Annotated in this window: 53 protein-coding genes and 1 tRNA gene (1 of these 54 cut by a window edge); 29 read left to right on the forward strand and 25 right to left on the reverse strand. The window is 72.7% G+C overall.

The window, feature by feature from the left end:
• Positions 1-95: 95 nt before the first annotated feature.
• Positions 96-683, reverse strand: a complete 588-nt coding sequence (locus ACFVQ3_RS16610; protein ID WP_387641332.1) for a TIGR03086 family metal-binding protein — start codon at positions 681-683, stop codon at positions 96-98.
• Complete coding sequence (locus ACFVQ3_RS16615; protein ID WP_387641335.1) at positions 680-1,054, reverse strand: VOC family protein; 375 nt, start codon at positions 1,052-1,054, stop codon at positions 680-682. Before ACFVQ3_RS16615 ends, ACFVQ3_RS16610 begins: the two co-directional genes overlap by 4 nt.
• A 137-nt stretch (positions 1,055-1,191) precedes the next feature.
• Between ACFVQ3_RS16615 and ACFVQ3_RS16620 the strand changes: the two genes are divergently transcribed.
• From ACFVQ3_RS16620 to ACFVQ3_RS16630, 3 genes are all read left to right on the forward strand, one after another.
• Entirely contained in the window at positions 1,192-2,787 is a 1,596-nt protein-coding gene (locus ACFVQ3_RS16620; protein WP_387641337.1) for a methyltransferase domain-containing protein, read from the forward strand.
• 39 nt (positions 2,788-2,826) lie between these two features.
• Entirely contained in the window at positions 2,827-3,240 is a 414-nt protein-coding gene (locus tag ACFVQ3_RS16625) for a hypothetical protein (RefSeq protein WP_387641340.1), read from the forward strand.
• A gap of 75 nt (positions 3,241-3,315) precedes the next feature.
• Entirely contained in the window at positions 3,316-5,133 is a 1,818-nt protein-coding gene (locus ACFVQ3_RS16630) for a glycoside hydrolase family 2 protein (RefSeq protein ID WP_387641343.1), read from the forward strand.
• A 7-nt stretch (positions 5,134-5,140) separates the two neighbouring features.
• Here ACFVQ3_RS16630 and ACFVQ3_RS16635 read toward each other — a convergent pair whose 3' ends face one another.
• The gene (locus ACFVQ3_RS16635; protein WP_387641346.1) at positions 5,141-5,866 is read right to left on the reverse strand and encodes a M15 family metallopeptidase; all 726 of its coding nucleotides are present in this window, start codon (positions 5,864-5,866) and stop codon (positions 5,141-5,143) included.
• A 135-nt stretch (positions 5,867-6,001) separates the two neighbouring features.
• Between ACFVQ3_RS16635 and ACFVQ3_RS16640 the strand changes: the two genes are divergently transcribed.
• From ACFVQ3_RS16640 to ACFVQ3_RS16650, 3 genes are all read left to right on the forward strand, one after another.
• Positions 6,002-6,676, forward strand: a complete 675-nt coding sequence (locus ACFVQ3_RS16640) for a response regulator transcription factor (RefSeq protein WP_387641349.1) — start codon at positions 6,002-6,004, stop codon at positions 6,674-6,676.
• On the forward strand, positions 6,673-7,821 hold the full coding sequence (locus ACFVQ3_RS16645) for a sensor histidine kinase (protein WP_387641351.1): 1,149 nt from the start codon (positions 6,673-6,675) through the stop codon (positions 7,819-7,821). The genes ACFVQ3_RS16640 and ACFVQ3_RS16645 overlap by 4 nt, the downstream gene beginning before the upstream one ends.
• 67 nt (positions 7,822-7,888) lie before the next feature.
• Positions 7,889-8,473, forward strand: a complete 585-nt coding sequence (locus ACFVQ3_RS16650) for an ASCH domain-containing protein (protein ID WP_387641353.1) — start codon at positions 7,889-7,891, stop codon at positions 8,471-8,473.
• Positions 8,474-8,486: 13 nt separating this feature from the next.
• Here ACFVQ3_RS16650 and ACFVQ3_RS16655 read toward each other — a convergent pair whose 3' ends face one another.
• Both ACFVQ3_RS16655 and ACFVQ3_RS16660 read right to left on the reverse strand, forming a co-directional pair.
• Complete coding sequence (locus tag ACFVQ3_RS16655; protein WP_387641356.1) at positions 8,487-9,053, reverse strand: pyridoxamine 5'-phosphate oxidase family protein; 567 nt, start codon at positions 9,051-9,053, stop codon at positions 8,487-8,489.
• A 95-nt stretch (positions 9,054-9,148) separates the two neighbouring features.
• On the reverse strand, positions 9,149-10,132 hold the full coding sequence (locus ACFVQ3_RS16660; RefSeq protein ID WP_387641359.1) for a DUF2804 domain-containing protein: 984 nt from the start codon (positions 10,130-10,132) through the stop codon (positions 9,149-9,151).
• Between the two features lie 154 nt (positions 10,133-10,286).
• Here ACFVQ3_RS16660 and ACFVQ3_RS16665 point away from each other — a divergent pair, with 154 nt between their 5' ends.
• The gene (locus tag ACFVQ3_RS16665; protein WP_387641361.1) at positions 10,287-10,526 is read left to right on the forward strand and encodes a hypothetical protein; all 240 of its coding nucleotides are present in this window, start codon (positions 10,287-10,289) and stop codon (positions 10,524-10,526) included.
• 105 nt (positions 10,527-10,631) lie between these two features.
• Here the strand turns inward: ACFVQ3_RS16665 and ACFVQ3_RS16670 are convergent, their stop codons facing one another.
• Both ACFVQ3_RS16670 and ACFVQ3_RS16675 read right to left on the reverse strand, forming a co-directional pair.
• The gene (locus ACFVQ3_RS16670) at positions 10,632-11,393 is read right to left on the reverse strand and encodes a class I SAM-dependent methyltransferase (protein WP_387641364.1); all 762 of its coding nucleotides are present in this window, start codon (positions 11,391-11,393) and stop codon (positions 10,632-10,634) included.
• Between the two features lie 52 nt (positions 11,394-11,445).
• Complete coding sequence (locus tag ACFVQ3_RS16675) at positions 11,446-11,643, reverse strand: hypothetical protein (protein WP_387641366.1); 198 nt, start codon at positions 11,641-11,643, stop codon at positions 11,446-11,448.
• Between the two features lie 617 nt (positions 11,644-12,260).
• Between ACFVQ3_RS16675 and ACFVQ3_RS16680 the strand changes: the two genes are divergently transcribed.
• Positions 12,261-12,938 carry a PAS and ANTAR domain-containing protein gene (locus tag ACFVQ3_RS16680; RefSeq protein WP_387641368.1) on the forward strand — a complete coding sequence of 226 codons (678 nt, stop codon included), beginning with the start codon at positions 12,261-12,263 and terminating at the stop codon, positions 12,936-12,938.
• Positions 12,939-13,488: 550 nt separating this feature from the next.
• On the opposite strand, the gene ACFVQ3_RS16685 is transcribed toward ACFVQ3_RS16680, so the two are convergent.
• Complete coding sequence (locus tag ACFVQ3_RS16685; protein WP_387641371.1) at positions 13,489-14,124, reverse strand: hypothetical protein; 636 nt, start codon at positions 14,122-14,124, stop codon at positions 13,489-13,491.
• A gap of 169 nt (positions 14,125-14,293) precedes the next feature.
• Between ACFVQ3_RS16685 and ACFVQ3_RS16690 the strand changes: the two genes are divergently transcribed.
• The 3 genes from ACFVQ3_RS16690 (at position 14,294) to ACFVQ3_RS16700 (ending at position 17,014) form a co-directional block, all read left to right on the forward strand.
• Entirely contained in the window at positions 14,294-14,677 is a 384-nt protein-coding gene (locus ACFVQ3_RS16690; RefSeq protein ID WP_387641373.1) for a helix-turn-helix domain-containing protein, read from the forward strand.
• The gene (locus tag ACFVQ3_RS16695; protein WP_387641376.1) at positions 14,674-15,312 is read left to right on the forward strand and encodes a P27 family phage terminase small subunit; all 639 of its coding nucleotides are present in this window, start codon (positions 14,674-14,676) and stop codon (positions 15,310-15,312) included. The genes ACFVQ3_RS16690 and ACFVQ3_RS16695 overlap by 4 nt, the downstream gene beginning before the upstream one ends.
• A 136-nt stretch (positions 15,313-15,448) precedes the next feature.
• Positions 15,449-17,014, forward strand: coding sequence for a terminase large subunit domain-containing protein (locus ACFVQ3_RS16700; protein ID WP_387641378.1), 1,566 nt, complete (start codon positions 15,449-15,451; stop codon positions 17,012-17,014).
• A gap of 618 nt (positions 17,015-17,632) precedes the next feature.
• On the opposite strand, the gene ACFVQ3_RS16705 is transcribed toward ACFVQ3_RS16700, so the two are convergent.
• Positions 17,633-17,704, reverse strand: a tRNA-Lys gene (locus tag ACFVQ3_RS16705).
• 472 nt (positions 17,705-18,176) lie between these two features.
• Here ACFVQ3_RS16705 and ACFVQ3_RS16710 point away from each other — a divergent pair.
• Positions 18,177-18,461, forward strand: coding sequence for an iron-sulfur cluster biosynthesis family protein (locus ACFVQ3_RS16710; RefSeq protein ID WP_191792120.1), 285 nt, complete (start codon positions 18,177-18,179; stop codon positions 18,459-18,461).
• Between the two features lie 207 nt (positions 18,462-18,668).
• On the opposite strand, the gene ACFVQ3_RS16715 is transcribed toward ACFVQ3_RS16710, so the two are convergent.
• Together ACFVQ3_RS16715 and ACFVQ3_RS16720 are read right to left on the reverse strand one after the other, a co-directional pair.
• Positions 18,669-19,046 (reverse strand): DoxX family protein, encoded by a 378-nt coding sequence (locus ACFVQ3_RS16715; RefSeq protein ID WP_387641382.1) that lies wholly within the window; start codon positions 19,044-19,046, stop codon positions 18,669-18,671.
• An 80-nt stretch (positions 19,047-19,126) separates the two neighbouring features.
• Entirely contained in the window at positions 19,127-19,855 is a 729-nt protein-coding gene (locus ACFVQ3_RS16720; protein ID WP_387641385.1) for a M50 family metallopeptidase, read from the reverse strand.
• A gap of 583 nt (positions 19,856-20,438) precedes the next feature.
• Between ACFVQ3_RS16720 and ACFVQ3_RS16725 the strand changes: the two genes are divergently transcribed.
• Both ACFVQ3_RS16725 and msrB read left to right on the forward strand, forming a co-directional pair.
• A complete protein-coding gene (locus ACFVQ3_RS16725) occupies positions 20,439-21,863 on the forward strand; it encodes a DEAD/DEAH box helicase (protein WP_387641467.1) in 1,425 nt (474 codons plus the stop codon).
• A 423-nt stretch (positions 21,864-22,286) separates the two neighbouring features.
• Positions 22,287-22,736 carry a peptide-methionine (R)-S-oxide reductase MsrB gene (gene msrB, locus ACFVQ3_RS16730; protein ID WP_387641387.1) on the forward strand — a complete coding sequence of 150 codons (450 nt, stop codon included), beginning with the start codon at positions 22,287-22,289 and terminating at the stop codon, positions 22,734-22,736.
• 35 nt (positions 22,737-22,771) lie between these two features.
• Here the strand turns inward: msrB and ACFVQ3_RS16735 are convergent, their stop codons facing one another.
• The 4 genes from ACFVQ3_RS16735 to ACFVQ3_RS16750 all read right to left on the reverse strand — a co-directional run bounded on the left by ACFVQ3_RS16735 (position 22,772) and on the right by ACFVQ3_RS16750 (position 26,135).
• Positions 22,772-23,230, reverse strand: coding sequence for a DUF2809 domain-containing protein (locus ACFVQ3_RS16735; RefSeq protein WP_387641389.1), 459 nt, complete (start codon positions 23,228-23,230; stop codon positions 22,772-22,774).
• Position 23,231: 1 nt separating this feature from the next.
• On the reverse strand, positions 23,232-23,708 hold the full coding sequence (locus tag ACFVQ3_RS16740) for a MarR family winged helix-turn-helix transcriptional regulator (protein ID WP_387641392.1): 477 nt from the start codon (positions 23,706-23,708) through the stop codon (positions 23,232-23,234).
• Positions 23,709-23,828: 120 nt separating this feature from the next.
• Complete coding sequence (locus ACFVQ3_RS16745; protein WP_387641395.1) at positions 23,829-25,484, reverse strand: MDR family MFS transporter; 1,656 nt, start codon at positions 25,482-25,484, stop codon at positions 23,829-23,831.
• A gap of 132 nt (positions 25,485-25,616) precedes the next feature.
• On the reverse strand, positions 25,617-26,135 hold the full coding sequence (locus ACFVQ3_RS16750) for a MarR family winged helix-turn-helix transcriptional regulator (RefSeq protein ID WP_387641397.1): 519 nt from the start codon (positions 26,133-26,135) through the stop codon (positions 25,617-25,619).
• A gap of 204 nt (positions 26,136-26,339) precedes the next feature.
• Here ACFVQ3_RS16750 and ACFVQ3_RS16755 point away from each other — a divergent pair, with 204 nt between their 5' ends.
• The 6 genes from ACFVQ3_RS16755 (at position 26,340) to ACFVQ3_RS16780 (ending at position 31,279) form a co-directional block, all read left to right on the forward strand.
• Positions 26,340-26,939 (forward strand): hypothetical protein, encoded by a 600-nt coding sequence (locus tag ACFVQ3_RS16755; protein ID WP_387641469.1) that lies wholly within the window; start codon positions 26,340-26,342, stop codon positions 26,937-26,939.
• A 467-nt stretch (positions 26,940-27,406) separates the two neighbouring features.
• Positions 27,407-28,027: a DUF47 domain-containing protein gene (locus ACFVQ3_RS16760; protein ID WP_030151734.1), complete on the forward strand. Its 621-nt coding sequence runs from the start codon at positions 27,407-27,409 to the stop codon at positions 28,025-28,027.
• A gap of 5 nt (positions 28,028-28,032) precedes the next feature.
• The gene (locus tag ACFVQ3_RS16765) at positions 28,033-29,037 is read left to right on the forward strand and encodes an anion permease (RefSeq protein ID WP_387641399.1); all 1,005 of its coding nucleotides are present in this window, start codon (positions 28,033-28,035) and stop codon (positions 29,035-29,037) included.
• Positions 29,038-29,222: 185 nt separating this feature from the next.
• Positions 29,223-29,657, forward strand: coding sequence for a hypothetical protein (locus ACFVQ3_RS16770; RefSeq protein WP_387641401.1), 435 nt, complete (start codon positions 29,223-29,225; stop codon positions 29,655-29,657).
• Between the two features lies 1 nt (position 29,658).
• Positions 29,659-30,297 (forward strand): hypothetical protein, encoded by a 639-nt coding sequence (locus tag ACFVQ3_RS16775; protein ID WP_387641403.1) that lies wholly within the window; start codon positions 29,659-29,661, stop codon positions 30,295-30,297.
• A 10-nt stretch (positions 30,298-30,307) separates the two neighbouring features.
• Positions 30,308-31,279, forward strand: coding sequence for a hypothetical protein (locus tag ACFVQ3_RS16780; RefSeq protein WP_387641405.1), 972 nt, complete (start codon positions 30,308-30,310; stop codon positions 31,277-31,279).
• A gap of 40 nt (positions 31,280-31,319) precedes the next feature.
• On the opposite strand, the gene ACFVQ3_RS16785 is transcribed toward ACFVQ3_RS16780, so the two are convergent.
• The 4 genes from ACFVQ3_RS16785 to ACFVQ3_RS16800 all read right to left on the reverse strand — a co-directional run bounded on the left by ACFVQ3_RS16785 (position 31,320) and on the right by ACFVQ3_RS16800 (position 37,029).
• On the reverse strand, positions 31,320-32,342 hold the full coding sequence (locus ACFVQ3_RS16785; protein WP_387641408.1) for an NUDIX domain-containing protein: 1,023 nt from the start codon (positions 32,340-32,342) through the stop codon (positions 31,320-31,322).
• Positions 32,339-34,672, reverse strand: coding sequence for an RNA degradosome polyphosphate kinase (locus ACFVQ3_RS16790; RefSeq protein ID WP_387641411.1), 2,334 nt, complete (start codon positions 34,670-34,672; stop codon positions 32,339-32,341). Before ACFVQ3_RS16790 ends, ACFVQ3_RS16785 begins: the two co-directional genes overlap by 4 nt.
• Positions 34,669-35,655 carry a mycothiol synthase gene (gene mshD / locus ACFVQ3_RS16795; RefSeq protein ID WP_387641414.1) on the reverse strand — a complete coding sequence of 329 codons (987 nt, stop codon included), beginning with the start codon at positions 35,653-35,655 and terminating at the stop codon, positions 34,669-34,671. The genes ACFVQ3_RS16790 and mshD overlap by 4 nt, the downstream gene beginning before the upstream one ends.
• Before the next feature lie 108 nt (positions 35,656-35,763).
• Positions 35,764-37,029, reverse strand: coding sequence for an alpha/beta hydrolase (locus ACFVQ3_RS16800; protein WP_387641417.1), 1,266 nt, complete (start codon positions 37,027-37,029; stop codon positions 35,764-35,766).
• Positions 37,030-37,193: 164 nt separating this feature from the next.
• On the opposite strand from ACFVQ3_RS16800, the gene ACFVQ3_RS16805 reads away from it, so the two are divergent.
• The 3 genes from ACFVQ3_RS16805 to recQ are packed head-to-tail and all read left to right on the forward strand — an operon-like array spanning position 37,194 to position 41,738.
• Positions 37,194-38,444, forward strand: a complete 1,251-nt coding sequence (locus ACFVQ3_RS16805; RefSeq protein ID WP_387641419.1) for an NAD(P)-binding domain-containing protein — start codon at positions 37,194-37,196, stop codon at positions 38,442-38,444.
• On the forward strand, positions 38,441-39,889 hold the full coding sequence (locus tag ACFVQ3_RS16810) for an MFS transporter (protein WP_387641422.1): 1,449 nt from the start codon (positions 38,441-38,443) through the stop codon (positions 39,887-39,889). The genes ACFVQ3_RS16805 and ACFVQ3_RS16810 overlap by 4 nt, the downstream gene beginning before the upstream one ends.
• Complete coding sequence (gene recQ / locus ACFVQ3_RS16815) at positions 39,849-41,738, forward strand: DNA helicase RecQ (protein ID WP_387641425.1); 1,890 nt, start codon at positions 39,849-39,851, stop codon at positions 41,736-41,738. Before ACFVQ3_RS16810 ends, recQ begins: the two co-directional genes overlap by 41 nt.
• Before the next feature lie 39 nt (positions 41,739-41,777).
• Here recQ and ACFVQ3_RS16820 read toward each other — a convergent pair whose 3' ends face one another.
• A complete protein-coding gene (locus tag ACFVQ3_RS16820) occupies positions 41,778-42,461 on the reverse strand; it encodes a GNAT family N-acetyltransferase (protein WP_387641427.1) in 684 nt (227 codons plus the stop codon).
• 220 nt (positions 42,462-42,681) lie between these two features.
• On the opposite strand from ACFVQ3_RS16820, the gene ACFVQ3_RS16825 reads away from it, so the two are divergent.
• Positions 42,682-43,536 (forward strand): hypothetical protein, encoded by an 855-nt coding sequence (locus ACFVQ3_RS16825; protein WP_387641430.1) that lies wholly within the window; start codon positions 42,682-42,684, stop codon positions 43,534-43,536.
• A gap of 133 nt (positions 43,537-43,669) precedes the next feature.
• On the opposite strand, the gene acs is transcribed toward ACFVQ3_RS16825, so the two are convergent.
• From acs to ACFVQ3_RS16840, 3 genes are all read right to left on the reverse strand, one after another.
• Positions 43,670-45,700: an acetate--CoA ligase gene (gene acs / locus ACFVQ3_RS16830; RefSeq protein WP_387641433.1), complete on the reverse strand. Its 2,031-nt coding sequence runs from the start codon at positions 45,698-45,700 to the stop codon at positions 43,670-43,672.
• A gap of 421 nt (positions 45,701-46,121) precedes the next feature.
• Positions 46,122-47,525, reverse strand: a complete 1,404-nt coding sequence (locus ACFVQ3_RS16835) for an NAD-dependent malic enzyme (RefSeq protein ID WP_387641435.1) — start codon at positions 47,523-47,525, stop codon at positions 46,122-46,124.
• A gap of 524 nt (positions 47,526-48,049) precedes the next feature.
• A complete protein-coding gene (locus ACFVQ3_RS16840) occupies positions 48,050-48,925 on the reverse strand; it encodes an HAD family hydrolase (RefSeq protein ID WP_387641437.1) in 876 nt (291 codons plus the stop codon).
• A 174-nt stretch (positions 48,926-49,099) separates the two neighbouring features.
• Here ACFVQ3_RS16840 and ACFVQ3_RS16845 point away from each other — a divergent pair, with 174 nt between their 5' ends.
• The 5 genes from ACFVQ3_RS16845 (at position 49,100) to ACFVQ3_RS16865 (ending at position 54,034) form a co-directional block, all read left to right on the forward strand.
• The gene (locus ACFVQ3_RS16845) at positions 49,100-50,725 is read left to right on the forward strand and encodes an FAD-dependent oxidoreductase (protein ID WP_387641440.1); all 1,626 of its coding nucleotides are present in this window, start codon (positions 49,100-49,102) and stop codon (positions 50,723-50,725) included.
• A 144-nt stretch (positions 50,726-50,869) separates the two neighbouring features.
• Complete coding sequence (gene ssd, locus ACFVQ3_RS16850) at positions 50,870-51,640, forward strand: septum site-determining protein Ssd (RefSeq protein ID WP_387641443.1); 771 nt, start codon at positions 50,870-50,872, stop codon at positions 51,638-51,640.
• Positions 51,637-52,794: a TadA family conjugal transfer-associated ATPase gene (locus ACFVQ3_RS16855; RefSeq protein WP_387641446.1), complete on the forward strand. Its 1,158-nt coding sequence runs from the start codon at positions 51,637-51,639 to the stop codon at positions 52,792-52,794. Before ssd ends, ACFVQ3_RS16855 begins: the two co-directional genes overlap by 4 nt.
• On the forward strand, positions 52,791-53,441 hold the full coding sequence (locus tag ACFVQ3_RS16860) for a hypothetical protein (RefSeq protein WP_387641449.1): 651 nt from the start codon (positions 52,791-52,793) through the stop codon (positions 53,439-53,441). The genes ACFVQ3_RS16855 and ACFVQ3_RS16860 overlap by 4 nt, the downstream gene beginning before the upstream one ends.
• Positions 53,438-54,034: a type II secretion system F family protein gene (locus ACFVQ3_RS16865; protein ID WP_387641452.1), complete on the forward strand. Its 597-nt coding sequence runs from the start codon at positions 53,438-53,440 to the stop codon at positions 54,032-54,034. The genes ACFVQ3_RS16860 and ACFVQ3_RS16865 overlap by 4 nt, the downstream gene beginning before the upstream one ends.
• Before the next feature lie 45 nt (positions 54,035-54,079).
• On the opposite strand, the gene ACFVQ3_RS16870 is transcribed toward ACFVQ3_RS16865, so the two are convergent.
• Positions 54,080-55,357: an RNA polymerase sigma factor gene (locus tag ACFVQ3_RS16870; protein WP_387641454.1), complete on the reverse strand. Its 1,278-nt coding sequence runs from the start codon at positions 55,355-55,357 to the stop codon at positions 54,080-54,082.
• A gap of 22 nt (positions 55,358-55,379) precedes the next feature.
• A protein-coding gene (locus ACFVQ3_RS16875) for a YciI family protein (protein WP_387641471.1) crosses the window boundary here: on the reverse strand, positions 55,380-55,414 show its 3' portion. 304 nt of this gene lie beyond the right edge of the window; the window shows 35 of its 339 coding nt (coding positions 305-339); its start codon lies off the right edge, out of view; the stop codon is at positions 55,380-55,382.

Genomic DNA, 55,414 nt, shown 5'->3' on the forward strand with positions numbered 1-55,414 from the left:
CGGGCAGCACCCCAGCCCGGCCCACGCACCACACGACGGCGCCCCGCCCACCCAGGCCGGGGCGCCGTCGTCGTCCCCCCGGACGGCCGCGGGGCTCAGGCCTGTCGCCCTGCCAGGGCGAGCAGCCTCGTGAGGTCGGGCGCGTCGTCGGGCACGGGGAGCGGGCCCGCGAACAGGCGGCTCGCCGCGAACATGCCCTTGCGGCGCTGGGCGTAGCCCAGGACGAACGACACGAGCCCGGGGCCGAGGTCGGCGTCGAGACCGACGCCCTGGGCCAGGTCCCACGCGTGGACCGTGAGGTCGAACGTCATCTGGTGCGCGTACTCGGTCGCCGGGGCGTCGCCGTAGGACAGGTGCACCACGCGGTCGAGGGCGCCGGGCGCCAGGAAAGCCTCGCGCGACTGGGTCGACGCGTCGATCCACGCGTCGATCGGGTCGTCGCCCAGCACGTCGCCGTCGAAGACCGTGCCGACGTCGGCCACCGTCCTGCCCGCGAGCAGCTCGGGCGCCCACAGCTGCTCCGAGACGAGATGGTTCACGAGGTCGTGGACGCTCCACTCGTCGTCCGGCGTGGGCAGGTCCCACTGGTCGTCCTGGACCCGCCGGACCAGGTGGTCGAACGCCCCGATCGCGTCGCCGTGCGCCGCCAGGAGGTGCTCGTGCGACGAGACCGCCGTGCTCACGGGTTGCTCAGGATCGCGAGGACGTTGCGCGCCGGGTCCTTGAACCAGGCGATCGCCGGGCCCTCGGGACCGCGGGCGATGCCCTTGTCGTCCTGGTCGAACCCGACGTAGCGCTCGAACTCGACGCCCTTCGCGACGAGCTCGTCGACGGCCGCCTCGACGTCGTCGACCCCGAAGTTGAGGACCGTGAACGACGCTGCGACGTGGTTCTTCCTGGGGTAGACGAACACGTGCCCGCCCGACCCGAGGCGCAGGTCCAGGCCCATGGGGGTCTGGTCGACCTCGACGCCCACGACGTCGGCGTAGAACGCCCGCGCGGCGTCCAGGTCGTTCACCGAGAAGCTGCTGAATGCGTTCGTCGTCGAGACCATCGGGTGCTCCTTGTCCACGGCAGATCCACAGGGGGCGGCGTCGTCGGCGCCTCTTCCACGATGGCACGGAACGCCGACGGTGACGAGGGGAGGCTCCCCGCTTGCGACGGACCCCACCGGCACGCGAAGGTACCCGGGTGCCTTCGACCCCGCTCGTCCGTCATGTCCTCTTCCCGGGGCGCCACCACCTCGTGACCCGTTTCCAGGTCGACTACCTGCGGGCGTTGCGTGCGGGGCTGGTGAGCGACCTCGACGGCGTCCCCGTCCGCTGCTCCCCGGACGCGGTGGTCGTGTGGGCCGTGACCTCGGCGAACCATGCGGGCACGCGCCGCAACCCGGTCCCGGGGCACCGGCGCGAGGCGCTCATCGAGCACGTGACGGCGGTCGAGCACCTGCCGAGCCTCGTGGTCCCGGTCCCGGACGTCGCCCCGCACCCGCGGTTCGCGCACCTCGTCGCGACCACGGTCGAGACGGCGACCGGCCACGCCGTGACGCTCGACCCGCGCGACACGGTCGTGGCCTGCTCGACCCCGGAGGTCATCGCGGCCTACCAGGGGCTCGGGTACCGGGTCGTGGGCGTCGAGCTCGACGCGACCGACGCCCAGGGCGAGGGCCCCGCCCGCCCGTGGGACGCCGTCGGGCGCCTTGCTGCGGGGGACCCGACGTGGACCGACGTCGCGCACCCCGTCGTGCCGGGCTTCTTCCGGCGCTACGGGCTCGAGGCGCAGATCGTCCAGGTCTTCGCCGACCCCGTCGTCTCGGGCGACGGCGACCTGACCGCGACGCGCGACTACCGGACGTACGCCGCGGCGTTCGAGGACGCGTCGCGCCGCAAGTGGGAGCAGGTGCGTCCGTACGTGCTCCCCGGGCGGATCGTCGACATCGGGTGCGCGACGGGCGGGCTCCTCGAACTGGTCGCGTCCGAGCCGCGCCTGCACGAGTCGGACCTGTTCGGCGTCGACGTCGCACGCCACCTCGTCGCCGAGGCCGAGCACAAGAAGACTCAGGGCGTGTTCGCGAACCCCAACGTGTGGTTCGTGCAGGCCAACATCCTGCGCGGCGAGGTCATGCCCGAGCGCAGCGTCGACACGACCGTCACGATCGCCCTCACGCACGAGATCTCCTCGTACGGCGACGGGGTCACCGACGTCGAGCGGTTCGCGCGCCGAACGTTCGTCCACACCCGCCCGGGCGGGGTGTGGATCAACAGCGACGTGTGCGGGCCCGCGGACGGCGACCGCCTGGTGCACCTGAACCTCCGGGACGACGACGGCGCGCGCCCCGGGGTCGTGACGGACCTCGACGAGTGGTCGCGTCCCGACGTCACCGCGCACGTCCGCGGGCTCTCGACGGCCGCGCGCATGCGCCAGTTCGCGGTCGACTTCCCGCGCCTGTCCGGTGCGGCGTTCGCGGTCGAGGAGGTCGGGTCGGGGACGTTCCGGCTCACGCTGCGCGACGCCATGGAGTTCCTCACGACCAAGGACTACGCCGACAACTGGCTGTCCGAGTGCCACGAGCGGTTCTGCGACCTGGACGGCGACGCGTGGGAGGGCCTGCTCACCGGCGCGGGCTTCGAGCTCGGCCCCGAGAGCGGGTCGTGGCGCAACGAGTGGCTCGTCGAGCACTCGTTCGACCCCGTGGCGTCGCTCACGGACGCGGTTACGGGCGACTCCGTCGAGTGGCCCGACACGCACGTGCTGACGGTTGCGCGCCGACCGGTGCTCGGGGCGTAGGGCGGTGGGACGGCGTACGTCGGGTGGAGGAGTCCCACGTTGACGGCGCTCCTCGCGATTGGATTGCTCGTCGTGAGCGCCGGCCTGGCCCTGCCGGCCCTGGTCCGTGGATATCGCGCGATCCACGGGCTCGAGGCGAGGCCCTGGGAGCATCGAGCAGGACCGTTCGGGGCGGTCGCGACGGCCTTCCTGGGCGCCTTGGTCGTCCTGCCCGCGGCGTTCGGGTCGATCGAGCTGGTCACCTCCGGATCGCTCGGCGCCCTTCGTCTTTCGCTGCTGTCCTGTGCGGGGCTCGCAGCCTTGTCGGCCGTCGTCCTGATCTTCCTTCCCGGGGTGCGGCCGGAGATTTCTCGTGCCGGGCCCGCGAGGCTCACGGCCCGGAGAGCCCGACGCTCCCTGGTGTCGCTGATCGGCGGCGCGCTGCTGTGCGGGGCGGTGATCCTGCTGGCCTAGAGGCGTCGTAGTCGGAGCCGTGATACTCCTGATCCCTTGCCCTGTCCCGCTTCGCCGTCGCTAGGAATCCTCTGCATGAGCGCTGCTCTGCCCACCCGCTGGACCGCCACGCTCGACCGCGACGCACCGCTGCCCGAGTACCCGCGCCCGCAGCTCGCCCGCGACAGCTACCTCAACCTCAACGGGGTGTGGGACCACGCGTTCACCGTGCAGGGCCTCGGTCCGGTGGGCTCGCTGGGTGGTACCCCGCCCGAGGTGTTCGACGGCGAGATCGTCGTGCCCTTCTCGCCCGAGTCGCCGCTGTCCGGGGTGGGGCGCCAGCTCCAGCCCGACGAGGCGCTCTGGTACCGCCGTGGCCTCACGCTCCCGGACGGGTTCGTGCCGGAGGGTGGGCGCGTCCTGCTGCACTTCGGCGCGGTCGACCAGTCGTGCCGCGTCCTGGTCGACGGGGTCGAGGTGGGGCGGCACACCGGCGGCTACCTGCCGTTCGCGTGCGACGTCACGGACGCGCTCGCCGGTGCGCCTGGCGAGCCGCACGAGCTCCTCGTCGAGGTCACCGACGTCAGCGACACCAGCTTCCACGCGCGCGGCAAGCAGAACCTCGCGCGGGGCGGCATCTGGTACACGGCGCAGTCGGGCATCTGGCAGACCGTGTGGGTCGAGGCCGTGCCCGCCCTGCACGTCGCCCGGCTCACGCTCGTGCCCGACCTCCCGGGCGGCCGCCTCGACGTGACCGTCCACGCGGGCGAGACGCCCGCGGGGGTGGGCGGCGGCGTCGGGCAGGACGTACCTGTGGCGCGCATCGAGGTGCACGACGGCGCCACGCTCGTCGCGCAGGTCGACGCGCCTGTGGGCGTGGTCGCCCGCGTCCCCGTGCCGGACCCGCACCCGTGGACGCCCGAGGACCCGCACCTGTACGACGTGACCGTGACCCTCGGCGACGACGAGGTGCGCAGCTACGCGGGGCTGCGGTCGTTCGGCGTCGGCCCCGACGCGCAGGGGGTCCCGCGTCTGCTGCTCAACGGCGAGCCGTACTTCCACGCCGGGGTCCTGGACCAGGGGTACTGGTCCGACGGGTTGCTCACCGCGCCGTCGGACGAGGCCATGGTCCACGACATCGCGACCATGAAGGACCTCGGCTTCACGATGCTGCGCAAGCACATCAAGATCGAGCCCCTGCGCTGGTACCACCACTGCGACCGGCTCGGGATGCTCGTGTGGCAGGACATGGTCAACGGGGGAGGGCCGTACCGGCCCGCGGTCGTCAAGGCTCCCGTGCTCGTGCCGCTGCGCCTGAGCGACCGCTTCCACGCCCTGTTCGGCCGGGGGGACGCCGAGGGACGCGAGGAGTTCCTCCGCGAGGTCGACGCGACGGTCGAGCACCTGCGCAACGCCGTGGGGCTCGCCGTATGGGTGCCGTTCAACGAGGCCTGGGGGCAGTTCGACGCGGTCAAGGTCGCGGCCCGCGTCAAGGCCCTCGATCCCACCCGGTCGGTGGACCACGCGAGCGGTTGGCACGACCAGGGCGCGGGGAACCTGCGGAGCCTGCACGTGTACTTCAAGCCCTTTCGGGTGCCGCCCCGACGCGACCGGCGGGCACTCGTGCTGTCGGAGTACGGCGGCTACAACCTGCGGGTCGAGGGGCACGTCGCCGGGGAGAAGGACTTCGGGTACGCGACGTACGCCGACAGCGAGGCGCTCGGTGCCGCGTTCGAGGCGCTGCACCGCGAGCAGGTCGTGCCCGCGATCGCCCACGGCCTGGCCGCGACGGTCTACACCCAGCTCTCGGACGTCGAGGACGAGACCAACGGGCTGCTGACGTACGACCGGGAGGTCGCGAAGCTCCCGGCCGACCTGGTGCGGGCGGTCAACGCCGAGCTGCGGCTCGGCTGACGGCGGGTCAGCCCGCCGCGTCCGGGAGGGGCTGCGGGCAGGTGCCGCCCGGCGTCGTGGCGAGCTCGAAGTGCCACATCTCGTTGGCGTACGTCTGGCACAGGCCGTACCGCGCGCCCTTGCGGATCGTCCAGTCCGCGCCGTCGGTCGGCCCGATGTCGACGGCCCGCCCCTGCACGTGCTCGGACGTCTCGGGCGTGGAGACGAACTTGCGGGCCTCGGCGAGCGAACCGTACCGGTCGACCGCGCGGTCGAGGAGGCTCTGCTGGTAGTTGGTGCTGCGCCACCCCGACGTGACCCAGAAGTCGACGCCCGCCGCCTGGGCGTCCTGCGCTGCGGCCTGGAGCGCTGCGCGCAGGTCCTCGTCGAGCCCGGCGATCGCGGGGTGCTGGTCGTCGAACGGGTCGATCGTGTCGTCCTCCTGGCGAGGGTCGTCCTCGGCGGGGAGGGCCGGCGCGGCCGCGGGCCCGGGCGCGGCATCCGGTGCCTTGGCGCCGTCCCCCGCCTCCTCGGTGCCCAGCGTGTCGGCGACGAGCGTGCGCAGGCCGCGGTCGGCGTCGGGCAGGAAGGCCCACGCGAGCGCCGCCACCACGGCGAGGACCGTGACGGCCGTCGCGAGGACGGCGGCGCGGCGCCTCCTGGCGCTCACGCGGGGAGGTCGGGGCGGGCCGTCGAGCGGCGGCGCGCTGGTGGGTACCGGGGCGAACGAGGGGGGCGGGGTACGTGTGTCCATGTCGACCACTGCACACGGTGGGATGTTGTCCAGGCGTCTTACTTTTTGCAGACGTTTTCGACATGCCCGTGTTCCTAGACTGGCGGGACAGGCCCGCCGTCGGAGGGGCCGGACCGACGAGCGGGTGGAGGATCGATGCGGGTGCTGGTCGTCGAGGACGAGCCGTTCCTGGCCGAGGCCGTGCAGACCGGGCTGCGGCGCGAGGCCGTCGCCGCCGACGTCGCGCTCGACGGCGAGCTGGCGCTCGAGAAGCTCAGCCACACCGCGTACGACGTCGTGGTGCTCGACCGAGACCTGCCCGGGGTGCACGGCGACGACGTCTGCCGGTCGATCGTGGCCCGCGGCCTGCCGACCCGTGTCCTCATGCTCACCGCGGCAGGCTCGCTCGACGACAAGACCCGAGGCTTCGGGATCGGTGCCGACGACTACCTCACCAAGCCCTTCCTGCTGCCCGAGCTGATCCTGCGCGTGCGGGCGCTGGGGCGCCGCCCGGCCCCGCTCCCACCCGTGCTGGAGGCCGCCGGGCTGCGGCTCGACCCGTTCCGCCGGGAGGTCTACCGGGACGGCGAGCACGTGCGCCTGAGCCGGAAGCAGTTCGCCGTCCTGGAGGTCCTGCTGGCGGCCGACGGAGGCGTGGTGAGCGCCGAGGACCTGCTCGAACGTGCGTGGGACGCGAACGCCGACCCGTTCACGAACGCCGTCCGGGTGACCGTCTCGACGCTCCGCAAGCGCCTGGGCGACCCCTGGGTCGTGCACACGGTGCCGGGCGTGGGCTACCGCGTCGGAGCGCCGAGCGACGAGGCACGGTGAGGCTCTTCCGCCAGACGGCCCGGCTGCGCCTGACCCTGAGCTACGTCGCGTTCCTGCTCGCCGCGGGACTCGCGATGTCCGTCATCGTGTACGCCGTCATGCGCTTCGTCCCGAACTACCCGCTCACCGCCGCGAACCCGTCGGACGCCCATCTCGCCATCGCGTCGCGGGGCCAGATCCTCGACGCGCTGGTCCAGGCCTGCGCCGGGGCGATGGGCGTGCTCGCCGTCGTCGGGACGGTCGGCGGATGGTTCGTCGCCGGGCGCGTGCTGCGCCCGCTGGTCGACCTCAACGCCGCGGCGCAGGCTGCGGCGTCGGGTGACCTGTCGCACCGCGTCGCGGCCCACGAGACGCGCCGCGGGCGGGACGAGTTCACGGACCTGGCCGACACGTTCGACACCATGCTCGAACGCCTCGAGCGCGCGTTCGCCGCGCAGAAGCGGTTCGCGGCCAACGCGTCGCACGAGCTGCGGACCCCGCTCGCGGTGACCCAGAGCATGCTCGACGTCGCTCGCGAGGAGCCCGACGCCGTCGACCTCCCGCGCCTGCTCGACCGCCTCGACGTGACCAACCGGCGCGCCACGGACCTCGTCGCGGCGCTCCTGCAGCTCGCGGCCCTCGACAGGTCGCCGATCGTCCGAGCGCCGTTCGACCTCGACGTCGTCGTCGAGGACGCCGTCGACGACGTCGCGCGCGAGGCCACCGAGCGGGGGGTGCGCGTCGAGGTGGACGTCGCGCCCGCCGTCGTGCCGGGCGACGAGATCCTCCTCGCGCGCGTGGTCGACAACCTGCTGCGCAACGCGGTCCGGCACAACCTGCCCCAGGGCGGGTGGGCTCGCATCACCCTGGTCGACGCGGGGCTCGTCGTCCTGACCGTCGAGAACAGCGGCCGTGTCCTGACCGACGACGAGCTCAGGGTCGCCCTGGAGCCGTTCGCCCGCCAGGTCGGTGCGGTCGCGAGGACCCGCGACGACGCGGTGACCGACCGCAGCAGCAACGGTCTGGGGCTCGCGATCGTCTCCCGCGTCGTGGAGCTGCACGACGGGAGCCTGAGCCTGACCCCCCGTCCTGGCGGGGGAGTGGTCGCGCGGGTCGTGATCCCGCGCGGGGCGCGGCCGGTCGCTGCGGTCCGCGCGGTCTCCTGAGGGCGCACGCGGGCGGGCACCCAGGTGCCGCCCTGCACGCCGCGGCCCGTCTTCGTACCCTGGAGGCATGCTGCTGACCCGGCAGACGCTCAGCGGGCTCGAGGACGGCACGGTGTCCCTCGCGTACCGCCGCTGGCTCGCGCCGCGCGTGCGCGCGGGCGGGCGGATGAGGACGCGGATCGGGGTCGTGGAGGTCACGTCGATCGAGCGGGTCCCGGAGGTGGCCGGCGTCCCCGTCCTGCCCGACGACGACGCGCGCGCCGCCGGTTTCCGCTCGGCCGCCGCGGCGCTCGCCTGGGTCGCCGCCAAGGGCGAGGGGGACCTGTACCGGATCGGGCTGCGGCTCGTGGGGGAGGACCCGCGCATCGCGCTGCGCGAGGAGGCCGACCTGTCCGCCGAGGAGGTCGAGGCGCTCCGGGCGAGGCTCGCCCGCATGGACCGGGCGGCGCCCGCGGCATGGACGAGGGACTACCTCGAGCTGATCGTCGCCCGCCCCGAGGTCGTGGCGCGCGAGCTCGCGACGTCGATCGGCGTCGAACGCGACTACTTCAAGATCCGGGTCCGGCGGCTCAAGGAGCTCGGTCTGACCGAGAGCCTGCCCGTGGGGTACCGCATCTCGCCGCGCGGCCGGTCGTACCTCGACGCGATGTAGCGCTCGACGCCCCTCAGCCCAGCGGTGCGATGTCCACGCCGGGCAGCCCGTCGATGCTCGTCGCGTTCTTCTTCTGCCAGTAGGCGTCGAAGTACTCCGGCTCGCGCCGCTCGTGCGCACGGTCCAGGACGTCACGGTCTGCCACGAAGTCCATGAGCGGCACCGAGAACCCGCACGAGTCCGAGACCCGGTCCACCTCGACCACGACGATGCCGCGCTGCCCCGACTCGCGCTCCTTGGTGAACAGCGGCCGCAGCGCGTCGAACTCGGGCGTGCGGGCCAGGACGTACCGGCCGTGCCCGTGGAAGCGCACGATGTTGGGCGGTCCCTCGAACGCGCAGAACATGACCACGATGCGACCGTTCTCCTGCAGGTGCGCCGCGACCTCTGCCCCCGAGCCCGTGTAGTCGAGGTACGCGACGCGGTGCGGGTCGAGCACCACGAACGTGCCGCCCATGCCCTTGGGCGAGACGTTGACGTGCCCGTCACCCGCCAGAGGGGCCGTGCCCACGAAGAACACGGGCTGGGACAGCACGAAGCGGGAGAGCCGGGGAGTGATCTCGTCGTGGACGGTCGCCATGGGCCGCAGTCTGGCACCGGGCCGCGTGCCTCGCCGAGGCGCGGTCCGTATGTGAGACGAGCGGCGCCGTCGGGCACCGGGCGCCACCGGTGCGGCTACCAGCGCTGGCGCGCCTCCTCGGCCCAGCCGACCAGCCCGTCGAGGTCCACCCACACGCCCTCGTCCGTCCGCGCGTAGCCGGACCACGTGCCGAAGCACTGGTGCGTCTCGCTGCCCACGACGAGCAGCTCGGTGCGTGCGACCCGCTCGTGGAAGGGCGTGAAGACCGCCTCGACGCCGTCCCCCGAGACGCGCCACGGGGCGAGCAGGTCGGTGCGGTCGTACGTCCAGTCGAGCTCGGCCCCGATCTTGTGGATCCGCCCGTCGACCAGGAGGGCGTTCTCCGTGGAGCCCGTGCCGTCCGTCCACCTGCCGCCGAGCTGGATGCCGCGACCGTGCCCGCTGCCCGCAGCCCAGTTCCACGTCATGGCGTACGGCCAGCGGCCGCGACCGTGGTCGAGGACCGCGAACGAGTCGTCGGCGCTGACGTCGTGCAGTGCGCCGCGCACCGTGAGCGAGCCGTGCACCGGACGGGCCACGTCCTTGACCGTGTACTGGAACAGCCGGTCGCTCCACGGGACGACGACACCCAGCGACTCGTGCCCCGCCGGGAGCGGGACGGTCAGGTCGAGGCGCACGTCGTGGGACGCCGCCCTGATGCGGGTGGTCTCGGGGCTCTGCTCGATCACGATCGCGAGCTCCCTCGCGCGCGCCTCGACGCGGCCGACGCCGCTGCGCTCGGGCAGGATCGCACCCCGTGCCAGGGGCACGACGACGTCGGTCACCGTCTCCTCGCCCGTCGCCCGGTCCAGGACGTACAGGCCGTGCACGCCCGCGTAGTCGATCGAGGACGCGACGATCCCGACCACGTGGGTCGGCGTCATCACGCCCCAGTACTCCCAGCGCTTGGTCCGACCCCACCCGCGCAGGTTCGCGCGGTGCAACGGGGTCCGCGTCCACCCGACCGCGTCCGGGTTCAGCCTGCCGTCCGGCAGGCACAGGTCGACCGGGGACGTGATCTCGCGTTCGTGCGTCGTCATGCGAGGAGGCTACTGGCCGGTGGTCGGCCGGTGACCGCGCCGTCGCGCGGACGACACCTCGATGTCCTGCGCTCGCAACACGGACGAAACGACAGTGCTCCAGGATCGACACCACGGCCCCGGCAGCGGGGCGGTGACGACCCGAGGAGAGCCCATGAGCACCCAACGCCCCTACTTCCTCGCCCCGAGCACCCCGCACCGGCGCTCCCGGTCGACCCGGGCGGCGGGAGCCCCCGGCATGCCGCGCACCGTCGAGTCCGCCGACCGCGCAGGCAAGCCCGTGCGCCGTGCCAACCCCGGCGACGAACGGACGATCGACCCCGCGGACCGCAAGCGCCGGGCGCTCGCGGCGCTCGGGGACCTGACGCGGGGGAGCGCGGGGCTCGGCGGCTGAGCCCACCCTGACCCCACCGGCGCTGACGCCGGTGGTCCCGGGGTGTCAACGGCGACACCTCTCCGCCACCTCCCAGGCCCGACGGCGGCGCTCCCGCCCCGGCGGTCAGCCCGGCTTGCGCGCGTCGACCAGGAAGCGCGTCGTCGTCGCGACGAAGGGGCCTTCGGCCTCGATCTGCTCGTGCAGCGCGGCGAGCTGCGGGCGGTACTCCTCGACGGTGAACCCGGGGACCATCCACACGACCTTCCGCAGGAAGTAGACCACCGCACCGACGTCGAAGAACTCGGTGCGCAGCTCCTCGAAGCGCAGGTCGACGACCTCGAGGCCGGCCGCCTCGGCCGCGGCACGGTCGTCGTCGGGGTGACGGCCGTTGCGGACCTCCTCGGGCTGCGGGCCGAGGAAGTGCTCGACGAGCTCGAAGACGCTGTACGGGCCGACGTGCTGAGCGAAGTACGTGCCGCCCGGGGCGAGGACGCGAGCGATCTCGGACCACCACGGCTTCACGGGGTGCCGGCTGACCACGAGGTCGAAGGCCTCGTCCGCGAACGGCAGGGGCGGTTCGTCCGTGTCGGCGACGACCGCGACGCCGAGCGGGTGCAGGAGTCTCGTGGCCTGGAGGACGTTCGGGGGCCAGCCCTCGGTCGCGACGGTCAGTCGTGGCAGACGGGGGACCGAGGCGAGGACCTCGCCGCCGCCCGTCTGGAGATCGAGGGCCGCGCTCGCGGTGGACATGCGCTCGCCCATCGAGCGGGCGTAGCCCCAGGACGGTCGTTGCTCGGTCGCGCGACCGTCGAGCCAGGAGAAGTCCCATCCGTCGACGGAGACGGACGCTGCTTCGGTGACGAGGTCGTCGAAGGATCGCTTCATGTCTTCGATCCTGACAGGTCGGGGAAGGACGCGGTCAGCCGAGTCCTGACGGTCAGTTGTCGACGAGGAGGGCGATGGTGGTGATCACCGCGCCCCAGAAGGCGATGCCTGCGCCGAGGGCGATGCCCATGCCGTGGCCGCCGGTGCTGGAGTGCCCGCGCTGCTCACCGGCACGCACGGCCCACGCGGCGCGCACGGCGAGCGATACGCCGAGCACCACGAGAACCAGCCCTACCGTAACCCATACCATGGTCCCACTCTGCACATAGGAGGTCGCTGCCCGCAATTCGAAGAACCTCCTGGTACGTGGTGTTTTATGCCACACAGGGGCGGGCCGTAGGTGGAACCCTAGGTGTCGATCCTGGGAATCCGGGCGGTGCTCACTGAGTGGGACGTCACCCCCTCTATGCATGGGACGTGCGAGTCAGTCGTCATTCGCGCACGGTCGCTGGGCGGAGGGGGCCCGTGCCCGGCCGGGTGGCGCCACGAGCCCCACGCGGCGGCGATCGGCGACGACGCGAGGGCGCCCTGCTCGGAGAGCCCGGGAGCTAGATCGGAAGGAGTGCATCCGATCGCCCGCCATCCGAACGCGGTTCGTCAACCCCCCTCGGTAGGGGGTAATGTCTTCCTCGGTGGCGCGAAGTACCCCCTGCATCGCGCCACCACCTAACGTTCACGAAGCCCCCGATCGGCCCCGGCCGACGGGGGCTTCGTCGTTCCCCGACCGGCGCGCTGCGCGACGTCCGCGCCCTCCCGACAGGCGCTGCGCCGTCAGGCCGTCCCCGCAGGTGAGGCAACGGATCCGGGCTAGTATCACCGAGGAGTCTGGAAGTAGGCCCGCTCCTTTCCCATGCCCTGGGGGCCTACTTGACCACTTCGTACAACCCGTCTCGCCGATTCGACCCCGAGCTCGCCGAGGCCCTGCTGCGCGGTGCACCACAGGCCGTCGGCCAGTTCATCCTCGACCTGTCCGACCAGAGCTGGTGGTGGTCCGACGAGCTGTACGCCATGCACGGCTTCCGGCCCGGCGAGATCATGCCCACGACCGCGCTCATGCTCGCGCACAAGCACCCCGAGGACCGCGAACGCGTCGAGGACGTCCTGCTCGCCGCCGTCACCACGGGCGAACCCTTCAGCTCCGTCCACCGCATCGTCGACGCGCACGGACGGACGCGGACGCTCGGCGTCGTCGGGCGCGGACGGATCGACCGCAGCACGGGCGAGACCACGCACGTCTCGGGCTACTTCATCGACCTCACCACGACACAGCGCGAGCTCGCCCAGCGCGAGGCCACGGCCGCGATCCGGGCGTCCTCCGTGAGCCGCTCCACGATCGAGCAGGCCAAGGGCGCCGTCATGGCGATCTACGGGCTGCCCGCCGGCGAGGCGTTCGACCTCATGTGCCACCACTCGAGCGTCAACAACGAACCCCTGCGCGACCTGTCGCGACGTCTCGTCGCAGAGCTCACCGCCGGCGGGGTCGCAGGCGCGCTGCGGCGGGCCGACCTCGACCGGTTCTTCGAGGGGAAGCGGCCGGTGCGGTGAGGTCAGGACGGTGGGCCCCGTGGGACTCGAACCCACAACCTACGGATTAAAAGTGCCTTCTGGCTGGTTCAGTGCCGTCTAGTGCCGCTCAGCCCACTCCATGTTCTTGCAGGTCAGAGGCTGTTTCTTCACGCGCCAGCGGCTCCGCCATCCAGCAAGGTCAAGTGCGGTTTACTCTCTGGCTGCTGCAATTCTGCTGCACGTGCAGCAGTCCGGGGGTCGCGGCCGAGCGCCTGGAGCCGACCGCGACGAGCTCCATGCCCGCGTGCGGGCCCGCGGGCGTTCGGTTGCCGAGGCGATCGCGGGTATCGACCGGTGGCTCTCATCGTTCGATGATGACGACGACGTCCGGGCCTTCGCGGGCTGGTCCGCGGCGTTCGGCCCGGACCTGGGTCCAGCCACGCAGCCGTGGTGACCGGGTCTCGGGCCGGCTCACCAGAAAATACGGGTATATCCGTTTTGGGCTGTGCCCGCCGGTACCGTCCTCTCCCTCCGGGATCTGCGACCCCCTGCCCCTCGAAATCACTGCAATGGCAGCGAAAACGGACCCTCATTCCATCGCGGCCTTGATGTTCTCCAGGTTGGCCTGTCGGCGAAGCGGGGAGCGATGCCAAGCCGTGCCCTGCGAGACAAGCGCCATCAGAACTCGCGGCCCTCGACCGGCCGCAAATGCAGCCCGATAGGCGGCAGGTGACGGGTCTTTTCTGGCGGCCTTACCGGCCTCCATTGCCTCTTGCGTGGCAACCTGCGCCGCCTGGGCGACGACGACCAGGAAGTCGAGTTCATCTATCTCACTCGCTGCGTACATCGACCAGCGATTCGTCTCGAGAGTGAGTCGGGCGGAGGCCGCGTGTGCTCCCTTCTCGTCAGACGCGTTCAATAGTTCGCCGGCCGTGCTCGCGACGTCCGCAAAGGCGGCCAACTGAAGTTGCCATCGAGCGAGCTCTCTGCCCTCGTCAAGTTGGACCTGCAGTTGCTGCTGGGCGAGCTTCTGTTGGCTTGCGAACTGCTCTCGGGCGACATCTTGCTGATCCTGGAACTGTTTGCGAGCTAGCTCCTGCTGTTGAGTGAACTGCTCTCGAGCAAGCCCCTGCTGACCGGCGAACTGTCTCTGACTTTCCGCCTGAGCCGCAAGGTTCTGCTTGCGTTCGTGGCGAAGCGTGACGGCAAGTACAAACCAGGCCACCAAGAAGGCGCCGATTGCACCCAGGAGCGAGCCTGCGATCTCTGGTCCCCAAGTTTGGAGTGCTGGGGTCGCAGGCGCCGTGAGCGACCAACACTCACGAACGGGTTCAGCGAATGGTGAGGCAGCTTCGACGGAGCGGCAGATTTCCACACAGGGAGGCTACCGGCAGATGCGAAATCGGGCCGAGATCCGTGCCCGCCGTGCGGAGGGCGAGCCGATCAAGGCGATCGCGCGACGCATCGGGGCTTCCCGGAACACCGTTCGGCGTGCGCTCGCGCCCGGAGCTCGCGATCACTACCACCGCTCCTCGGCCACCGAGGACGCGGAGGAGGCCGTCCGCGACGTCCTGGCGGACTGGCCCCACATGGCTGTCGTCGACATCGGCGCCCTGATCGACTGGCGCCTGTCGCGACGGACCCTGTCGAACCTGGTCGCCGCGCTGCGTCCCGAGTACGCCGAACGCACCGACACGCGGGCTCGCCCGATCTCGACGATCCGCGCCGGGCGCATCGCGGCCCGCGCGCTCACGGTAGGGACGGTGGTGCTGCAGTGACGACAACCCCTCAGGGCCTCGAGCCGCCCGACGGCATGCCGCCACGCGCCGTCGTCGTCTGGCGCGAGATCGTGTCCTCGAACGACCTCGCCGGCCGCGTCGACCGGGCCGCGCTCGAGGCGTTCTGCTCGATCGTGGCCCGGATGCGCGAGGCGCAGGAACGTGTCGAGGAGGAGGGCTTGGTCGTCTCCGACGCTCGCGGCGGCGTCGTCGCGCATCCGGCGCTCGCGATCGAGCGCGCGGCCGCCGAGCAGATTCGTGCGTGGGGCGATCGGTTCGCGCCGTTCGTGAAGCCGACTCGCCAGCGCGGGTACATGGCCGACGCGACGGCGCGCTCGATCGGGGACGCGCCGCACCTGGCCGAGGCCAAGTACGCCGGGCCGGTGGCTGCGGTCAAGACGCTCGCGTGGCTGATCGACGAGTGCCAGCGCGCCGGCATGGACGCCTTGCAGAAGGCGACCTACAACCTGATCCCGACCTACCTCAAGGCGTGTGCCGAGCGGCAGATCACCCCGGCTTCGTCCGCTGCAGAGGCCCCTGCCCCGGCAGCGAAGGGGGCGGCGACGGGTGGCAAGGTCACGAAGTTCGCAGACGCGGCCGCGGCCCGTCGGCAGAGGCAAGGCGGCACGGGATAGGCGCCTGGGCTGCACCGTTCCCCGCGTCTACACCCCGCCGCTGCACCCACTCGAGCCCCGTTCGTCGGAGACCGAGAAGTGGACGCTGGGGTACGACGTCATCGACTTCGCGAAGGACGTCCTGGGCATCTCGCTCGTGCCCTGGCAAGCCTGGCTCTTGGTCCACATGCTCGAGCTCAACGAGGACGGTGCGCTGCGCTTCCGCACGGTGGTCGTCCTGGTCGCCAGGCAGAACGGTAAGAGCACCCTCGCGCAGATCCTGACGATCTGGCTCATGTGCGTGTGGGGCTGGCCTCTGGTGCTCGGCACCGCCCAGGACCTCGACGTCGCCGAGACCCTGTGGCAAGAGGTCGTCGACATCGTCCAGGAGAACGAGGACCTGGCTGAGCTCGTCGACCGGGTAGTCAAGGTCAACGGCAAGAAGGCCCTCGAGCTCACGACCGGGCAGAAGTACAAGGTGAAGGCTGCCAACAGCAAGGCCGGCCGCGGGCTCTCCGGGAACCTCGTCCTGCTCGACGAGCTGCGCACGCACAAGAACTGGAACGCGTGGGCCGCGATCACCAAGTCCACCCTGGCCCGCGCCGAGGCGCTCATCCTCGCCCTGTCGAACGCCGGCGACCTCGAGAGCGTCGTGCTCAAGCACCTGCGGATCGTCGCGCACCGTGCGATCGGCGACCCCGACGGCATCTGGGCCGAGTCCCAGGGCAGCGACGAGGGGCCCACGCAGTTCGACATCGAGGACCTCGACCTGGACGCCCTCGCCCAGGACGAGGAAGGGCTCGAGGAGATCGAGCTTGAGGACCTGCGGGTGGACGAGTCCACGATCGCGCTCTTCGAGTGGTCGGCCGCTCCCGGGTGCAGCAAGCACGACCGCGACGCGTGGGCCCAGGCGAGCCCGTCGATGAACCGCACGGACCTGACCGAGCGCAACATCGCCGCGGCGCTGTCCGAACCGGACTACGTCTTCCGGACCGAGATCCTCTGCCAGTGGCCGGACGGAACGTCGTCGGGTCCGTTCGTCCCCGGCACCTGGGGCGCGACCCGCGTCGACCCCGTCAAGAAGGAGAACGGGACGCTGGCGTTCAAGGACGAAGACCGGATCGTCGGTCCCGTGCTCGCCGCCATCGACCAGTCGCACGACCGGTCGATGACGTACATCTCGTTCGCTGGCTACCGCAAGGACGGTCGACCGCAGGCCGAGGTCATCACGGGGCGCTACGGCACCGACTGGGTGGCCGAGTGGCTGCAGTCCCCGAAGCGCAACGCGCGCATCAAGGCGGTCACCGGGCAGTCGCGTGGTGCGCCGGTCTCGACGCTCATGAAGCAGCTCGCCGACGACCGGACGTTCCGGCTCCCGATCGTCGAGCTCGCGGGCGCCGATCTGACCACGGCCTACGCCGAGGCGTTCGACGCGGTCCGAGACTGCGCCGTGGTCCACCCGAAGCAGCCGACCTTGGACAACGCCGCCGAGACGGCCGTCGTGAAGTACCTGTCGGGCGGGACCTGGGTCATCGACCGCAAGGACTCCCCGACGGACGCGGCCCCGCTGATCTCGTGGATCGAAGCGCTGTGGCTGCTGAACAAGCACGTGCCCGACCCTCCACCGCCACCACCCGCCCCCGAGGCTGTCCGTCCCACGGACATCCCCCCGGGCGCCTACGGCGCGGACCTGACGAGCGACCTGGCCACGGCCGGGTTCTGACCCGAGAGGAGCGCGATGTCGAAGCTGGCGAGACTGTGGCGGCAAGCCAAGGCGCTCGTGACCCTGCCCCATGCCGCCCCGACGTCCGAGAAGGGGTACTCCAACACCGGCCGCAAGACCGGCGCGTGGGGAACCACCGAGGACGACGAGGAGACACCCGAGCTGCGCTGGCCGCAGAACATCGAGGTCTACGACAAGATGCGCCGCCAGGACGCCCAGGTCATGTCGGTCCTGCGAGCGGTGACGCTCCCGATCCGGCGCACCACCTGGCGTCTGGACCCGAACGGGTGCCGCGAGGAGGTCGCCGCGTTCGTCGCGGAGAACCTCGGTCTGCCCCTCATCGGGCAGGACGAGGTCCCTGCGCTGCGCACCCGTGACCGCTTCTCGTGGTCCGAGCACCTGTACCTCGCGCTGCTCATGCTCCCGTTCGGGCACTCGAGCTCGTCGGGGCCGTTTTATGTCGTTGTGGACGTCACTGTAGCGCAGAATCTGGGCGTCAACGCCAGAGCCCCGCCCCTCCTCGGAGGGGCGAGGCTCTTCGCATTCGGTTGCTGCAAATTTGCTGCACGAACCGGCGGTGCTCAGTCAAGGACCGACAAAGTTCGCAGGTCAGGACGGTGGGCCCCGTGGGACTCGAACCCACAACCTACGGATTAAAAGTCCGCAGCTCTGCCATTGAGCTAGAGGCCCAGGCACCGTGCGCGCGCCTCGGACGAGGCGCCACCAAGGCCCGCGCAGAGTCTACGCGCCGAGCCCTTGCCCACGGCGACGTGCCCACGGGGGTGTGCGGCGCCGTCGGGCCGGTCGAATCGGCGCCTCGGCCGCGAGGCGCGTCGGGAAGGTCCAGTCGGTGCCCTCGAGTGCGGCGTACTTGTCGTGAGACGACGCGATCCGCGACAACTGCTCCGCACTCAGCAGCGGCGGGCGCATCGAGCGGCAGCGGCCACGTGCGGGCGCCGCGTGCCCCCGCGGGCGCGGACCCTAACGCGATCCGCAGGCGCTTGTCGCGCCCGATCCCACTGGGTGAGAGACACGCCGTGAATCGGCTTCCGACCTTGCGATCGGGCCCGATCCTTGTTTGGTTGGAGGCAACCGAAAGGCGCACGCCGAGGGTTCGTCGCAAGACTGCCCGTGCGTCCCCAGGCAACCGAGAGGAGCTTCTATGCTCACCCTGACCGACAACGCCCGCGATGCAGTCCAGGACCTCACCACGCGGGCCGGAGTGCCCGACGGTGGCGGCCTCCGGATCGCCGAGTCGGCGCCGCAGTCCGGCGACTTCGAGCTGGCCCTCGTCCCGAGCCCGCAGCCCGACGACACGGTCGTCGAGAGCGGAGACGCACGAGTCTTCGTCGAACCGACTACGTCGATCGCGCTCGCGAACCTCACGCTGGACACCGACCCTCGTGCGACCGAGGGACCCGGGTTCGTCCTCACGCCGCAGGCCTGAGCGGCCCGGCACCACCTGCGGGGCCTGACAGCCCGCACCAGATCTCGACCGGCTGCGCGGCCCGCCCGTCCCGGGAGCCGACCCCCTCCTCCTCGGAAGGTTCCCGGCCCGGCCAGGGCTACGCACCCGATCACCCCGACGGGCCGTCCGCACGCAGCGGGCGGCCCGTCGGCGTGCGCTCCGACGACCTCGGTGGTGGCGGGGCGTTCAGCCCCGCCGCGCCACGCCCAGCGCCCACGCCACGAGCGGCACCTGGACCGGTAGGCGCCCCCAGGCGACGATCGGCTTGCGCGCCCACGACCGGGCGCCGGGGTACGAGTCGAGTGCCATCTTCACGTTCCCGGGGAAGACACCGACGAGCAGGGCGGCGCTCGCGAGGCCGCCGGCGCGCCGCGTCGCGGGGACGAGCAGCGCCGTCGCGCACGCGAGCTCGGCCACGCCGCTCCACGTGACCCAGGGACGCGGGTCCCCGAGGGCGTCGGGGATCAGGGGTTCGAAGACCTGCGGGCGTACCAGGTGCACGACGCCGGACGAGCCGAGCAGGGCCGCGAGCGAGACCGCGGAGAACGTCGGGGAGAGGGCCATGCCCCGATGCTAGGCAGGGTAGCGGTGGCTCGCCCTGGGGGCCGTCACCTGGTGGGCCACCACTCGGTGGGCCGGCCGGTTCACGCGGTCGCCGGCGACACGATCCAGTACCCGCCCAGCACCGCCGCGCCGACGGTTACGAGCAGGAACAGCCCGACCCACACGATCCCCGGGATGCCGGTGAGCCGCGCCAGCATGTCGGCGTCGGACTGGCGGGCCCTGCCGCGGCTGCGCGAGACCTGCAGCTCCAGGACGGGCCGGATCGCGCCCAGCAGCAGGAACCACGTCACGGCGTACGCGACCGCGCCCTGCACGGGCGGCGTCGCGGCCCACGACACGACGACGAGCGCCACGCCGCTCACCAGCACCGACCACAGGCCGAACCAGTTGCGGATCTGCAGGAGCATCAGGGTCAGCAGCAGCACCAGGAGCCACAGCAGCCCGACGGCGTAGCCCGCCCGCAGCAGCGCGGCCGCCCCGAGCCCCACCAGACCTGGGCCGACGTAGCCCATGAAGGCCGTCAGGACCATGCCGAAGCCGCGCGGCTTGCCGTAGGAGACCGTCAGCCCCGAGGTGTCGGAGTGGAGGCGGATGCCCGTCAGCCGCCTCCCGGTGAGCAGGGCCGCGATGGCGTGCGCGCCCTCGTGCGCGATCGTCACGACGTGCCGGGCGACCCGCCACACGGGCGTGAACACCACGACGATCAGTGCGACGAGCGACATCGACAGCACGACCGCCGAGGCCGGTGCGGGCACAGGAGTGGTGGCCGCCGACCAGATCTGACCGATGACGTCGCCCACTGAGCTCATGAAGTCCACGGGCGACATTCCACCACGGCCGCATGTGCGGGAGGTGAGAGGTCCGGGGGAGTCCTCGGGGAGGTGAGGGATCGGTGAGGGATGTGGAGACGTCGATCACCATCGATGCACGCAGGGCCCGGGCATGAGAGAGTGGGGACCGTGGCTGCGCATCTCTGCGCGCCCAGCGTCGTGGAGTTCCCTGGATTTCTTGCGGCGAACCCCGACCCTACGCCCGAGAGGCAAACCCTTGAACAACCCCATTCGTGCTGCCGTGCGCCCGAACGCCGCAGCCCCCCGTACCAACCAGTCGCAGGGACAGCAGTCCCGCGACACCAACCGCCCCGCACGCGACGACCGGGCCCGCCCGGCCCGTGAGTCCCGCGACGAGCGCGACAACCGCGACTCGCGTCCCACCAAGGTGACCCGCGACGGTCGCCCCGTCCGGGAGCGCGACTCGCGCGACCGTGACGGTCGTGGTGCAGGCCAGGGCCGCCCCGCCGGCGGCAGCCGTGAGCAGCGCGCTCCCCGTGAGCAGCGCGAGCAGCGCCCCGCCGTGGAGCGTTCGTCGGTCCCGACCGTCGTCCCCGAGGGCCTGACCTTCAACGACTTCGCGATCCCCACCACGGTGATCCGCGAGCTCTCCAGCCAGGGCATTGAGTCGCCGTTCCCCATCCAGGTCGCCTCGCTGCCGGACACGCTCAAGGGCCGCGACGTCCTGGGCCGTGGTCGCACGGGCTCGGGCAAGACCCTCGCGTTCTCGCTGCCGGTCGTCACGCGCCTGTCCCAGTCGGACACCCGCCGTGCCGCCCGTCGCCCCCGCGCGCTGGTCCTGTGCCCGACGCGTGAGCTCGCCAACCAGATCAACGCCACGATGGAGCCGCTCGCGAAGGCCCTGGGCCTGAACACGACGACCATCTTCGGTGGCGTCGCGCAGAGCCGTCAGGTCAGCGCCCTGAACGCGGGCGTCGACATCGTCATCGCGTGCCCGGGCCGCCTCGAGGACCTCCTCAACCAGCGCGTCCTGTCGCTCGACGGTATCGAGATCACGGTCCTCGACGAGGCCGACCACATGGCCGACCTGGGCTTCCTGCCCGGCGTCAAGCGCATCATGGACAAGACCCCGACGCGCGGCCAGCGCCTGCTGTTCTCCGCGACGCTCGACAACGGCGTGGACCAGCTCGTCAAGCGCTACCTGAGCAACCCGGTGAGCCACTCGGTCGACTCGGCCGAGTCGCCCGTCTCCAACATGACGCACCACATCTTCGCGGTCCGTGACGCGGACGCGAAGAAGGACGTCGTGCAGCAGCTCGCGTCGGGCACGGGCCGTCGTGTCCTGTTCACGCGCACCAAGCACCAGGCGAAGAAGCTCGCGAAGCAGCTCACCGCGCAGGGCATCCCCTCGGTCGACCTGCACGGCAACCTCGGCCAGGGTGCGCGCGAGCGCAACCTCGAGGCGTTCTCGAACGGTTCGGTCCGCGTGCTCGTCGCGACCGACATCGCGGCGCGCGGCATCCACGTCGACGAGATCGAGCTGGTCGTCCACGTCGACCCCCCGGCCGAGCACAAGGCGTACCTGCACCGTTCGGGCCGTACGGCTCGTGCCGGTTCCGAGGGCGTCGTCGTCACCGTCATGCTCCCCGAGCAGCGCAACGACGTGAAGGACCTGACCCGCAAGGCGAAGATCACGGCGCAGCCGCAGCCCGTCGCCCCCGGTGACGCGGCGATCACGGCGCTCGTCGGCGAGGTCGCCGAGTACGTGCGCCCCGCCGACATCACGCCGCCGCAGACGCAGGCCAAGCGCGGCACGCCGTCGCGCAACGGTGGGACGCGTGCGGCGCGCACGTCGGCCCCGGCCAAGTCCGCAGGCCCGACGGCGCAGCGCACCCAGGGCGGTCGCGGCCAGTCGGCCCAGGGTGGCGAGGGCGGCGCCGGTGCGCAGGCTCGTCGTCGCGGCGGCCGTGGTCGCGCGCAGCGCGGTGGCGGTTCGGCGACGGTGTACTCGTCGTCGTCGTACTGACGGCTGTGCGCTCGCCGCTCGCCGAGGGTGACGGACTCTGTCGCCGACGGTGACGTGCGCTGTCGCCGACGGTGACGGACTCGCCCGCCGAGGGTGACGGCGCCGCTCGCCGAGGGTGACGTGCGCGCCTGCCGACGGTGACGACCTGTCTCAGGACCCCGGTGGTGATCTTCGGATCACCACCGGGGTCCTTCGCGTTCGGGCTGAAGCGTGGCGTCGCCACCGTCGTAGGTCGGTCGCGTCACCGTCGGCGGTCGGGTCGGTCACCGTCGGCACTCCAGCGCGTCACCGTCGGCGGCAGAGTGCGTCACCGTCGGCACTCCAGCGCGTCACCGTCGGCGGTCGACGCCGTCGCCCTCGGCGACGGAAGCCGCCCGGGAACACCCGGACAGCCCTCACGGTTGTCGCTGTCGGAGGTGGAGCATGACCAACGAGACCCACGACACGACCGGAAGCCTGTTCTCGCAGAAGGTGTACCCGGTGGCCAAGCCCGACGCCCAGTGGCGCGAGGAGCTGGCTCCTGACGAGTACGCGGTGCTCCGTCAGGCCGGCACCGAGCGTCCCTGGACCGGTGAGCTCCTCGACGAGAAGCGCGAGGGCATCTACCGGTGTCGGGCCTGCGGGCACGATCTGTTCCGCTCGGACACGAAGTTCGACTCGCACTGCGGGTGGCCGAGCTTCTACGCGCCCAAGGAGTCGGACGCGGTCGAGCTCATCCAGGACCGCAGCCACGGCATGGTCCGCACCGAGGTGCGGTGCGCCAACTGCGGCTCGCACCTGGGACACGTGTTCGACGACGCGCCGCAGACCCCGACCGGTGACCGGTTCTGCATGAACAGCCTGAGCCTGACGTTCGAGGACGCCGGCGCCTGAGCAGCAGCAGGACACACGTCAGGGCGAGCGCGACCCTAGGGGCACGCTCGTCCTGACACCCGCGAGGTCCTGGCACCGACGAGCACGTCGACGCCGACCGCGAGCAGCACACCCAGCAGGTAGAGCAGCAGGTCCCGTGCGTTGAACGTGCTCCCGAGCACCCACGCGGCCGCCGGCACCACGTCCAGGAGGTTGGCCACGACGGACGTCGCCTGCAGGGCCTCGACGAGCCAGCACCACGCCAGCACCACGGCCCCGGCGACCCACGGTCGCACGCGGGGAGCGACGAGCACGAGCGCCACGTAGACCGCGACGGCGTACAGCAGGTCCCCGACCACGTCACCGACGGGGTCGGGGACCTGCGTCGTCACCACGAGGCCCAGGGCGACCACGACCGCGAGGACGGCCAGGACCCGGAGGCGGCTGCGTCGTCGGGCAGCGCTGTACCAGGGCGCGACGCCCGAACGCCCCTCCAGCGCGTCACCCGACGTCATGTCAGCGCGAGGCCTGCCAGCGCACGACGTCCTCCGAGTACCGGTGGAGCAGTGCGGCGAGGGCCGCGACGTCGTCGGGCGACCAGTCGCTCAGCGCCTGGGAGATCGAGTCGACGCGGCGCTCGTGCGTGGTCCGCAGCAGCGTCTCCCCGGCCTCGGTGAGCGTGATGATCTGGCCGCGGGAGTCCTCGGGGTCGACCTCGCGGTCCACCATCCCGACCGACTCGAGCCGTGCGAGCTGTCGCGAGATGGTCGCCCGCCCCACCCCGAACTGCTGCGCGAGGTCCGAGCCGCGCACACCCGGGTGGGCCCAGATGTGGGCGAGCAGCGGGTACGCGCTCGCGTCGAGGTCGGGGTGGATGCGCTTGGCCATCGCGTTCGCGGACGAGCCCGCCCGGCGCGTCAGGACGCGCAGCTCGCGTTCGAGCGCGTAGAGCGGCGAGTCGTCGGCGGCGGGTGTGGTGGGCGTTGAGGACACAGTCGGCTCCGGCTGGTCGGTCGGCGAGGGCGGGATCACACGCCCCATCATGGCGTGCGGCGGGGCCGCCGTGGAACATGCATCCACGACGGCCCCGGGTGAGGTCCAGCGAGAAGGAGGTCAGCGCGAGGCGCTGCCCCCACGGGCGGGGCCCTCGCCCGCCCCCGCGAGGACCGAGCCCTCGGCGGCGGCGAAGTCGCCCTCGTGCTCCTGCTCGATCTCGTCGGTCAGGTCGGGCAGGCCGGCCGCGAGCTCGCGCTCGAGGCGCTCGTCGAGACCGGACTTGGTGCCGAGCGGCACCTCCTTGAGGAACAGCACGCAGATCAGGCCGATGACCGCGAGGGGCACGGCGACGAGGAAGATCTCCGCGATGCCCTCGCCGTACGAGCGCTCGACGAGGTCGCGCATCGGGGCGGGGAGCGTCGAGACGTCCGGGACGGTGCCGCCTGTCCCGTCGCTCGGCACGCCCATCTTGGCGAGGCCCTCCTGGATGGAGCTCGTGACCTTGCTCGCGAGGACGGCACCCAGGACGGAGACGCCGATCGCTCCGCCGAGCGTGCGGAAGAACGCGACGGTCGAGGTGCCCGCGCCCATCTCGGAGACGTCGAGGGTGTTCTGGACCGCGAGCACGAGGTTCTGCATGAGCATGCCCATGCTCGCGCCGAGGAAGAACAGGTAGACGCTGATGAGCACGAAGCTGGTGTGGTAGTCGATCGTCGAGAGGGCGAAGAGCGACCCGACGAGCAGCACGCCACCGGTGACCATGAAGGCCTTGTAGCGTCCGGTGCGGGTGATGAGCTGCCCGATCAGGGTCGACGCGATGAACGTCCCGACGATCATCGGGATGGTCAGGAGGCCCGACTCGGTCGCCGTCTTGCCACGGGCGACCTGCATGTACTGGCTGAGGAAGACCGCGGTGCCGAACATCGCGACGCCGACGGCGACGCTCGCGAGGACCGCGAGGACGAACGTGCGGTTCTTGAAGAGGTGCAGCGGGATGATGGGCTCGACCGCGCTCTTCTCGACGAGGACGGCCGCGACCAGCGCGAGCAGCGAGCCGATCACCATGACGGCGCTCTGCCAGGAGACCCACTCGAAGTTGTTGCCCGCGAACGTGACCCACAGCAGCAGGGTCGAGACGCCGACGCTGATGAGCAGCGCGCCCCAGTAGTCGATCTTCACGACACGGCGGGGGATGGGCGGCAGGTGCAGCGTGCGCTGGAGGACGACGATCGCGGCGATCGCGAACGGCAGGCCCACGAAGAAGTTGAGGCGCCAGCTCACGGTGTCGGTCAGGACGCCGCCGAGGAGGGGGCCGCCGATCTGGCTCACGGCCATGATCGCGCCCATGAGGCCCATGTACTTGCCACGTTCGCGCGGCGAGATGATGTCGGAGATGAGGACCATGGCGAGCGCCATGAGCCCACCGGCGCCGATGCCCTGGAGGGCGCGGAACGCGATGAGGGTGCCGACGTTCTGCGACAGGCCTGCGAGGGCCGACGCGACGACCGAGACGACCAGCGCGAGCTGGATGAGGACCTTGCGGTTCGTCAGGTCGGCGAGCTTGCCCCAGATGGGCGTCGAGATGGTGGTCGTCAGCAGGGTCGCGGTGACGACCCAGGTGAACGACGACTGCGACCCGTTCAGGTCGTTGATGATCTTGGGCAGCGAGCTCGAGACCACGGAGGTCGCGAGGATCGAGACGAACATCCCGAGGAGGATGCCGGACAACGACTCCAGCACCTCCCTGCGGGTCATGGTGGTGGTAGCGCTCATAGGGGACTCACATTCAATAGGTCGTGCTTTGTCGTCGAGACGTCATAGCGGTGCCCGACGGCGTCGCGCGCGTCGGGTGGGCGGGTCGCCCGGGGCAGCGGTCTGGTGTGCGCGAGGTCCGTGCGGGGGCCGTCAGGCGCGGGAGAGCGCCTCGGTGAGGCGGCCGAGGTGGTGGATCGAGTCGCGGAGCTCCTCGGCGGTCCACCCCTCGAAGGTGCGGGCGGTGCGGCTCGCGAGCAGGGCGAAGGTCTCGTCGACCTTCTCCCGTCCCTCCGGGGTGAGGGTCACGCTTCGGGCGCGCCGGTCGTCGTCGCACGCCGTCCGCTCGACCAGCCCTGCCTCGACGAGGTGCGTGACCTGGCGGCTCGCGACCGACAGGTCGACCTTGAGGTGGTGCGCGAGCTCGGTGACCTGGAGCGGGCCGCAGTGCTGGAGGAGGCGGAGCGCCCCGATCGAGGCGCGCGGGAAGTCGAGCTCGCGTGCGAGCCGGGCCGAGACCTCGCGCTGGGCGCGGTTGAGCTCCTCGAGGGCGATCGTGAGCTCTTTGACGGGGACGTCGAGGGTCGTGTCCCGAGGAGTGCCGGCGGGCGCTGGGACGAGCGACGTGGGGTCGTCAGGGGTGTCGAGGGAAGGGGTGGGGGCGAGGGGCACGCGAGAGATCTCCTTAGTTGCTGCAAGCAACCATAAACCCAGATGGTTGCTGAAGGCAATAGTTGCACCGAGCATGTTCTTGGGACATCCGTACCGATCCTGGTCAGACGGGCACCTCGCAGGCGTCCCGCCGTCGGGTGCCCTGCGTACGATCGAGAGGTGAGCGAACAACCGGCCCCCAGTCATCGCCCCCGCCGCCCCGCGATGCTCGACCCGCGCGAGGCCGACGAGCTCCCCGGCGACCTCGACCCCGCGCTGCGCGACCAGATCGCCCACACGACCGCCGCTGCGATCGTGCACGGTGCCCGCGCCGCCGAGGACCCCGAGGTCGTCGACCGCCTCATCCGCCTCGTCGAGACCGAAGGCCTCGACGTCGTGTCCGGCCTCTGGGCCGACTCCGCCCCCGCGACCCTGCCCGGCGCGCTCTGGCGCCTGTACGTCCTGCGGGAGTGGGTGCGCCGCGACCCGCAGACCGTGACGCTGCGCTACCGCCTCGGCGTCGACGCCGCCCCCGTCCACGAGGTCGTCGCGGGCGTCGTGAGCCCGCCGGGCCCCGAGGACGTGCGAGAGCTCGCCGACGCCGTGCTCTCGGGAGTCTTCGCGGGCGACCTCGCCGTGGCCCTCGAGCGGGCCGCCGCGTTCTGCCGCATCCTCGCCACGGGCGCCGCGTTCGACGCCGACTCGCGCGAGGCCGGCGACCCCGACTCCGCGCTGCGGATGACGCGCGGCGCCTCGTCGCTGCTGCGCACGGCCGAGGAGCTCGAGCACTCCGCCGCGCTGTGGCGGGCCGACAGGCTCGACTGACGCGGCGCCGTCGGGCCGCTGCGCGCCCGGGGGCCCGCAGAGGGGGGTCCCGCGGCTCGAAGAGCCCTCTGACCAGCGGGTTCGAAGCCTCCCGGACGCGGGCGTACGATGGTTCACGACGTCGGGTCGCGGTAGCCCCGGGCTCCAACATCAGCCGCTTCGAGCGGCCTTCGCGCCGACAGGCGCTCCCGGCCCGGCGTCGCCCCCACCATGACGTGAGCGCCGTCCGGCGTGCCCTCTCGGGGGCCCTCCGGAGCTCCCGCCGGTCGCCGAACGCGATTGAACGTTCAGGCGACAGTTCGGCTACATTTGACGAGCGTTAGAGATGCGTTAACGCGCCCTCTGGCGCGACTCACCACAGCGTCACCTTCCAACAGAACACCTGTGACATCCGGGTGACGATCGCTCCGTGCGGTCGTCATCTGCCTGTGAAAACCCACCAGCGTCCAGCCCTTTCGGAGCCTCCCGTGCGCTTGCGCCTCACCCCGCGCGATACCTCGTTCTTCGACCTCCTCGCCGACTCCGCTCAGCACCTGGTCACCGGGGCGAACCTCCTGGCCGAGCTGCTCGGCGCAGACCGCCCGACCCGCAAGGAGCTCGCCAAGAAGCTCGCGGAGACCGAGCACCTGGCCGACGACGCGACGCACACGATCATGCGACGCCTCAACCAGACCTTCGTCACGCCGTTCGACCGCGACGACATCTACGGGCTGGCCTCCGCGCTCGACGACTGCATGGACTACATGGAAGAGGCCGCGGACCTCATCGTCCTCTACAAGATCGAGGAGCTGCCCGCCCGTGTCGGCGAACAGGTCCAGGTCCTGCAGCGCGCCGCAGAGCTGACCGCCGAGGCCATGCCGCGCCTGCGCTCGCTCAACGACCTCGCCGAGTACTGGGTCGAGGTCAACCGCCTCGAGAACCAGGCCGACAAGATCCACCGCAAGCTCCTCGCCGAGCTCTTCGACAACGTCTCCGACCCGATCCTCCTCATCAAGCTCAAGGAGGTCATCGAGATCCTCGAGCAGGCCGCCGACGCGTTCGAGAAGGTCGCGAACATGGTCGAGACCATCGCGCTCAAGGAGTCCTGAGCCCCGTGGAATTCGCTCTGGTCGTCCTCGTCGTCGCGCTCGCGCTGAGCTTCGACTACACGAACGGATTCCACGACGCGGCCAACGCGATCGCGACGTCCGTCTCGACGAGGGCCCTCACTCCGCGCGCCGCGCTCATCATGGCCGCGGTCATGAACTTCGCCGGCGCGCTCCTCGGGACCGAGGTCGCCGAGACCATCGCGACCTCGATCGTCGACCTCAACGGGGTGAATCCGCACCAGGCGCTGATCGTGGTGCTGTGCGCGCTCGTCGGGGCGATCGTGTGGAACCTCATCACGTGGTGGTTCGGGCTGCCGTCCTCCTCGACGCACGCGCTCATCGGCGGCCTCGTGGGCGCCGGCCTCGCGGGCGGGCTCATGATCTACGGCCAGGCCATCGTCGACAAGGTCGTCCTGCCGATGGTCTTCTCGCCGCTCGTGGGCTTCGGCCTCGCGTTCATCGCGATGGTCGGCCTGCTGTGGGCCTTCCGACGCGCTGCGCCCTCCAAGACCACGCGCCGTTTCCGCCTCGCGCAGACCGTGTCCGCGGCTGCCATGGCGCTGGGCCACGGTCTCCAGGACGCGCAGAAGACCATGGGCGTCATCTTCATGGCGCTCCTGACGGTCGGCTGGGCCAGCCCCGAGGAGGGCATCCCGCTGTGGGTCAAGCTCGCCGCCGCGGCCGCGATCTCGGCAGGGACCTACTCGGGCGGCTGGCGCATCATGCGGACCCTCGGACGCAAGATCATCGAGCTCGACCCGGCGCGCGGCTTCGTCGCCGAGTCCGTCTCCGCGATCGTGCTCTACGTCAACGCGTTCGCGCTGCACGCACCGGTCTCCACGACCCACACCATCACCTCGGCGATCATGGGCGTCGGCGCGACCAAGCGTCTGTCCGCCGTGCGCTGGGGCGTCGCCAAGAACATCGGCATCGCGTGGGTCCTGACGATCCCCGCCGCTGCGCTCGTGGCCGCGATCATGTACTGGATCCTGTCGCCGATCCTGCTCTGACCTGACCGGCCGAGGAAGCCGGCCGAGGAAACCGGCCGAGGAAGCCGGCCGGGCTGAGCGGCCTCGGACCAGACCGGTCGGGACCAGCATGTGGACACACTGTTGACCTCGTCGGACCGTGGGCAATACGTTGCGTGCCGTCGCGCGCGACCGCCGCGGCACGCGTCGTCATCCAGGGGGAACTCATGCGTCACGTCGTCACGTCGCTCTCGGCGATCACCATCGCCACCGCTCTCATGATCTCCGGGGCCGCCCCGGCCTCGGCAGGATCGGCGGAGAGCGCGGTGAGCGCGCTGTCCGCGAACGGCAAGTCGTACTCGGCGAGCGCTGCGGTGTACACCAAGACCGGCAGCGCCTGGGCCTACTCGCGCCTCGACTCGAAGTCGGGGAACGTGGCGAGCGGATGGATGGGGGCCAACGGGCGCCTCTTCACCTCGGGCGGGACCCTGGTCAAGGAGGGTGGCTTCACCTACAACTCCGGGGCTGCCTCCGGTATCTCGATCCCCTCCGGGACGTACTACAAGTCCGGCACCTACCACAGCTACGGCGTCGTCCGGGTCTGGAACGGCTCGTCGTACAACTCGCACTACACGTTCAAGTCGCCCAACCAGAACGCCTGACGTGCCGATCCGCGTCGCGCGACGGCGACGACCGATCCTGGTCGTCGCCGTCGCGGCACTTCTCGCGACCGGCTGTCAGGCCGACCCGTCCTCCGTCTCCCAGCAGGCGCCGCTCGATCTCGCGACGAACGCCGCCGGTCTGACGTACGGCTCCGCGATGGGGGCCTCCGGGCGGGACGAGGAACCTGATCTCATCCGGGTCGAGGCCACCAACGGCGAAGAGGGGTACGTCCTCAAGGAGGACCTGTACGGCGGGGACGCCGAGCCGACGACGCCGGAGGAGGCCGTCGCCTACCAGGTGGCCCGCGAGACGGCCGCGGTCACCGCCGCGTACGCCGTCCTCGACGAGAGGCTCGGCACGTCGACCGACGTGTCGGTGCTCGACACGGCGAGCGTCGACGCCCTCCTCATGGACGTGCGGACGGCGCTGGCCGGTGGAACGTTGGCCACGGCCGGTGCCGACCTCCTCGACAGCCTGCTCACCGCCGGGAACGGGGGCGAGGTCTCTCGTCCCACGGGACTGGACGTGCCGCCGCTGCTCACCGAGGTCGTCACGGCGGCGGACCGGGCCACGGTGCGGGTCGTGCCGGTCTACGAGAGCGACGGTGTGACGCTCGTCGGCGAGTTCGAGATCGGTTGACGCACCGACGATGATCACCCGTCCTGTCCCGCTCCGTTCCCGCCTCCTCGTCGGCCTCGTGCTCGCCGGCGCGCTTCCGCTGGCCGCGTGCCAGGAGGCGGGCGTGGCCAGCGGGGCCGACGGCAGTCCCCTCGAGGAGTACCGGGCGCTCGCCCTGGGGACCAGGCAGGAGCAGGAAGAGCTCAGCGCTGCGCAGGCCACGGCGTACGAGGACGTCGTCGCCCGCTGCATGACCGACGCCGGTTTCGACTACTCCCGGCAGGACCGATCGCCCGTGCCGGAGACCGAGGCTGAGGACGAGACGGTCGAGAGGCCGGGGACGCGGGAGTACCGTGCGCGGCACGGCTACGGGATCACCGGGGCGGTCCTCGGGTCGCCCACCGAGGAGCCCCCGTCCGACGACACCGCCGGCGAGGACGTCGGCGAGTACCCGTCCGGGCTGAGCGAAGAGGGCCGTCGAGCGTACGACCTGCAGCTCTACGGCGAGAGCGTGGCCGACGACAGCGGGACGTTCCAGAACGTCGGCGGATGTCACAACGAGGCCTGGGACTCGGTCTACGGCGCTGCCGTCCGGCCGGGTGAGGAGTGGGACCAGCTCCTCGCCGACATGGAAGCCGTCCATGATCAGGCCATGACCTCGCAGGACGCGGTCGCCGTCGCGGACGACTGGTCACGGTGCATGGCCGAGTACGACTTCGCGGGACTGGCGGACCCGACGACGGCTGAGCAGGCGGTCCGTGCTCTCGTGGAGGACGCCGTCGTCCCGGACGAGACCGGGCTCATGATCGCGGACACGGTGCGGCTGGGCGAGGTCGAGCAGATCGAGGTTCGACTCGCCCTGCTCGACCTCGACTGCCAGGAGAAGGTCGAGTTCGTCGAGCGTCGTGAGGCCGTGCTCTGGTCGTACGAGAGGGACTTCGTCGACGACCGGCAGAAGGAGCTCGAGGCCTGGGCGCTCGCCGAGGCGGAGCGGCGGGGCTGAGAGGGCCGTCTGCCGGCCGACTCCGGGTGCGGTGCAGACTTCAGTGCAGCGGCGGCGCGACCTTCTCCGCCGCGAGCACCCTCGGCCCCCGGGACGTGTCCGCGACGTGCGCCACGAGCATCTCGCCCGGCTCCAGGAACGGGTCCCGGTTCGGCAGGGCGTTCGCGACGGGCCGTCGCGAGTGCTGCCCCAGGACGTCGAGGACGGTGGGCAGGACGGGCCGGTGCGTGCACAGGACGGTCGACCGATCGGACTCCAGGAGCTCGCGCACCGTGCGCGCGACGCGTGACGGAGATCGTTCGTGCTGGGCCTCGGACAGGTGGTCGATCGAGATCCGGTCCAGGCGGGCGGCCTCCGCGTACGGCGAGATGGTCTGCTCGCACCGGTTCCACCGGCTCGTGACGACCGCGTTGACCCCGTACGCCGCGAGCACAGGCACCAGCGCGACCGACTGCGCGTGACCCGCGGGCGTCAGGGGTCGGCCCTCCTCCGCGCCGTGCCACGCCGCGCGGGTCACGGCCTTGCCGTGGCGGGCGATCACGACCACGCGGGTCGCGAGGCGGTCCTGCGCGAACTCCTCGGCAAGCGCCGCGAGGGGCCCGCGGTCCGCCTTGCGGGTCACGCGCCGGGCCGCCTCCTCGACGCCGAGCCACACGGCGTCGTCGATCTCGTCGACCGACACCGGGGGCACGGGCGCGCGAGCGGCCAACGGTCCCGCATCGCGGACCCGCTTCGCCTGCCGCGCGGCCCAGTAGTGCACGCGCTTCACGCGCCCCTCGGGCGTGAGGTACTGCAGCCCCGGCAGCGGCACCCCGAGGACCACGGGCCTGCCCGTCTCCTCGGCGACCTCGCGCACCGCAGCCGTCTGGAACGCTTCGCCCGGGTCGAGCTTGCCCTTGGGCCAGGACCAGTCGTCGTAGCGCGGACGGTGCACGAGCTTGACCTGGAGCTCGCCGTCGCGCACGCGCCACACGAGCCCGCCCGCGGACTCGATCACGGGGGCGTGGGGGACGTGCGTGGGGCCGAGAGTGTCCACGAGCGGGGCGAACGAGGACGAGCTCATCGACCCATGCCCAGCCGCCGGCGTTGTCGGGTGATGAGGGTCGACTGGATGTCCATGAGGGGACCGTCGGGGCCGGTCGCGTGCCGTTCCCAGGACCCGTCGCTCTGGAGGTGCCACGAGGCAGTGCCGTCGTCCATCGAGACGTCGATGAGGTCGATCAGGTCCGAGACCTGCTGGGTGTCCACGAGCCGCACCAGGGTCTCGACGCGGCGGTCGAGGTTGCGGTGCATGAGGTCGGCGGACCCGATGAAGACCTCGGGCCCGGACTCGGGGCCGTCGGCGATCGCGGGGCCGCCCGAGTTGGCGAACGCGAAGATGCGAGAGTGCTCCAGGAACCGGCCCAGGATGGACCGCACCCGGATGTTCTCGCTGAGCCCCGGCACGCCGGGACGGATCGCGCAGATCCCGCGGACCACGAGGTCGACCTTCACCCCGGCCTGCGAGGCCCGGTACAGGGCGTCGATGATGGTTTCGTCGACGACCGAGTTGACCTTGAACTTGACCCAGGCCTCACGGCCCTCGCGGGCGGCGACCGCCTCGCGCTCGATCCGCTCGACGAGCCCCGAGCGCACCGAGCGGGGCGCGACGAGGAGCCGGTGGAACCGGGACTGGGGTGCGTAGCCGGACAGCTGGTTGAACAGCCGGGTGAGGTCCTGGCCGACCTCGGGGTCTGCGGTGAGCAGCCCGAGGTCCGTGTACAGGCGTGCGGTCTTGGGGTTGTAGTTGCCCGTGCCGACGTGGCAGTAGCGCACGAGGCCCTCGGGCTCCTGGCGGACCACGAGCGAGAGCTTGCAGTGGGTCTTGAGCCCCACGATCCCGTACACCACGTGCACGCCCGCCTGCTCGAGCTTGCGGGCCCAGGAGATGTTGGCCTGCTCGTCGAAGCGGGCCTTGATCTCGACGAGCGCGAGGACCTGCTTGCCGGCCTCGGCCGCGTCGATCAGGGCGTCGACGATGGGGGAGTCGCCCGAGGTCCGGTACAGCGTCTGCTTGATCGCGAGCACGTTCGGGTCGGCCGCGGCCTGCTGCAGGAACGTCTGGACCGAGGTCGAGAACGAGTCGTACGGGTGGTGCAGGAGGATGTCGCGGTCGCGGATCGCGGCGAACACGTCGGTCGGGCTCGCGCTCTCGACCTCGGCGAGGAAGCGGTGCGTCGTGGGCACGAAGCGCGGGTAGTGCAGGTCCGCGCGGTCGAGGTCCGCGATGAGGTTGAGGCCTGTGAGGTCGAGCGGTGCGGTCAGCTTGAAGACCTCGTCGTCGGCCACGTCGAGCTCTCGCACGAGGAGCTGGCGGATGCGGGGGCTGATCCCGTCGGCGATCTCGAGGCGCACGGGCGGGCCGAACCGGCGGCGCAGCAGCTCCTTCTCCATGGCCTGGAGCAGGTTCTCGGCGTCGTCCTCCTCGACCTCGACGTCCTCGTTGCGTGTCACGCGGAACGTGTGGTGCTCGCGCACCTCCATGCCGGGGAACAGGTGGTCGAGGTGCTGGGAGATGACGTCCTCGAGCGGCACGAACGACGTGGGGCCCTTGTCCGGGTCCGCAGCCTGCGAGGAGGGCGCAGAGGGACGCCCGCGCGAGTCGACCGCGATGAAGCGGGGCAGCAGCGGCGGCACCTTGACGCGCGCGAAGTGCTCCTTGCCGGTCGTCGGGTTGACCACGACGACCGCGAGGTTGAGCGAGAGCCCCGAGATGTACGGGAAGGGGTGAGCGGGGTCGACCGCGAGCGGCGTGAGCACGGGGAAGATCTGCTTGCGGAAGAACTTGTGCAGGCGCTCCTGCTCGCGCGTGTCGAGGTCCTCCCAGCGCAGCAGGGAGATGCCCTCGGTCGCGAGCGCGGGCTGCACCTGGTCGGAGAACACCGCGGCGTGGCGGGCCATGAGCTCGTGCGCGCGCTCGCTGATGGCGTCGAGCACCTGGCGTGGCGTCAGCCCGGACGCGGCCGTGACGGCGAGGCCCGTCGCGATGCGTCGCTTGAGACCTGCGACGCGGACCATGAAGAACTCGTCGAGGTTCGACGCGAAGATCGCGAGGTAGCGCACACGCTCCAGCAGGGGCTGCGTCTCGTCCTCGGCGAGCTCGAGCACGCGCTGGTTGAACGAGAGCCAGCTCAGCTCGCGGTCGGCGAAGCGGTCGGCGGGCAGGGGCTCGGCGTCGAGCACCTCCACGTCGATCGTGCCGGTGACCGGTTCCTCCTCGGCGATGTGCTCGGCGATGTGCGCCGCGAGCTCGGGGTCGAGGACGGCTCGCGGGCTGGACGCGCGCACGGCCTCCGGCTGCTGGTCCGGGCGCGCGGGGGTCCGGACGCCGGGACGGACGGTGGAGTCGGTCATGACTTCATGGTGGCATCACTCGGTGAACTTTGGGTGACGGGGTTCACCACCGGCGGCCCGTACTGGACGTCGACCGTGTCCTTGCCGAAGCCGGCCCCGAGGTAGGTCCGGGTCGCGGCGGCGTTGTCGCCGTCGACGTAGAGGACCGCGCGGTCGAGCCCGCGTGCGGCGAGGTGCGCGAGCCCGACGGCGGTCAGCACCTTCCCGAGCCCCTGGCCCTGGGCGTCGGGGTCGACGCCCACCACGTAGATCTCGCCCTCACGACGCGCCCCGGTCTGGTCGGTGGGCACCTTGGTCCACAGGGAGCCGGCGAGCGTGCCGTCCTCGCGCTCGAGGAGGAAGAAGCCCTCGGGGTCGAACCAGTCCTCGGCGACGCGGGCGTCGAGGTCGGCCTGGCCCAGGCGGCCCTGCTCGGGGTGGTGCGCGAAGGCGCGCGCGTTGACGCGGAGCCACGCGGCGTCGTCGGGCCCGGGGCGGAACGTGCGCAGGCTCAGGCCCGCGGGGACCTCGGGGCGCTCCCACGTACCGGACCGCAGGTCGAGGCCCATCTTCCACAGCTCGCGCACGACGACGAGCCCCGCGTCGGCCGCGAACGCCCGCGCCGCGGGGAGGTCGCCGTGCGCCCACACGTGCAGGACGCCGCCGTGCTGGCCGGGCTCGCCCGAGCGTGCGGGCAGGGTCGCGTCGCGCTGCGCGGTGCGCAGCAGCATGCGGCCGGTCCGACGGCGCCGTGCGGCCGGGTGCACCACGAGCTCGGCGCTCGCGACGTCGCCGCCGCGGTCGACCTGGGCGTACCCGGTGACCGTTCCCTCGTCGTCGTACGCGACGACGTGCGTGAGGTCCTCGTCGTCGACGCCCAGGCGCAGGAGGGGCTGCTCGGAGAGGGGGGCGACGCCGTCGGACTCCTGGGCGGCCGCGGCCAGGGCGCGGACCTCGTCCGCGGTGGCCGGGTCGAGCGGGCCGATCTCGAGGGGGGAGCGCATGGCCCCATCCCATCACGTCCGGTGCGTCGTCACCGAGCCGTCACCGAGTCGTCGGCGGGTCGTCGGGGGGGGGGGGCGTCGGCGGGTCGGCCCGCGCGGCCGGACGCCTCAGGGCTTCGCCAGGTGCTCCGACAGGAACTCCAGCCCGTACGGCAGGCCCGCATGGACCATGGCCCACGTGTGGCCCTGGCCCCGCTCCTCGCGCAGCTCGACGGTCTGGCCGCGCTCGACGAGGGCCGCGGCGAGCCGGCGGTTGGCCTCGCGGTCGCCGCGCGGGGACTCGGTGCCGCCGTCGAGGAACACGGCGACGGGCTGGGGAAAGTCCATGGTCGGGACGTAGCGGCTGGGGGAGTTGGCGTCGAACTCCTCCTTCGTCGCGAGCATCCGGCGCCCGCCGTCCCCCGGGTCGCCGTACGGTTCGAGCGCCATGATCGCGCCGAACGTGTCGAGGTGGCGCAGCCCCAGGTTGAGCGCGCAGAAGCCGCCCGAGGACATCCCGCCGATCGCGCGGTGCTCACGGTCGGGCACGGTCGGGAAGCTCTTGTCGACCCACGGGATCACGACGTCCGTCACGTACGTCTCGACCTGGGCGCCGCCCGTGGTCGAGTCGAGGCACTCGGTGTCGCGCGCCGACGGTCCCTTCCCGTTGACGTCGACCGCGACGAGGATCATGGGCTGGACCAGCCCGGCCGCCAGCAGCGTGTCCATGACGTTCGCGCTGTCGGCCGCGGCGAACCAGTCGCTCGGCTGGCCCGGGCTGCCGTGGAAGAGATAGACGACGGGGTAGCGCGTGGGCGCCGCGGGGTCGAAGCCCGGGGGCGTGTAGACCCATGTCGTGCCGTCGGCCATCCGCAGGTCGGGGGCCGTGACGGGGGTCGCGGTCACCGACCCGGTCGCCGAGGACCCGTCGCGCTGCGACGGCTTGTCGCGGTGGCTGGGCGGCGGGTCGGCGAGCCCCCACCCGGCCATCGTGGTGCGGAAGGCCGCGACGTTGGGCACGTAGCCGGCGTACGCGTTGACCGCGGCCGTGACGGAGAGGATCACGAGGAGCCCCGACGCGACGGTCCCGACCCACGCACGCCAGGCGCCGTGTCGTCGGCCCGTGCCGGCTGTGCCGTCTGTGCCGTCACCGGCCCGGCGGGCCGCAGCGCGCCGCCGCCGGTCCCACGCGACGAGGACCGCGACGAGGACCGCCGCCGCCGCGAGCAGGGCGACCGTCCACCACGACGACACCCAGTCGCTGCGCCCGGCGAGCTCGCGCAGCACGGCGGGCGGCAGTGTCGTGGCGGTCTCGGGCTCGGGGAGCGGCGTGGCGGCGGTCAGCAGCGAGGCGCCCGGCAGGGCAGCGCCGGGGAGGACGTCGAACGGGGTCACCCTTCCAGGGTGCCCGCCGCGCACAGGATCCACCGGGCGAACACCCGGGCGGCCACCAAGGTCCACGGGACGTTCACGGGGTTTCCCCACCGTGCCCGCGCCGCTGTGCGGCGCGTCACGGGCGGTCCCGGATGAGTCCCGGCGCGCGTGGGGTTGGTACGGGAGTGAGCACCTCGTCCGTCCCCGCCCCGCCTCTCGACGTCGACGTCCTCGTGGTGGGCGCAGGACAGGCCGGGCTCTCGGCCGCGTTCCACCTGCGACGCCGGAGCCTCGTCCCGCTCGGGCGTGACGGCCTCCCGTCGAGCCTGCCCGACGGCGGCGCTCCCTCGGGTGCCCCGCGCACCTTCGTGGTGCTCGACGCCGCGCCCGCCCCGGGAGGCGCGTGGCAGTTCCGCTGGCCGTCGCTCACCATGGCGCAGACGCACGCGGTGCACGACCTGCCCGGGCTGGCCCTCGACGCGGGCGACCCGCAGGAGAGCGCGAGCACCGCCGTCGGGCGGTACTTCGGGGCGTACGAGCAGGTCAACGACCTGCGGGTGCTGCGGCCCGTCGCGGTGCGCGGGGTGCGCGACGACCCGGGCTCCGGCGCGCTCCTCGTCGAGGCCGTCACGCCCGACGGGCCGGTGACCTGGCGCGCGCGGACTCTCGTCAACGCGACCGGCACGTGGACGAAGCCGTTCTGGCCCTGGTACCCGGGCCGCGAGACGTTCTCCGGAGAGCAGCTCCACACGCACGACTTCGGCGCCGCCGAGGACTTCGCGGGCCAGCGTGTCGTCGTCGTGGGAGGCGGTGCGTCCGCGACGCAGCTCCTGCTCCAGATCGCGCCGCACGCCGCCTTGACCACGTGGGTCACGCGCCGCGAACCCGTGTGGGTCGGCGGTCCGTTCGACGAGAGCCGGGGGCGCGACGCCGTGGCCCTCGTCGACGAGCGCACGCGCGCGGGCCTGACCCCGGAGAGCGTCGTGTCGGTCACCGGTCTGCCGCTCACGCCCGCGTACGAGGCGGGCATCGCGTCCGGCGTGCTGCGCCGCCTGCCGATGTTCTCGCGCGTCGTGCCCGACGGCGTCGCGTGGGACCCCGGCGTCCGTCCCGACGGCGTGACCCACCAGGGCGCCGACGTGATCCTCTGGGCCACGGGCTTCCGGGCCGCGCTCGACCACCTCGGACCGCTCGGCCTGCGGGGGCCCGGCGGCGGGATCGTCATGGACGGGCCGACCGTGGTCGAGGACCCGCGGATCCAGCTCGTCGGGTACGGGCCGAGCGCGTCGACGATCGGGGCGAACCGGGCCGGGCGGGAGGCGGTGCGCGCGGTGCTGCGGGTGCTCGACGCCCACGTGCCCCGACCAGCGAGGGCTCCAGGTCACGCTCGCCCTGACAGCTCGGTGATGGTGCCCGCCGCTAGGCTGCCGAGGTGACCCCCACCCTGCCCGAGCCGGCCGACGGCATCGTCGACCCGCCCGTCGACCGCGTCCAGCGACGGACCGTCTCTGTCCTCGCCGCGAGCCAGGTCTTCGGCGGGATCGGGGTCGCGACCGGGATCTCGGTCAGCTCCCTCATCGCGTCCGAGCTCTCGGGCTCCGACGCCATCGCCGGTCTCGCCCAGACGACCGCCGTCGTGGGCGCCGCGATCGTCGCCCTGCCGCTGTCGCGCCTCGCCGAACGCCACGGTCGGCGCCGGTCCCTGGCCACCGGGTACGTCGTCGCCTTCCTCGGGGCGCTCCTCGCAGCGACCGCGACGCTGCTCCAGACCTGGCCCCTGCTGCTCGCGGGGATGCTCCTCTTCGGGGCGGGCTCCGCGACCGGCCTCGCCTCGCGCTTCACCGCGACCGACCTCGCCCGCCCCGAACGCCGTGCCACCGACCTGTCGGTCGTCATCTGGGCGACGACCATCGGGTCGGTCCTCGGGCCGAACCTCGCCGGGGCGACCGAGAAGCTCGGCCTCCTGCCCGGCCCGGCCGGGGAGCACGGTGCCCACGGCACGTCCGCCGCACCGCTGCTCGTCGCCTCCCTCGCGTTCGCCGCGGCCGCAGCCTCCGTCTGGCTGCTCCTGCGCCCCGACCCGCTCCACGTGGCCGCGGCCCGTGCGGTGGCCGGGACGACGGCGGCCGGCGCAGCTCCTGACCAGCCCGGGACGAACCGGGCCGGCGCCCGCGCACCCGAGGACGTGGCGCCGTCGGGCCTCGTGGACGCCCCGAGCACCACCCCCACCCCAGCGCCACCGCGCCCCGGCTTCCGTGCCGGGCTCGCCGCCGGGTGGGCCGTCATCCGCGCCTCCGCGACCGCGCAGCTCGCGCTCGCGGCGATCGTCGTGAGTCACCTCGTGATGGTCGGGCTCATGTCCATGACGCCCGTGCACATGGGGCACGGCGGCGCGAGCCTGCAGATCATCGGGATCGTCATCAGCGCGCACATCGCAGGCATGTACGTGCTGAGCCCCGTGATCGGATGGGCCGCGGACAAGGTCGGGCACGCGCGCGTGCTCGTGGTGGGCGGCGCGATCCTGCTCGCGTCGGCCGTGATCGTCGCCGGGGCCCCGAGCGACGACTCGGCACGACTGACCGTCGGGCTCGTGCTGCTCGGCGTGGGCTGGTCGTGCGGGCTCGTGGCCGGGTCCGCGCTGCTCATCGACGCGACGCCCGCGACCGACCGGACCCAGGTCCAGGGGCTCTCCGACTTTGCGATGAACCTCGGCGGGGCGGTCGGCGGGGTGCTCGCCGGGATCGTCATCGCGGTCTCGTCCTACGCTGCGCTGTCCTGGGGTGCCGCGGTTCTGCTCGTCGCCTACCTCGTGCTGGTCGCGGGCAGGCTCCTGCGCAAGGATGGGCCGCGATCCCCTGGACTCCGGCCGACCCGATCATGAAGAAGGCACCCACCCCGTGACAGCATCCGCCCTGCCCGAGACCCGCACCGCGCTCGACGTCCTGACGACCGTCTTCGGGTACGACCACTTCCGGGGCGACCAGGCCGAGATCATCGATACGGTCGTCCGCGGGCAGGACGCGCTCGTCCTCATGCCCACGGGCGGCGGCAAGTCGCTGTGCTACCAGATCCCCGCGCTCCTGCGGCCCGGGACGGGCGTGGTCATCTCGCCCCTGATCGCTCTCATGCAGGACCAGGTCGACGCACTGTCCGCCCTCGGGGCACGCGCCGGGTTCCTCAACTCGACCCAGTCGGTGCCCGAGCGGCGCGCGGTCGAGGACGCGTTCCTCGCCGGAGAGCTCGACCTGCTGTACCTGGCCCCCGAGCGTCTCGGCGTGCCCGAGACCGTGCGCCTCCTGCAGTCGGGGAAGGTGTCCCTGTTCGCGATCGACGAGGCCCACTGCGTCTCGGCCTGGGGCCACGACTTCCGGCCCGACTACCTGCGGCTGACCGTGCTCGCCGAGACGTGGCCCGACGTCCCGAGGATCGCGCTCACCGCGACCGCGACGCAGCAGACGGCCGACGAGATCGTCCGGCGCCTCGAGCTGCACGACGCCCGCACCTTCGTCTCGAGCTTCGACCGCCCCAACATCACCTACCGCATCGCGGCCAAGGACTCCCCGCGCACCCAGCTCGTCGACCTGATCCGGGCCGAGCACGCCGGGGACGCGGGCATCGTCTACTGCCTCTCGCGCGCCTCGGTCGAGACGACCGCCGAGCACCTGAACGCGCACGGGATCCCGGCGCTGGCCTACCACGCGGGCATGGCGGCCGGTGCGCGCGCGGCGAACCAGTCGCGGTTCCTGCGCGAGGACGGCATCGTCATGGTCGCGACCATCGCGTTCGGCATGGGCATCGACAAGCCCGACGTCCGGTTCGTCGCGCACCTCGACCTGCCCAAGTCGGTCGAGGGCTACTACCAGGAGACGGGCCGCGCCGGACGAGACGGCCTGCCGTCGACCGCATGGCTCGCGTACGGGCTCCAGGACGTCGTCCAGCAACGCCGCATGATCGACACGTCCGAGGGCGACGCGGCGCACAAGCGGCGCATGGGCGCGAACCTCGACGCGATGCTCGCCCTGTGCGAGACCATCACGTGCCGCAGGGCCCAGCTCCTCGCCTACTTCGGCCAGGACGGGCCCGCGTGCGGGAACTGCGACACGTGCCTCGCCCCGCCCGAGTCCTGGGACGGGACCGTCGCCGCGCAGAAGGTCCTCTCGACCGTCCTGCGCCTGGAACGTCAGGGCCAGCGCTACGGTGCCGGGCACGTCGTCGACATCCTCACCGGGAAGCCGACCCCCCGGGTCACCTCGCTCGGGCACGACCAGCTGCCCGTCTACGGCGTCGGGGCCGACCTCAGCGCCACCGAGTGGCGCACCGTGGTCCGGCAGATCCTCGCGCAGGGCCTGCTCGGCGTCGACAGCGACGGGTACGGGACCCTGAGCCTGACCGAGGCCGCGGACCCCGTGCTCGGCGGGAAGCAGGAGGTCCGGCTGCGCCGGGACGTACGGACCAGGACGTCCCGCACCCGCAAGCCCGCAGCGGCCGCGGCCGACGCGGAGCTCACGCCCGACGCCGCAGCGCGCATGGAGAAGCTGCGCGCCTGGCGGGGAGCGACCGCCAAGGAGAGCGGGGTGCCGGCCTACGTCGTCTTCCACGACGCGACCCTGCGGGCGCTCGCACAGCGCAACCCCGTCTCGATCGACGACCTGTCCGACGTCAGCGGGATCGGCGCCGCCAAGCGCGAGCGGTACGGCGAGGCGATCCTCGAGCTCCTCGCCGAGGGGTAGCACCTGCCCGACGGGCGTGCGGTGCCCGGGCGTGCGCCGTCAGCGCGCGGCGAGCTGCTTGTAGAAGACCGTCGTCGACACGAGCGCGCCCCCCGCGACCCTGGCGAACCCGGGGACGGCGCCGACCTCGGTCCAGCCCCACCGCCGGTAGAGGGACTCGGCCAGGCTGCCCGTCTCGGTGTCGAGCGTCAGGAGCGAGCGCCCCTCGGCGCGCGCGAAGCGTTCGATCGTCGCCATGAGGCCCGGCGCGAACCTGTTGCCCCGCGCCTGGCGGTGCACCAGGAGCTTGACGACCTCGGCGCGGTGCGTGCCGTTGTCCTTCGAGGTCAGGGCGAGCGAGGCGGTCGCGACGATCCTCCCCGAGTCGTCGCGACCGACCCATGTGCGGTGGTCCGGGTCCGCGAGGAACGCGGACCACCAGGCCGTCGCCGCCGCCGTGGTCGGAGCCTTGACCCACCCGACGCTCGCGCCGCCCTGGACGCAGTCGATCAGCACGTCCGCGAGGTGCGACAGGTCGGCCGTCCTGGCGGCGAGGCTGTCGAGGAGGGAGAACCCGGCCGGGGCCGCGACGGCCGCCGGGCCGGGACGGCCGGGGGAGCCGGGGCGACCCGCCTGGGGCGAGCCCCCCGGGCGCCCTGGCCGGACGGCGGTCCCGCCTCGCGTGGTCGAGGGGACGAGCGCGCCACCACCGGGCGCGGGGAAGGTGAGGGGTTCGATCCGCATGGCCGTCACGCTAGCCACGACGGGTTTCGGTCCCGTGAACACCAGGAGCCGTCCCCGTGTCCGACCGGGCGGCCTCCGACCGGGCCTGGCGGAGCGGGCGCGCCCTCGAGGCCTCGCTGGTTCCGACGACGCTGCCGGGGCGCGTCGTCGCGCGGCGCACGCTCCCGCCGGGAAGACTGGGGACTCCTGCGTCCTGTGACGCGCACCCCCAGGAGGTCCCGTGTTCCTCAGCCTGCTCGCCGCGATCGCCGCCGCGGTCGGCTACGGCGTCAGCACCGTCATGCAGGCCGTCGCGGCCCGCCGTGCCCAGGGGCTCGCGGTCGTGCGTCAACCGCTCGTCATCCTCGCGTTCACGGTCGACCTCGTCGCCTGGTTGTTCTCCCTCGTCGCGCTCGACCACCTGCCGCTGTTCGTGGTCCAGGCAGTGCTCGCGAGCTCGCTCGTCGTCACGGTCCTGCTCGCCAGGGTGTTCCTCTCGGTGCCCATGCGGAGGATCGACGTCGCGGCCATGGCCGCCATCGTGGCTGCGCTCGTGGTGCTCGGGATCGCGGGTGGCGAGCAGCCCGCCCCGGTCCCGCCGGACTGGTTCGCGCCCGTGCTCATCGGGGTGGCCGTGGGGCTCGCGGTCCTCGCGCTGGTGTTCTACAAGGCCGGGACTCCCGTGCTGCTCGCGGTGATCGGCGCCCTGGGGTACTCGGGGGCAGCCGTCGCGGCGCGCGGCGCGCACGCCTCGGGGGACATCTGGGACACGATCTTCCAGCCGCTCGCGATCGCGATCGTCGTGTTCGGGGTCGTGGGGGCGCTCGCCTACCTGCGCTCGCTCGAGCACGGCAAGGTCGGGACGAACGCCGCGATCCTGTCGGTCGTCGAGGTCGTCGTCCCGGGGGCCGTCGGCATCGCGGTGCTCGGGGACACGATCCGCTCGGGCTGGGACCCGGCGGTCGCCGTCGCGGCGCTCGTCGCGCTCGCGGGCTGCGTGGTCCTCGCGACGAGCCCCGCGAACGAGGCCGCCGAGGCGGGGGACGCGAGCGACGACGTCGGGCCGTCCAAGGACGCGGCGCCCGAGCCGGCGTAGGGCGCCCTCGTCGAGGTCCGCGGCCGGGCCACGAGGCCCGACGGCGGAGCCCGCCACGGGCGGTGGCGTCGCCCGGGGTGCGCCGGGCACCCCGGTCCCGGCGCGCCGACCCGCTCGGCGCGCCGGGCGGGCCTCAGTCCTCCGAGCCCGCGGGCTTCGCCAGGCCCGACGCGATGAGCGTCATGACCGAGGAGTCCGCGAGCGTCGTCGCGTCCCCGACGGTTCGGTTCTCGGCGACGTCGCGCAGCAGGCGCCGCATGATCTTGCCGGACCGCGTCTTGGGCAGCTCGGGGACCACGAGGATCTTGCGGGGCTTCGCGATGGGCCCGATCTCCTTGGCGACGTGGTTGCGCAGCTCGAGCTCGACGGCTGCGGCCCCGTCGGCGTCCGCGGCACGGGCAGCGTGCTCGCCGCGCAGGATGACGAACGCGACGACGGCCTGGCCGGTCAGCTCGTCCGTGGCCCCCACGACCGCGGCCTCGGCGACGAGCGGGTTGGAGACCAGCGCGGACTCGATCTCCGTGGTCGACAGGCGGTGGCCCGAGACGTTCATGACGTCGTCGACGCGGCCGAGCAGCCAGATGTCGCCGTCCTCGTCCTTCTTGGCGCCGTCACCCGCGAAGTAGATGCCCTGGAAGCGGGACCAGTAGGTGTCCTTGAAGCGCTCGAGGTCGCCCCAGATGCCGCGCAGCATGGACGGCCACGGCTCCGACAGCACCAGGTAGCCGCCACCCCCGTTCGGCACGGGCTGCGCGTTGTCGTCGACCACGTCGGCGACGATGCCCGGCAGGGGGACCTGGGCCGAGCCCGGCTTGGTCGCGGTGACGCCCGGCAGCGGCGAGATCATGATCGCGCCGGTCTCCGTCTGCCACCACGTGTCGACGATCGGCGCCTTGTCGCCGCCGACGACCCGGCGGTACCACATCCACGCCTCGGGGTTGATGGACTCCCCGACCGAGCCCAGGACGCGCAGGCTCGTGAGGTCGTACCGGTTCGGGATGTCCTCGCCCCACTTCATGCAGGCGCGGATCGCGGTGGGGGCCGTGTAGAAGATCGAGACCTTGTACTTCTCGATGATCTCCCACCAGCGGCCCTGGTGCGGGGAGTCGGGCGTGCCCTCGTAGATGACCTGCGTCGCGCCGTTGAGCAGCGGTCCGTACGTCACGTAGGAGTGGCCCGTGACCCAGCCGATGTCCGCGGTGCACCAGTAGACGTCGGTCTCGGCCTTGAGGTCGAACACGTTCTTGTGCGTGTACGACGCCTGCGTCAGGTAGCCACCGGTCGTGTGCAGGATGCCCTTGGGCTTCCCGGTGGTGCCGGACGTGTAGAGGATGAACAGGGGGTGCTCGGCCTCGACCCACACGGGGGTGTGCTGGACGTCGGCCGCTTCGAGGGCGTCGTGCCACCAGACGTCGCGGCCCGGGGTCCACTCGACGTCCTGCTCGGTGCGCCGCACCACCAGGACGTGCTCGACCGTCGTGGCCTCGGCGCCCTCCTTGGGGGCGAGGGCCTCGTCGACCGCAGGCTTGAGCGCCGACGCGGCACCGCGACGGTAGCCGCCGTCCGCGGTGATGACGACCTTTGCCTCGGCGTCGGCGATGCGGCTGCGCAGCGCGTCGGCCGAGAACCCGCCGAACACCACGGAGTGCGGGGCGCCGATGCGGGCGCAGGCCAGCATCGCGACGACCGCCTCGACGATCATGGGCAGGTAGATGACGACGCGGTCGCCCGTGGTCACGCCGAGAGCGCCCAGGGCGTTGGCCGCGCGCGAGACCTCGCGCTGCAGGTCCGCGTAGGTGACGGTGCGGGTGTCGCCGGGCTCGCCCTCGAAGTGGATCGCGACGCGGTCGCCGTTGCCCGCCTCGACGTGACGGTCCACCGCGTTGTACGCCGCGTTGAGGGTGCCGTCGGCGAACCAGCGGGCGACCGGGGCGTTCGACCAGTCGAGCGTCTCGGTGAACGGGGTCCTCCACGACACGAGCTCGTGGGCCTGGCGTGCCCAGAACGCGAGACGGTCGGCCCTGGCCTCCTCGTACAGCGCCGGCTGGGCGTTGGCCTGGGCCGCGAACTCGGGGCTGGGCGGGAAGCTGCGCTCCTCGTGCAGGAGGTTCTCCAGACCCGGCGAACCGGGCTGCCCGTCGACCTGGTTCTCGGTGGTGGTCACATTCTCAGGCACTCTTACCTCCGGTGCGCATCGACTCTGGTGCGGGGCTCGCGACGTGAGATCCCTCCGCCTGCGAGGTGGCGGAAGGGTGCGAGACACGTCGAGCGACGGGGCCTGTCCTGCCCCGACCGGGCCGAGTCTAGACCCCATCGGGTGACCCCGGTCACTGTTTCTCGAAATGGGAGAAGGTGCTGACAAAAGCCCACAAGTCGTCGCGCTCGGGTCCGCCCTGCGGAAGCCCCCGGGAGCGAGGACGCCCGACGGCGTCGCGCACCGCCGTCGGGCAGCCCGCCTCCCGCGGGGCCCGGGGCGGGCGACCGGGGCGGGCCACCCGGGCGCACCGAGTGTGCAATTCGGGCTGTCTCCAGGCGTGAGCAAGAGCCCGAACTGCACACTCGGCGTCCGGCAGGGGCTGCGCCCCTCAGGACGCGGCCGCCTCCTCCGCGCGGGCCGCGGCCTCGACCGCGGCCGCGACGACGGTCGTGACCTCGGGGTTGAACACGCTCGGCACGATGTACGTCGGGTTGAGCTGGTCCTCGTGGATCGTCGACGCGAGCGCGCGGGCCGCCGCGAGCAGCATGGTGTCGGTGATCTTGTGCGACTGGGCGTCGAGCAGGCCGCGGAACACCCCCGGGAACGCGAGCACGTTGTTGATCTGGTTCGCGAAGTCGCTGCGGCCCGTGCCGACGATCGCGGCGTGCTGCGCGGCCTCGACCGGGTCCACCTCCGGGGTCGGGTTGGCCATGGCGAACACGATCGAGTCCGGAGCCATGGTCGCGACGTCGTCGCCCGTGAGGATGTCCGGCGCCGAGACGCCGATGAAGACGTCCGCCCCCGCGAGGGCCTCGACGAGCGTGCCGGTCACACGCCGCGGGTTGGTGCTGATCGCGGTCCAGGCGAGCGCGGGCGCCAGGCCGGGACGGTCGGGGTGGATCACGCCGTCGACGTCCGCGACCACGACGTCGTGGGCCCCCGCCGCCAGGAGCAGCTTGAGGACCGCCGTGCCCGCGGCACCCGCACCCGACAGCACGATCCGCACCTCGGCAAGTTCCTTGCCCACGACCTTGAGCGCGTTCGTCAGCGCGGCGAGCGCGACGATCGCCGTGCCGTGCTGGTCGTCGTGGAACACGGGGATGTCGAGCTCGGCACGCAGCCGGCGCTCGATCTCGAAGCAGCGCGGCGCCGAGATGTCCTCGAGGTTGATCCCCGCGAAGACCGGCGCGATGGCCTTGACCGTGCGCACGATCTCGTCGGTGTCCTGGGTGTCGAGCGCGATGGGGAAAGCGTCGATGTCCGCGAAACGCTTGAAGAGCGCGGCCTTGCCCTCCATGACGGGCAGGGACGCGAGCGGTCCGATGTCCCCGAGCCCCAGCACCGCCGACCCGTCGGTGACGACCGCGATCGTGTTGCGCTTGATCGTCAGACGCCGCGCGTCCTCGGGGTGGGCGGCGATCGCCTCGCACACGCGCGCGACCCCCGGCGTGTAGATCATCGACAGGTCGTCGCGGTTGCGGATCGGGACCTTCGACTCGATCTGGAGCTTGCCGCCCAGGTGCAGGAGGAACGTGCGGTCCGAGACCCGCTCCACGCTGACCCCGTGCAGCACGCGCAGGGCCTCGACGATCTCCTCGGCGTGCGACTCGCCACGGGTCGCGACCGTCACGTCCACCGAGATGCGCTCGTGTCCCGACGCCGTGACGTCGAGCGCCGAGACGATCCCGCCGGTCTGCTCGATCGCGGTCGTGAGCTCGCTGACCGCGGTGGGCCTGGCCTCGACCTGGAGGCGGACGGTGATGGACGAGGAAACGCTCGGCGCTGAGGTCATGCAGCCAGGGTATTCGGCGCGGGCGACCGTCCGGCGCAGGCAGGCGGGCGAACCGGCGACGCCACGGGCGGGGAGCGCCTGCGGCGCCTCGGCCCGCAGCGCCGGCGACGCCACGGCCGGCCGCGCCGACGTCGCCTCGGGCGGCCCTCGACCATGCCCGGGCACGGGAACGGCGCCCCCGGAGGGGCGCCGCGCTCGCCAGCGGGGCGAGGGTTAGCAAGCGTGCTGCGAGGGTAGTGCTGCAACGGGTCGAGCCCGGTCAGCCAGTCCTATGCGTGGACTTCTCGCGCGTGGGTTCCGCCCGCCCCTGATGCTGTTGTCCCTCTGTGATACGCCTGTCCCAGGTGCCGCGCAAGGGGTGGGGAGCCGAACGGAGGAACCTCCACGAGGTGTTCGATCCCGAGCCGGGAGGACCCGGACAACGAGGACTCGGTTCGAACGCCGACGCCGGCCGGGCGCCTGATGCGATGCCCGCGGTGAGCGGCTCGGGTGACCCGTGCCCCGCCGTCGGGCACACCGGGCTGCTACGCGGCGGTGCCCTCCTGCGCCGCGCCGCCCGAGCGCCCGCGCACGGCCCGCCACACGCACCACGCGACGACCGCCACCGCCACGACGCCCCCGACCACGGCGGCCGTGCGCGGCGGCGAGAGCTGGGTGCGCAGCGTGACGGGTCGCGTGAAGGTGAGGGTGCCCCAGCCGCTCTCGCCCGCGAGGCGTCGCAGCGTCCGGTCGGGGTTGACCGCGAACCCGTGCCCCACCTCGGCGAGCATGGGCGCGTCCGTGATCGAGTCCGAGTAGGCGTAGGACGCGTCGAGGTCGTAGCCGTGCACCTCGGCGAGCTCGCGGATCGCGGTGGCCTTGTTCTCGCCGTACGCGTAGAAGTCGATCTCGCCCGTGTAGCGTCCGTCGACGATCTCCATGCGGGTCGCGACGTAGTGGTCGGCGCCGAGGACCGCGGCGATGGGCTCGACGACCTCCGACCCCGAGGCCGACACGATCACGACGTCGTGCCCCCGGTCGTGGTGGCTCACGATGAGCTCGACGGCCTCCGCGTACACGACCGGGTCGATGTACTCGTGCAGCGTCTCCTCGACGATCTGGGACACGGTCCGCACGTCCCAGCCCGTCACGAGAGCGCTCAGGTGCGCGCGCATGCGCTCGGTCTGGTCGGCGTCGGCGCCGCCCACCATGTAGAGGAAGTGCGCGTAGGCGCTGCGCAGCACGTCGCCGCGGCTGATGAGCCCGCCCGCGTAGAACGGCTTGGAGAAGGCCGCGGTCGACGAGGTCGCGATGATCGTCTTGTCCAGGTCGAAGAACGCGGCGACCTTCCGCGGGCGTCCCTCGCGGGCACCGGTCGTGGGGCGGGGGCCGGGCTGCGGTGAGTCCTGGGGATGGGTCACCCGGCGAGCCTAGCCGCAACCGGTGACCTGCGGGTGGTATGTCCCGGTTCCGGGGCGGTCCTGGGCGAGCGGATGTCGAACGGGCCGGGGCGCGGTACGTTCGCCCGTGACGGCTCCGCGGCACCGAGGCCGCGACGCCCGTCGCCACCGTGACCCGGCCCGCTGGAGGCACGCATGATCACGCTCGACGAGCTCCGCGCCGTCTCGATGTTCGAGCCCCTGCCGCCCGAGCCGCTCGAGTTCCTCGTGGGCGCGGTCGAGGACATCCACCTCCTGCCCGGGGAGTACTTCGCGCACGAGGGCGACGAGCGGGCGTTCTTCGTCGTGATCGAGGGCCGGGCCGAGATCACCAAGATGGTGGGCGGCGCCGAGCGCGTGATCGGGGTCCGCACGCCCGGCATGTTCTTCGGCGAGGTCCCCATGACGTTGAGCACGGCGTTCCCGGCGAGCGGGCGGGCGACCGAGGCGTCGCGCGTCATCAAGCTCGAGGCCCCCGTCTTCTACACCCTCGCGGCCATGGCGCCCTCGGTGCCCGACCACGTCGCGAGCCTCGCCCGCTCCTACCTCGACGCGCTCCAGGCGCACGCGTCGGAGAAGCCCGTCGCGGAGGCGTGCGTGATCGGCCCCCGGTTCGACGCGAGGGTCCGGGACCTCGCGACGTTCCTGACGCGCAACCACGTCCCGTTCGACCGCGTCGTGGTCGAGCCCGGGGACGAGCCCGACGGCGGCCCGCACCCCGTGCTCGAGCTCCGTGACGGGTCCCGGCTCGCCGACCCCGCGATGCGGGACGTCGCGCGAGCGGTGGGGCTCGCCGTCGAGCCGGCGCACGACGAGTACGACGTCGTCATCCTGGGGGCCGGTCCCGCAGGGCTGACCGCGGCGGTCAACGCGGCTGCCGAGGGGCTGCGCACGCTCGTCGTCGAGAGCCTCGCACCGGGCGGTCAGGCTGGGACCTCGACCCGTATCGAGAACTACACGGGCTTCCCGTACGGCATCTCGGGCGACGACCTCGCGAGCCGTGCCCTCACGCAGGCGCAGCGCCTCGGGGCGGAGATCGTCGTGACGCGCACGGTCGGCGCGATCGACCCGGGCGCGCACCAGGTCGTGCTCGACGGCGGCGACACGCTGGTCGCGCCCGTGGTGGTCGTCGCGACGGGCGTCGAGTGGCGCTCTCTCGCGCTGGCGTCGGTCGACCGCTTTCTGGGCAACGGCCTGTACTACGGGGCCGCACGCAGCGACGCAGCGCTCGCGCAGGGGCAGGACGTCTGCATCGTCGGGGCGGGCAACTCCGCGGGGCAGGCCGCGATCTTCTTCTCGCGGCACGCCCGGTCGGTGACGATGCTCGTGCGCGGACCGTCCCTCGGGGCGAGCATGTCGCGGTACCTGATCGACCAGATCGGCGCGAACCCGGGCATCCGCGTCCAGACGCGGCACCAGATCGTCGACCTGCACGGCGACGGGGCCCTCGAGGCCCTCGACGTGCTGGACTCCGCGTCGGGCACCACGACCCGGCGTGCGCTCCCGGTCGTGTTCGTCATGATCGGCGCGGACGCCGTCACGGGCTGGCTCCCGCCCGAGGTCGCGCGCGACGCGCACGGGTTCGTCCTCACGGGCGGCGACGCGGCGGCCGCGCCGCAGTGGACCGCCGACCGGCGGCCGTTCGCGCTCGAGACGAGCGCTCCGGGCGTCTTCGCGATCGGAGACGTGCGCTCGGGCTCGGTCAAGCGGGTCGCGGCAGGGGTCGGCGAGGGCGGGATGGCGATCGCGTTCGCGCACCAGTACCTCGCGCTCGCCCGCTGAGGCAGGGGCGGGGCGGGCAGTCGACCACAGACGCGGCGACGCACGAGTTTTCCACAGGCCCGACGGCGCAGCCCCCACGTGCGGGCGTCTCACCCCAGGATGGACCTGGCCCGGTCCCGGGCCGGTGACGAGGGGGGGACGTCCATGGGCAGGGCAGTGGCAGCAGTGGTGGGTGCGGTCGGCGCACGCGGCGGGGCGGGGACGAGCACGGTGAGCGCGGTGCTCGCCGACGGGCTGCGGCGGGCCGGACGGCGCACCGTGCTCGTGGACCTCGAGACACGGGGCGGCGGGGTCGACGTCCTGCTCGGCATCGACCACCGGGACGGGCCCCGCTGGTCCGACCTGCGCGACGCGCGCGGCGCCGTCGACGGGCGCGCGCTCGCGGGGCTGCTGCCCACCTGGCGGCACGTGCCCGTCCTCAGCGCGCACCGCGCCGACCCCGTGACCCTCGACGACGGCGTGGTGGTGGACGTCTGCTCGGCCCTCGCGGACACGTGCGACGTCCTGGTCCTCGACCTGCCGCGCTCGGTGCTGGACGGCGCAGGCGGCCCCGGCGGCCCGGGGCACACGGCCCTCGTGGGGGCCTGCGACACGCTCCTCCTCGTGACCCCGCTCGACCTGCCCTCGGTCGCCGGGGCCGTCGCGACCGCCGAGCTCGCGACCCGGCACGGCGCCGGGCGCGCGCTGCGCCTCGTGGCACGTCGACCCGCGCCCGGGCGCCTCGACCCGTGGGACGTGAGCGACGTCGTCGGGCTGCCGCTCGCCGCGACCGTGCCGTGGGACCGTGCGCACGCCGGGCGCGTCGAACGGGGCGAGGGGCCCGACGTCCGGGCCCGACGGCCCCTCGGCCGCGCCGGGACCGAGCTGGCCGTGGCCGTCGGCGGAGCCGACGTCGCGTCGCGAGGGGCCGCATGACCGGCGACGCGCTCGACGACGCCCTGCTCGCCGAGGTACGAGGGCAGCTCGTCGGCGGTGCCCCGGCCGACGACGCCCAGCTCCACGCGGCCCTGCGCGGCTCGGGCCGGGTGCTCGGCAGCGCCGCCCTCGCGGACCTGACCCGGCGCGCCCGCGCCGAGCTCTACGGCGCCGGCCCGCTCCAGCCGCTGCTCGACGACCCCGAGGTCACCGACGTCCTCGTCAACTCTCCGGCGGAGGTGTGGGTCGACCGTGGTGCGGGGCTCGAGCGGGTCCCCCTGCACCTGGGGAGCCCCGCGCAGGTACGGGCCCTCGCCGTCCGGCTGGCTGCCGCGGGCGGGCAGCGGCTCGACGACGCGAGCCCGCTCGTCGACGCCCGCTTGCCCGACGGGACGCGCCTGCACGCCGCGATCGCCCCCGTCTGCGAGTCCGGGGCCGTGATCTCCCTGCGGGTGCTCCGCTCCCGGGCCTTTACGCTCGACGAGCTCGTCGAGTCAGGAGGGCTGCACCGGTGCTGGGCGCCCGTGCTCCGACGCCTCGTGACCGAACGGGCCAACATGCTCGTCTCGGGCGGGACCGGGACGGGCAAGACGACCCTGCTCGCGGCGCTGCTGTCCCTCGTCCCGGGGCACGAACGGGTCGTGTGCGTCGAGGAGGCCCGCGAGCTCGTGCCCGACCACCCGCACGTCGTGCCGCTCACCGCCCGGCGAGCCAACGTCGAGGGGGCCGGCGCCGTCGATCTCGCCGACCTGGTCCGCAACGCGCTGCGCATGCGACCCGACCGGATCGTCCTGGGCGAGTGCCGGGGTGCTGAGGTGCGTGAGGTGCTCATGGCGCTCAACACGGGGCACGACGGCGGGCTCGCCACGATCCACGCCAACGCGGCGGCCGTGGTCCCCGCGCGCCTCGAGGCGCTCGCCGCGCTCGCGGGCATGCCGCGCGAGGCCGTCGCGGCGCAGGCCGCCGGTGCGCTCGACGTGGTCCTGCACCTGCGGCGGTCCGGGAGGGTGCGGTACCTCGCCGAGATCGGGGTCGTGCGACGCGACGCCCGCGGAGAGCTCGTGGTCGACCCCGTCGCGACGTGGGACCGGGAGCAGGACCCGGTCTACGGGACCGGGTGGGACGCGTTCGTCGACCGGTGGGGCGGGGCGTGATCCTCGGCCCGCTCGTCGCGTGCGTGGTGCTGCTCGCGGTCGCGCCGTCCGGGCGGTCGGCGGTGGAGGTCGGTCGTCCGGCCGACGGCTCCCGGGGACGCCGGCTCCTCGTGCGCCGCCGGGCCGCGCCGCCCTCCGTGCGGCTCGTGGTCGCGCACGTCGCCTCGCTGGTGCGCGCCGGGTCGGCCCCCGGTGCCGCCTGGGTCTCGGCAGCCGGGGTGCGCGTCGACCCGCAAGGGGTGCCCGACCGCGGCGACCTGCTCACCGTGGTGAGCGCTCGCGGATCGGTCGAGGCCGAGGGGCAGGTCGCCGCAGTCGTGGCGGCGAGCAGACTGGCCGCCGACGTGGGGGCACCGCTCGGCGAGGTCCTGGAGTCGATCGCGCGGGCGCTCGCGGCCGAGTCAGAGGCCCGGGCCGACCGCGAGGCCTCGCTCGCCGGGCCCGCAGCGACGGCGCGCGTGCTGCTGTGGCTGCCGCTCGTCGGCGTGCTGCTCGGCGTCGCGCTGGGGGTGGACCCGCTCGCGACCGCGCTGGGCGGGGGTGCGGGGACGGCCGGGCTGCTCGCGGGGGCGGTGCTCCTGCTCGTCGGTCGGCGGTGGTCGGGGCGGCTCGTGGCGCGAGCCCGTGCGGTGGGGGCACCACCGTGAGCGGCTGGTCCGTGAGCGTCGACGGGTCCGTGGTCGTGGCGGTCGCGTGCGGGTGCCTCGTCGCGTCGAGCGCGTGGTGGGCCGCGCGGGCCGGTGCAGGAGAGCGGCTCGCCGACCTCACGCGCGGCGCGCGTCCCACGGTGGGCCGGACAGGACCCGTCGGCGCCGTGGAGATCGGGGTCCTGCTCGAGCTGCTCGGGGCCGCGGTCCGCGCCGGGACGAGCGTCCCGCGGGCGCTCGAGGCGGTGGGGCAGGTGATCGGAGGGCCCGACGGCGCCGCGCTCCACCGCGCGGGGGCAGCGGTCGTGCTCGGGGCCGGGTGGGCCGAGGCGTGGGCGGGCGCGCCACCCCGGCTCGCCGTGGTCCAGGCCGCGCTGGGGCTCGCGTGGGAGCAGGGCGCGGCGCCGGGGGAGGCGCTGCGCGCGGCGGGCGAGCAGCTGCGCAGCGATCAGCAGGCCGCTGCGCGTCAGGCCGCGGCGCGGCTCGCGGTGCACCTCGTGCTGCCGCTCGGCGTGTGCTTCCTGCCGGCCTTCGTGCTCGTCGGTCTGCTGCCCGTGCTGCTGTCGCTCGGGGGTGGGGTGCTGGGGGACTGAACAGCTGGGCGGCCGGCACGCGGCACCGGCGCGCAGATCCAGGGATCACCGCCGTGCGACAGCGCGCACCTCGGCCAGCCGCCGTGCCAGGTGCTCACGCTCGGCCGCGTTGCCGCAGCGCCGGACGGCCTCCTCGAAGGACGCAGCAGCCTCCGCCGGACGGCCGGCTCGCGCCAGCAGCTCGGCACGTGTCGCCGGCAGCCGGTGGCTCGTCCGGAGGACCTCGTCGATCCCGTCGAAGTCGTCGATCAGGTCGAGGGCAGTGGCCGGACCCCGTGCCTCGGCGACCGCGACCGACCTCGCGAGCCGCACCATCGCCGAGCCCGTGACCACCTCCAGGTCCGCGTACAGGTCGGCGATCGCACCCCAGTCGGTGTCGGTGGCGCGTCCCGCGACAGCGTGTGCGGCGGCGATCGACGCCTGGAGGCGGTACTCGTACGCGGGGCCCGCGACGTCGTCGGGCACGGACGCGAGCAGCGCGAGGCCCGACGCGATCTCCTCCCCGCGCCACCGCGACCTGTCCTGGTCTGCGAGCAGCACGAGCGACCCGTCGGCCGCGGTCCGTGCGTCCCGTCGCGAGTGCTGGAGCACCATGAGAGCGAGCAGCGCACGCACCACCGGGCGGCCCGGCAGCAGCTCGTCGAGCAGCCGGCCCAGGCGGATCGCCTCGCCCGCGAGAGCGACCCGCAGGACGTCCGGCCCCGTGCCCGGCGCGTAGCCCGCGGTGAAGGTCAGGTACAGGACCGACGCGACGTCGTCGATCCGTTCGCCCAGGCGCTCGGGCGGCGGGACCTCGAACGGGATGCCCGCCGCGACCAGGCGCTTCTTCGCACGCGTCAGGCGAGCGGCCATGGTCGAGTCCTGGACCAGGAAGAGCCGCGCGATGTCCGGGACCGGCAGACCCGCGACGAACCGCAGCGTCAGCGCCGTGCGAGCCTCGACCGACAACGCCGGGTGGCAGCACGAGAAGACGAGCCGCAGCCGTTCGTCGGGCAGGTGCGCGCCGTCGTCGGACGCACCCGGGGCCCCCTCGGCCGCGTCCGCCGCAGACCTCGCCTCCACGATCATGAGCGGGACCTTCTGGACGGCGACGGCCTCCGCGCGCAGGCGGTCGAGGACCCGCCGCCCGGCCGCGGTGCGCAGCCAGGCGGCGGGGGAGTCCGGCACGCCGTCGACGGGCCAGGTGCGGGCCGCGGCGGCGAACGCGTCTGCGAGCGCGTCCTCGGCGAGGTCGGGACGCCGGTAGCGCGCGATCAGCATCGCGAGCAACCGCGCCCAGTGCTCCCGCCAGGCGTCCGAGAGCGCGTCGTCGGCCTCCGTCATCCGTGGTCTCCGAGGGACCGGGTCACAGGTCGTCCACGTCCACGACCGGGCGCAGCT

Source organism: Oerskovia sp. NPDC057915, from assembly GCF_042887685.1.
Lineage (GTDB): Bacteria > Actinomycetota > Actinomycetes > Actinomycetales > Cellulomonadaceae > Oerskovia.

Coding starts and splice junctions, on each gene's coding strand:
- ACFVQ3_RS16615 (WP_387641335.1), bottom strand. CDS start 1,054: ATGGTCTCGACGACGAACGCATTCAGCAGCTTCTCGGTGAACGACCTG.
- ACFVQ3_RS16630 (WP_387641343.1), top strand. CDS start 3,316: ATGAGCGCTGCTCTGCCCACCCGCTGGACCGCCACGCTCGACCGCGAC.
- ACFVQ3_RS16635 (WP_387641346.1), bottom strand. CDS start 5,866: ATGGACACACGTACCCCGCCCCCCTCGTTCGCCCCGGTACCCACCAGC.
- ACFVQ3_RS16640 (WP_387641349.1), top strand. CDS start 6,002: ATGCGGGTGCTGGTCGTCGAGGACGAGCCGTTCCTGGCCGAGGCCGTG.
- ACFVQ3_RS16650 (WP_387641353.1), top strand. CDS start 7,889: ATGCTGCTGACCCGGCAGACGCTCAGCGGGCTCGAGGACGGCACGGTG.
- ACFVQ3_RS16655 (WP_387641356.1), bottom strand. CDS start 9,053: ATGGCGACCGTCCACGACGAGATCACTCCCCGGCTCTCCCGCTTCGTG.
- ACFVQ3_RS16660 (WP_387641359.1), bottom strand. CDS start 10,132: ATGACGACGCACGAACGCGAGATCACGTCCCCGGTCGACCTGTGCCTG.
- ACFVQ3_RS16665 (WP_387641361.1), top strand. CDS start 10,287: ATGAGCACCCAACGCCCCTACTTCCTCGCCCCGAGCACCCCGCACCGG.
- ACFVQ3_RS16670 (WP_387641364.1), bottom strand. CDS start 11,393: ATGAAGCGATCCTTCGACGACCTCGTCACCGAAGCAGCGTCCGTCTCC.
- ACFVQ3_RS16675 (WP_387641366.1), bottom strand. CDS start 11,643: ATGGTATGGGTTACGGTAGGGCTGGTTCTCGTGGTGCTCGGCGTATCG.
- ACFVQ3_RS16690 (WP_387641373.1), top strand. CDS start 14,294: ATGCGAAATCGGGCCGAGATCCGTGCCCGCCGTGCGGAGGGCGAGCCG.
- ACFVQ3_RS16710 (WP_191792120.1), top strand. CDS start 18,177: ATGCTCACCCTGACCGACAACGCCCGCGATGCAGTCCAGGACCTCACC.
- ACFVQ3_RS16715 (WP_387641382.1), bottom strand. CDS start 19,046: ATGGCCCTCTCCCCGACGTTCTCCGCGGTCTCGCTCGCGGCCCTGCTC.
- ACFVQ3_RS16720 (WP_387641385.1), bottom strand. CDS start 19,855: ATGAGCTCAGTGGGCGACGTCATCGGTCAGATCTGGTCGGCGGCCACC.
- msrB (WP_387641387.1), top strand. CDS start 22,287: ATGACCAACGAGACCCACGACACGACCGGAAGCCTGTTCTCGCAGAAG.
- ACFVQ3_RS16735 (WP_387641389.1), bottom strand. CDS start 23,230: ATGACGTCGGGTGACGCGCTGGAGGGGCGTTCGGGCGTCGCGCCCTGG.
- ACFVQ3_RS16745 (WP_387641395.1), bottom strand. CDS start 25,484: ATGAGCGCTACCACCACCATGACCCGCAGGGAGGTGCTGGAGTCGTTG.
- ACFVQ3_RS16755 (WP_387641469.1), top strand. CDS start 26,340: ATGCTCGACCCGCGCGAGGCCGACGAGCTCCCCGGCGACCTCGACCCC.
- ACFVQ3_RS16770 (WP_387641401.1), top strand. CDS start 29,223: ATGCGTCACGTCGTCACGTCGCTCTCGGCGATCACCATCGCCACCGCT.
- ACFVQ3_RS16780 (WP_387641405.1), top strand. CDS start 30,308: ATGATCACCCGTCCTGTCCCGCTCCGTTCCCGCCTCCTCGTCGGCCTC.
- ACFVQ3_RS16785 (WP_387641408.1), bottom strand. CDS start 32,342: ATGAGCTCGTCCTCGTTCGCCCCGCTCGTGGACACTCTCGGCCCCACG.
- ACFVQ3_RS16790 (WP_387641411.1), bottom strand. CDS start 34,672: ATGACCGACTCCACCGTCCGTCCCGGCGTCCGGACCCCCGCGCGCCCG.
- mshD (WP_387641414.1), bottom strand. CDS start 35,655: ATGCGCTCCCCCCTCGAGATCGGCCCGCTCGACCCGGCCACCGCGGAC.
- recQ (WP_387641425.1), top strand. CDS start 39,849: ATGGGCCGCGATCCCCTGGACTCCGGCCGACCCGATCATGAAGAAGGC.
- ACFVQ3_RS16820 (WP_387641427.1), bottom strand. CDS start 42,461: ATGCGGATCGAACCCCTCACCTTCCCCGCGCCCGGTGGTGGCGCGCTC.
- ACFVQ3_RS16835 (WP_387641435.1), bottom strand. CDS start 47,525: ATGACCTCAGCGCCGAGCGTTTCCTCGTCCATCACCGTCCGCCTCCAG.
- ACFVQ3_RS16845 (WP_387641440.1), top strand. CDS start 49,100: ATGATCACGCTCGACGAGCTCCGCGCCGTCTCGATGTTCGAGCCCCTG.
- ssd (WP_387641443.1), top strand. CDS start 50,870: ATGGGCAGGGCAGTGGCAGCAGTGGTGGGTGCGGTCGGCGCACGCGGC.
- ACFVQ3_RS16855 (WP_387641446.1), top strand. CDS start 51,637: ATGACCGGCGACGCGCTCGACGACGCCCTGCTCGCCGAGGTACGAGGG.
- ACFVQ3_RS16870 (WP_387641454.1), bottom strand. CDS start 55,357: ATGACGGAGGCCGACGACGCGCTCTCGGACGCCTGGCGGGAGCACTGG.